General features: G+C 63.4%; 60 protein-coding genes, 1 pseudogene and 1 riboswitch (2 of these 62 cut by a window edge). Of the genes and pseudogenes, 22 read left to right on the top strand and 39 right to left on the bottom strand.

Going from position 1 to position 53,115, the window contains the following annotated elements:
- Positions 1-497 carry the 3' portion of a hemerythrin domain-containing protein gene (locus J5N58_RS17735; protein ID WP_113426177.1) on the top strand. 223 nt of this gene lie to the left of the window's left edge, so only the last 497 of its 720 coding nucleotides appear in the window; its start codon lies beyond the left edge, outside the window; its stop codon occupies positions 495-497.
- A gap of 48 nt (positions 498-545) precedes the next feature.
- Here J5N58_RS17735 and J5N58_RS17740 read toward each other — a convergent pair whose 3' ends face one another.
- Positions 546-1,397, bottom strand: a complete 852-nt coding sequence (locus J5N58_RS17740; protein WP_244712013.1) for a LysR family transcriptional regulator — start codon at positions 1,395-1,397, stop codon at positions 546-548.
- A 100-nt stretch (positions 1,398-1,497) separates the two neighbouring features.
- Here J5N58_RS17740 and J5N58_RS17745 point away from each other — a divergent pair, with 100 nt between their 5' ends.
- A complete protein-coding gene (locus tag J5N58_RS17745; RefSeq protein WP_113426175.1) occupies positions 1,498-1,800 on the top strand; it encodes a putative quinol monooxygenase in 303 nt (100 codons plus the stop codon).
- Positions 1,797-2,123 (top strand): DUF2798 domain-containing protein, encoded by a 327-nt coding sequence (locus tag J5N58_RS17750; protein WP_113426174.1) that lies wholly within the window; start codon positions 1,797-1,799, stop codon positions 2,121-2,123. Before J5N58_RS17745 ends, J5N58_RS17750 begins: the two co-directional genes overlap by 4 nt.
- A gap of 58 nt (positions 2,124-2,181) precedes the next feature.
- Here J5N58_RS17750 and J5N58_RS17755 read toward each other — a convergent pair whose 3' ends face one another.
- The 6 genes from J5N58_RS17755 to J5N58_RS17780 form a co-directional block, all read right to left on the bottom strand.
- Entirely contained in the window at positions 2,182-4,329 is a 2,148-nt protein-coding gene (locus J5N58_RS17755) for a methyl-accepting chemotaxis protein (RefSeq protein ID WP_244712015.1), read from the bottom strand.
- Between the two features lie 20 nt (positions 4,330-4,349).
- Positions 4,350-5,279: a substrate-binding domain-containing protein gene (locus J5N58_RS17760; RefSeq protein WP_113426225.1), complete on the bottom strand. Its 930-nt coding sequence runs from the start codon at positions 5,277-5,279 to the stop codon at positions 4,350-4,352.
- A 227-nt stretch (positions 5,280-5,506) separates the two neighbouring features.
- Positions 5,507-6,262 carry an ABC transporter ATP-binding protein gene (locus J5N58_RS17765; protein ID WP_112829095.1) on the bottom strand — a complete coding sequence of 252 codons (756 nt, stop codon included), beginning with the start codon at positions 6,260-6,262 and terminating at the stop codon, positions 5,507-5,509.
- Positions 6,256-7,323 (bottom strand): FecCD family ABC transporter permease, encoded by a 1,068-nt coding sequence (locus tag J5N58_RS17770; RefSeq protein WP_112829096.1) that lies wholly within the window; start codon positions 7,321-7,323, stop codon positions 6,256-6,258. Before J5N58_RS17770 ends, J5N58_RS17765 begins: the two co-directional genes overlap by 7 nt.
- A complete protein-coding gene (locus J5N58_RS17775) occupies positions 7,323-8,456 on the bottom strand; it encodes an ABC transporter substrate-binding protein (RefSeq protein WP_113439436.1) in 1,134 nt (377 codons plus the stop codon). Before J5N58_RS17775 ends, J5N58_RS17770 begins: the two co-directional genes overlap by 1 nt.
- 59 nt (positions 8,457-8,515) lie before the next feature.
- Positions 8,516-9,655, bottom strand: a complete 1,140-nt coding sequence (locus J5N58_RS17780) for an ABC transporter substrate-binding protein (RefSeq protein ID WP_113340334.1) — start codon at positions 9,653-9,655, stop codon at positions 8,516-8,518.
- A gap of 117 nt (positions 9,656-9,772) precedes the next feature.
- Here J5N58_RS17780 and J5N58_RS17785 point away from each other — a divergent pair, with 117 nt between their 5' ends.
- Entirely contained in the window at positions 9,773-10,579 is an 807-nt protein-coding gene (locus J5N58_RS17785) for a class I SAM-dependent methyltransferase (protein WP_113340335.1), read from the top strand.
- Between the two features lie 45 nt (positions 10,580-10,624).
- Here the strand turns inward: J5N58_RS17785 and J5N58_RS17790 are convergent, their stop codons facing one another.
- The 3 genes from J5N58_RS17790 to J5N58_RS17800 all read right to left on the bottom strand — a co-directional run bounded on the left by J5N58_RS17790 (position 10,625) and on the right by J5N58_RS17800 (position 12,416).
- Positions 10,625-10,870 (bottom strand): DUF982 domain-containing protein, encoded by a 246-nt coding sequence (locus J5N58_RS17790; protein ID WP_113340336.1) that lies wholly within the window; start codon positions 10,868-10,870, stop codon positions 10,625-10,627.
- Between the two features lie 68 nt (positions 10,871-10,938).
- Positions 10,939-11,709 carry a trans-aconitate 2-methyltransferase gene (gene tam / locus J5N58_RS17795; protein ID WP_244712017.1) on the bottom strand — a complete coding sequence of 257 codons (771 nt, stop codon included), beginning with the start codon at positions 11,707-11,709 and terminating at the stop codon, positions 10,939-10,941.
- 53 nt (positions 11,710-11,762) lie between these two features.
- A complete protein-coding gene (locus J5N58_RS17800; RefSeq protein ID WP_112829102.1) occupies positions 11,763-12,416 on the bottom strand; it encodes a haloacid dehalogenase type II in 654 nt (217 codons plus the stop codon).
- Positions 12,417-12,684: 268 nt separating this feature from the next.
- Between J5N58_RS17800 and J5N58_RS17805 the strand changes: the two genes are divergently transcribed.
- Positions 12,685-13,572 carry a branched-chain amino acid aminotransferase gene (locus tag J5N58_RS17805; protein WP_112829103.1) on the top strand — a complete coding sequence of 296 codons (888 nt, stop codon included), beginning with the start codon at positions 12,685-12,687 and terminating at the stop codon, positions 13,570-13,572.
- Positions 13,573-13,603: 31 nt separating this feature from the next.
- Here J5N58_RS17805 and J5N58_RS17810 read toward each other — a convergent pair whose 3' ends face one another.
- The 5 genes from J5N58_RS17810 to cyoA are packed head-to-tail and all read right to left on the bottom strand — an operon-like array spanning position 13,604 to position 18,611.
- Complete coding sequence (locus J5N58_RS17810; RefSeq protein WP_244712019.1) at positions 13,604-14,386, bottom strand: SURF1 family protein; 783 nt, start codon at positions 14,384-14,386, stop codon at positions 13,604-13,606.
- A 56-nt stretch (positions 14,387-14,442) separates the two neighbouring features.
- Entirely contained in the window at positions 14,443-14,904 is a 462-nt protein-coding gene (gene cyoD / locus J5N58_RS17815; RefSeq protein WP_113340340.1) for a cytochrome o ubiquinol oxidase subunit IV, read from the bottom strand.
- Positions 14,901-15,521 (bottom strand): cytochrome o ubiquinol oxidase subunit III, encoded by a 621-nt coding sequence (cyoC, locus tag J5N58_RS17820; protein ID WP_113340341.1) that lies wholly within the window; start codon positions 15,519-15,521, stop codon positions 14,901-14,903. The genes cyoD and cyoC overlap by 4 nt, the downstream gene beginning before the upstream one ends.
- On the bottom strand, positions 15,518-17,503 hold the full coding sequence (gene cyoB, locus J5N58_RS17825; protein ID WP_244712021.1) for a cytochrome o ubiquinol oxidase subunit I: 1,986 nt from the start codon (positions 17,501-17,503) through the stop codon (positions 15,518-15,520). The genes cyoC and cyoB overlap by 4 nt, the downstream gene beginning before the upstream one ends.
- Positions 17,493-18,611, bottom strand: coding sequence for a ubiquinol oxidase subunit II (gene cyoA, locus J5N58_RS17830; protein WP_244712023.1), 1,119 nt, complete (start codon positions 18,609-18,611; stop codon positions 17,493-17,495). The genes cyoB and cyoA overlap by 11 nt, the downstream gene beginning before the upstream one ends.
- Positions 18,612-19,091: 480 nt before the next feature.
- Between cyoA and J5N58_RS17835 the strand changes: the two genes are divergently transcribed.
- The 4 genes from J5N58_RS17835 (at position 19,092) to J5N58_RS17850 (ending at position 22,874) form a co-directional block, all read left to right on the top strand.
- Entirely contained in the window at positions 19,092-21,200 is a 2,109-nt protein-coding gene (locus tag J5N58_RS17835) for a S9 family peptidase (RefSeq protein ID WP_244712164.1), read from the top strand.
- Positions 21,201-21,231: 31 nt separating this feature from the next.
- A complete protein-coding gene (locus J5N58_RS17840) occupies positions 21,232-21,867 on the top strand; it encodes a hypothetical protein (RefSeq protein WP_244712025.1) in 636 nt (211 codons plus the stop codon).
- A 125-nt stretch (positions 21,868-21,992) separates the two neighbouring features.
- Positions 21,993-22,406: a MerR family transcriptional regulator gene (locus tag J5N58_RS17845; RefSeq protein WP_113340343.1), complete on the top strand. Its 414-nt coding sequence runs from the start codon at positions 21,993-21,995 to the stop codon at positions 22,404-22,406.
- A 9-nt stretch (positions 22,407-22,415) separates the two neighbouring features.
- The gene (locus J5N58_RS17850) at positions 22,416-22,874 is read left to right on the top strand and encodes a cupin domain-containing protein (protein WP_112829110.1); all 459 of its coding nucleotides are present in this window, start codon (positions 22,416-22,418) and stop codon (positions 22,872-22,874) included.
- Between the two features lie 10 nt (positions 22,875-22,884).
- Here the strand turns inward: J5N58_RS17850 and J5N58_RS17855 are convergent, their stop codons facing one another.
- The gene (locus J5N58_RS17855) at positions 22,885-23,808 is read right to left on the bottom strand and encodes an alpha/beta hydrolase family protein (RefSeq protein ID WP_112829111.1); all 924 of its coding nucleotides are present in this window, start codon (positions 23,806-23,808) and stop codon (positions 22,885-22,887) included.
- A gap of 230 nt (positions 23,809-24,038) precedes the next feature.
- Here J5N58_RS17855 and J5N58_RS17860 point away from each other — a divergent pair, with 230 nt between their 5' ends.
- Both J5N58_RS17860 and J5N58_RS17865 read left to right on the top strand, forming a co-directional pair.
- On the top strand, positions 24,039-24,608 hold the full coding sequence (locus tag J5N58_RS17860) for a GNAT family N-acetyltransferase (RefSeq protein ID WP_244712028.1): 570 nt from the start codon (positions 24,039-24,041) through the stop codon (positions 24,606-24,608).
- Between the two features lie 42 nt (positions 24,609-24,650).
- The gene (locus J5N58_RS17865; RefSeq protein WP_112829113.1) at positions 24,651-25,217 is read left to right on the top strand and encodes a DJ-1/PfpI family protein; all 567 of its coding nucleotides are present in this window, start codon (positions 24,651-24,653) and stop codon (positions 25,215-25,217) included.
- Here the strand turns inward: J5N58_RS17865 and J5N58_RS17870 are convergent.
- The 4 genes from J5N58_RS17870 to J5N58_RS17885 all read right to left on the bottom strand — a co-directional run bounded on the left by J5N58_RS17870 (position 25,189) and on the right by J5N58_RS17885 (position 27,181).
- Positions 25,189-25,512 carry a hypothetical protein gene (locus J5N58_RS17870; RefSeq protein ID WP_244712030.1) on the bottom strand — a complete coding sequence of 108 codons (324 nt, stop codon included), beginning with the start codon at positions 25,510-25,512 and terminating at the stop codon, positions 25,189-25,191. The genes J5N58_RS17865 and J5N58_RS17870 overlap by 29 nt on opposite strands.
- 6 nt (positions 25,513-25,518) lie before the next feature.
- Positions 25,519-26,265, bottom strand: a complete 747-nt coding sequence (locus J5N58_RS17875) for a CbtA family protein (protein WP_112829115.1) — start codon at positions 26,263-26,265, stop codon at positions 25,519-25,521.
- 114 nt (positions 26,266-26,379) lie between these two features.
- Complete coding sequence (locus tag J5N58_RS17880) at positions 26,380-26,556, bottom strand: CbtB domain-containing protein (RefSeq protein WP_112829116.1); 177 nt, start codon at positions 26,554-26,556, stop codon at positions 26,380-26,382.
- Positions 26,557-26,673: 117 nt separating this feature from the next.
- Positions 26,674-26,886: riboswitch (cobalamin riboswitch) on the bottom strand.
- Positions 26,887-26,956: 70 nt separating this feature from the next.
- The gene (locus J5N58_RS17885) at positions 26,957-27,181 is read right to left on the bottom strand and encodes a hypothetical protein (protein ID WP_112829151.1); all 225 of its coding nucleotides are present in this window, start codon (positions 27,179-27,181) and stop codon (positions 26,957-26,959) included.
- 51 nt (positions 27,182-27,232) lie between these two features.
- On the opposite strand from J5N58_RS17885, the gene J5N58_RS17890 reads away from it, so the two are divergent.
- Complete coding sequence (locus J5N58_RS17890) at positions 27,233-27,472, top strand: transposase (protein ID WP_162748343.1); 240 nt, start codon at positions 27,233-27,235, stop codon at positions 27,470-27,472.
- Here J5N58_RS17890 and J5N58_RS17895 read toward each other — a convergent pair.
- Positions 27,469-27,846 (bottom strand): winged helix-turn-helix transcriptional regulator, encoded by a 378-nt coding sequence (locus tag J5N58_RS17895; RefSeq protein ID WP_113340350.1) that lies wholly within the window; start codon positions 27,844-27,846, stop codon positions 27,469-27,471. The two genes, J5N58_RS17890 and J5N58_RS17895, sit on opposite strands and share 4 nt — an antisense overlap.
- 86 nt (positions 27,847-27,932) lie before the next feature.
- On the opposite strand from J5N58_RS17895, the gene J5N58_RS17900 reads away from it, so the two are divergent.
- The 3 genes and pseudogenes from J5N58_RS17900 to J5N58_RS17910 form a co-directional block, all read left to right on the top strand.
- Positions 27,933-28,553, top strand: a complete 621-nt coding sequence (locus J5N58_RS17900; RefSeq protein ID WP_244712032.1) for an FMN-dependent NADH-azoreductase — start codon at positions 27,933-27,935, stop codon at positions 28,551-28,553.
- A gap of 96 nt (positions 28,554-28,649) precedes the next feature.
- Positions 28,650-29,294, top strand: coding sequence for an SDR family oxidoreductase (locus tag J5N58_RS17905; protein ID WP_244712035.1), 645 nt, complete (start codon positions 28,650-28,652; stop codon positions 29,292-29,294).
- Between the two features lie 122 nt (positions 29,295-29,416).
- Positions 29,417-29,584, top strand: a pseudogene (locus J5N58_RS17910) (oxidoreductase); the annotation flags it as partial.
- Positions 29,585-29,668: 84 nt separating this feature from the next.
- Here J5N58_RS17910 and J5N58_RS17915 read toward each other — a convergent pair.
- The 3 genes from J5N58_RS17915 to J5N58_RS17925 form a co-directional block, all read right to left on the bottom strand.
- A complete protein-coding gene (locus J5N58_RS17915) occupies positions 29,669-30,586 on the bottom strand; it encodes a cytochrome c (RefSeq protein WP_244712037.1) in 918 nt (305 codons plus the stop codon).
- A 122-nt stretch (positions 30,587-30,708) separates the two neighbouring features.
- Positions 30,709-31,152, bottom strand: coding sequence for a c-type cytochrome (locus J5N58_RS17920; RefSeq protein WP_112829121.1), 444 nt, complete (start codon positions 31,150-31,152; stop codon positions 30,709-30,711).
- Positions 31,153-31,280: 128 nt separating this feature from the next.
- The gene (locus J5N58_RS17925; RefSeq protein ID WP_113447883.1) at positions 31,281-31,943 is read right to left on the bottom strand and encodes a LysE family translocator; all 663 of its coding nucleotides are present in this window, start codon (positions 31,941-31,943) and stop codon (positions 31,281-31,283) included.
- 128 nt (positions 31,944-32,071) lie between these two features.
- Here J5N58_RS17925 and J5N58_RS17930 point away from each other — a divergent pair, with 128 nt between their 5' ends.
- The gene (locus J5N58_RS17930; RefSeq protein WP_112829153.1) at positions 32,072-32,758 is read left to right on the top strand and encodes a helix-turn-helix transcriptional regulator; all 687 of its coding nucleotides are present in this window, start codon (positions 32,072-32,074) and stop codon (positions 32,756-32,758) included.
- Between the two features lie 84 nt (positions 32,759-32,842).
- Positions 32,843-34,066: a glycosyltransferase family 87 protein gene (locus J5N58_RS17935; protein WP_244712039.1), complete on the top strand. Its 1,224-nt coding sequence runs from the start codon at positions 32,843-32,845 to the stop codon at positions 34,064-34,066.
- Here the strand turns inward: J5N58_RS17935 and J5N58_RS17940 are convergent.
- On the bottom strand, positions 34,063-34,944 hold the full coding sequence (locus J5N58_RS17940; RefSeq protein WP_244712041.1) for a metallophosphoesterase: 882 nt from the start codon (positions 34,942-34,944) through the stop codon (positions 34,063-34,065). The genes J5N58_RS17935 and J5N58_RS17940 overlap by 4 nt on opposite strands.
- Positions 34,945-35,184: 240 nt before the next feature.
- On the opposite strand from J5N58_RS17940, the gene J5N58_RS17945 reads away from it, so the two are divergent.
- Both J5N58_RS17945 and J5N58_RS17950 read left to right on the top strand, forming a co-directional pair.
- A complete protein-coding gene (locus tag J5N58_RS17945; protein ID WP_244712043.1) occupies positions 35,185-36,111 on the top strand; it encodes a bestrophin family protein in 927 nt (308 codons plus the stop codon).
- 186 nt (positions 36,112-36,297) lie between these two features.
- Complete coding sequence (locus J5N58_RS17950) at positions 36,298-38,259, top strand: putative bifunctional diguanylate cyclase/phosphodiesterase (protein WP_112829125.1); 1,962 nt, start codon at positions 36,298-36,300, stop codon at positions 38,257-38,259.
- 133 nt (positions 38,260-38,392) lie between these two features.
- Here the strand turns inward: J5N58_RS17950 and J5N58_RS17955 are convergent, their stop codons facing one another.
- The 9 genes from J5N58_RS17955 to pqqA all read right to left on the bottom strand — a co-directional run bounded on the left by J5N58_RS17955 (position 38,393) and on the right by pqqA (position 46,981).
- Entirely contained in the window at positions 38,393-39,682 is a 1,290-nt protein-coding gene (locus J5N58_RS17955; RefSeq protein WP_112829126.1) for an NAD(P)/FAD-dependent oxidoreductase, read from the bottom strand.
- Between the two features lie 125 nt (positions 39,683-39,807).
- Positions 39,808-40,950: an AI-2E family transporter gene (locus J5N58_RS17960; protein ID WP_425314476.1), complete on the bottom strand. Its 1,143-nt coding sequence runs from the start codon at positions 40,948-40,950 to the stop codon at positions 39,808-39,810.
- A gap of 305 nt (positions 40,951-41,255) precedes the next feature.
- Entirely contained in the window at positions 41,256-42,053 is a 798-nt protein-coding gene (locus J5N58_RS17965) for an SDR family oxidoreductase (RefSeq protein WP_244712045.1), read from the bottom strand.
- 151 nt (positions 42,054-42,204) lie between these two features.
- Positions 42,205-43,500: a PQQ-dependent sugar dehydrogenase gene (locus J5N58_RS17970; RefSeq protein ID WP_112829129.1), complete on the bottom strand. Its 1,296-nt coding sequence runs from the start codon at positions 43,498-43,500 to the stop codon at positions 42,205-42,207.
- Between the two features lie 218 nt (positions 43,501-43,718).
- Positions 43,719-44,855, bottom strand: a complete 1,137-nt coding sequence (pqqE, locus tag J5N58_RS17975) for a pyrroloquinoline quinone biosynthesis protein PqqE (RefSeq protein WP_244712047.1) — start codon at positions 44,853-44,855, stop codon at positions 43,719-43,721.
- Positions 44,852-45,166: a pyrroloquinoline quinone biosynthesis peptide chaperone PqqD gene (gene pqqD / locus J5N58_RS17980; RefSeq protein WP_112829131.1), complete on the bottom strand. Its 315-nt coding sequence runs from the start codon at positions 45,164-45,166 to the stop codon at positions 44,852-44,854. Before pqqD ends, pqqE begins: the two co-directional genes overlap by 4 nt.
- Entirely contained in the window at positions 45,163-45,966 is an 804-nt protein-coding gene (gene pqqC / locus J5N58_RS17985) for a pyrroloquinoline-quinone synthase PqqC (RefSeq protein ID WP_280520022.1), read from the bottom strand. The genes pqqD and pqqC overlap by 4 nt, the downstream gene beginning before the upstream one ends.
- Complete coding sequence (gene pqqB, locus J5N58_RS17990; RefSeq protein WP_113443255.1) at positions 45,926-46,864, bottom strand: pyrroloquinoline quinone biosynthesis protein PqqB; 939 nt, start codon at positions 46,862-46,864, stop codon at positions 45,926-45,928. Before pqqB ends, pqqC begins: the two co-directional genes overlap by 41 nt.
- 21 nt (positions 46,865-46,885) lie before the next feature.
- Positions 46,886-46,981: a pyrroloquinoline quinone precursor peptide PqqA gene (gene pqqA / locus J5N58_RS17995; protein WP_099056987.1), complete on the bottom strand. Its 96-nt coding sequence runs from the start codon at positions 46,979-46,981 to the stop codon at positions 46,886-46,888.
- Positions 46,982-47,345: 364 nt separating this feature from the next.
- Between pqqA and J5N58_RS18000 the strand changes: the two genes are divergently transcribed.
- Positions 47,346-47,783: a hypothetical protein gene (locus tag J5N58_RS18000; protein ID WP_113443256.1), complete on the top strand. Its 438-nt coding sequence runs from the start codon at positions 47,346-47,348 to the stop codon at positions 47,781-47,783.
- Between the two features lie 20 nt (positions 47,784-47,803).
- Here J5N58_RS18000 and J5N58_RS18005 read toward each other — a convergent pair whose 3' ends face one another.
- Positions 47,804-48,226, bottom strand: a complete 423-nt coding sequence (locus tag J5N58_RS18005) for a RidA family protein (RefSeq protein ID WP_244712050.1) — start codon at positions 48,224-48,226, stop codon at positions 47,804-47,806.
- A 1-nt stretch (position 48,227) separates the two neighbouring features.
- Positions 48,228-49,673: an FAD-dependent monooxygenase gene (locus J5N58_RS18010; protein ID WP_244712052.1), complete on the bottom strand. Its 1,446-nt coding sequence runs from the start codon at positions 49,671-49,673 to the stop codon at positions 48,228-48,230.
- A 72-nt stretch (positions 49,674-49,745) separates the two neighbouring features.
- Here J5N58_RS18010 and J5N58_RS18015 point away from each other — a divergent pair, with 72 nt between their 5' ends.
- Positions 49,746-50,423: a TetR/AcrR family transcriptional regulator C-terminal domain-containing protein gene (locus tag J5N58_RS18015; protein ID WP_113466867.1), complete on the top strand. Its 678-nt coding sequence runs from the start codon at positions 49,746-49,748 to the stop codon at positions 50,421-50,423.
- Between the two features lie 4 nt (positions 50,424-50,427).
- On the opposite strand, the gene J5N58_RS18020 is transcribed toward J5N58_RS18015, so the two are convergent.
- From J5N58_RS18020 to J5N58_RS18030, 3 genes are all read right to left on the bottom strand, one after another.
- Positions 50,428-50,991 carry a biotin transporter BioY gene (locus J5N58_RS18020; RefSeq protein WP_113443259.1) on the bottom strand — a complete coding sequence of 188 codons (564 nt, stop codon included), beginning with the start codon at positions 50,989-50,991 and terminating at the stop codon, positions 50,428-50,430.
- A gap of 67 nt (positions 50,992-51,058) precedes the next feature.
- On the bottom strand, positions 51,059-51,661 hold the full coding sequence (locus J5N58_RS18025; RefSeq protein ID WP_244712054.1) for an energy-coupling factor transporter transmembrane component T family protein: 603 nt from the start codon (positions 51,659-51,661) through the stop codon (positions 51,059-51,061).
- Positions 51,658-52,338 (bottom strand): energy-coupling factor ABC transporter ATP-binding protein, encoded by a 681-nt coding sequence (locus J5N58_RS18030; RefSeq protein ID WP_244712056.1) that lies wholly within the window; start codon positions 52,336-52,338, stop codon positions 51,658-51,660. Before J5N58_RS18030 ends, J5N58_RS18025 begins: the two co-directional genes overlap by 4 nt.
- Positions 52,339-52,513: 175 nt before the next feature.
- On the opposite strand from J5N58_RS18030, the gene J5N58_RS18035 reads away from it, so the two are divergent.
- Positions 52,514-53,115, top strand: partial view of a winged helix-turn-helix domain-containing protein gene (locus tag J5N58_RS18035; RefSeq protein WP_244712058.1) — the 5' portion only. Its footprint extends 589 nt past the window's final position; only the first 602 of its 1,191 coding nucleotides appear in the window; its start codon is at positions 52,514-52,516; its stop codon lies off the right edge, out of view.

Below are 53,115 nucleotides of genomic sequence, written 5' to 3' on the forward strand. Positions count from 1 at the left end.
ACGAGCACATTCATGGCGTGCTGCGGGCGCGCGGCGCCTCGACCGCAACGCTCGAAGACCAGCACGACGATCATCGCACCGCCTTCGCCACGCTCGAAAAGCTGGCAAGCGACATCGAGAAGGCGTGGCCGATGCACAAGCAGGCCGCCGGCCGCAAACTCTATCTCGCCTTCGCCGCCTATCTCGCGGAAGACCTTGCTCACATGCACGAAGAGGAAACGGTAACGGCCCCGGAACTCTGGAGGATCTGCACAGACGAGGAACTGGCGACGATCGAGATGCACATCGTCGCCTCCATGTCGCCGGAAAAGAACATGGCCTTCCTGCGCCTGATGGTGCCGGCCATGAACCCGGCGGAGCGGGCCGCGATGCTGTCCGCCATGCAGCAGAACACGCCGCCGGAAATGTTCAGCGCCATCGTCGAATTCGCCGTTCGCCCGAGCCTTTCGGAAAAGGCGTTCAGCGACCTCTCCGAGCGGATCGCGCTTGCCGCCTGATGCGGCTGGCCGGGCCGGCGACGGTCGCCGGGATTGCCGGTTCCGGCCTCACCGTTCCGGCCGCAGGCATTCCGCCAGGAAGCCGACGGCTGCGGCAATCGTGTCGCTGTCGCGCAGGTCGTGGTGGTAGGTGATGTAGATATCCCGCATGATATGCTCCCCTTCGTCGCCGGCGACCTTGAGGCCGTAGGTCGCCGCGACGAAATCGGGCAGGGCGGCGATGCCGACGCCCGCTGCGGCGGCTGCGCATTGCACGCCAAGATCGTTGGTCCTGAGCACGGTCTCGCGGCCGGCCGCCATCCGTTTCAGCCAGACCTGCTGCGGCGTTTCATCGAGCAAATCGTCGAACAGGATGAAGCCATACTGCTCGGGTCTCCGTGTCGCCAGATAGGCAGGGGAGGCGAGGAGCAGGTAACGCACGCTGCCGGCCTTGCGGATGATGAGGCTGGGATCGGTGGGACGACTGAGCCGGACGGCGATATCGGCCTCGCGCCGGGTCAGCGAGACGTTGCGCACATCCGCCACCAGCCGCAGCCTGATGCGTGGCCTCGCTTCGTAGAAGGCCGCGATCTTCGGTGTCAGGAAAAACGAGGTCAGCACCGGCGGCGCGCTCACCGAAATCTCCACCGGCGCCTCGCCCTCGGTTTCGAGGATATCGCGTTCCAGCGCGAAGACCTCTCCTTCCATTCGCCTTGCCCGTTCGGCCACCAGCCGGCCCTTTTCCGTCAGCAGGTAGCGGCGGGGCCGCCGGTCGAAGAGCCGGATACCGGCCTTCTCCTCCAGCGCCTGCACCCGGCGGGCGACGGTGGCGTGATCGACCCTGAGGCGGCGGGCAGCGGCCGAAAGCGAGCCCTCGTCGGCAAGCGCCACGAAAAAGCGGAGATCGTCCCAATCCAGCATTGTGCAAATTTGCCCATTTGATGTGCCTCATTGGGGAATAGCGCCCAATGCGGCCCTCGGGCAATAGCAAAGGCCTGAACCGCTGGAAAAGGAGCCCCCCATGACGGATAATCAGGAGACCCGCCGCCAGAGGCGCGTCGTTCGGCTGACGATGGAGCCCGGCAGGCAGGAAGAGCTGCGCACCGCCCTTCTCGACCTGCGCAAGGAGACGCTTGAAGAGCCGGCTTGCGCGGAATTCGATTTCTACCGCTCGCTGGCGGACGATGCGGCTTTCCTGCTGGTCGAGGATTTCACCGATAGCGCCGCGCTGGATGAACATCTGGCCAAGCCCTACACGCAGGCCTTCTTCAAGCTGGGTTTCCTGAAGTCTGCCGAGCCGATCTCGCGGGAGTGGCTGGCATGAGCGGTGGCACACCTGCCGCGCTCGCGGCCGAAAAGACCGCGCGCGGACGGCGGCGGAAACTGCCGGCCCGCAGCCGGCACATCGTCACGCCGATGATCCTGTCTTTCCTGATGTCGGGCATCGTGGCCTCGATCGCCACGATCCGCGCCACGGGACTGACGCCGGATCTCGGCACCATCATCCCGCAGGCATGGGCCATGTCCTACATCGTGGCCTTTCCCACCGCGCTGGTGGTCATGCCCGTCGTTCGCTGGATCGTCGACCTGATCGTCGAGGCGCCGGGCGGAGAGCGCAATCGTTCCCAAGGAACCCATGCTCCATGAAAAAAAGGCCGCCGGAGGAAATCCGGCGGCCTTGTTTTTCGTTCGGAAGCGGGGGCCGTTACGAGGCCATCGCATAGATCTGGTGATGCCCACGAACCTGTCCCGGCGCATGGGTACGGAACCGCGCGATCATCTGGGCAAGGTTTTCGGTTTCCTGGCTGAGGCTCTGGGCGGCGGCCGTGGTTTCCTCCACCATCGCCGCGTTTTGCTGAGTGACCTTGTCCATCTGGTCGGCGGCGGCGGAGACCTCGCGCAGGCTGAGGGCCTGTTCGCGGGCGCTGGTGGCGATATCGCCGATCGTGGCGCTCATCGCCACCACCTGTTCGACGATCTCCTGCAGCGATGAGCCGGACTCGCTGACCAGTTGCACGCCGGCCTCGACCTGCGTCGAGGAGGTCGAGATGAGTTCCTTGATCTCCTTGGCGGCGTTGGCGGAGCGCTGGGCAAGCTCGCGCACTTCCTGTGCCACGACCGCGAAACCCTTGCCGGCTTCCCCGGCGCGGGCGGCTTCCACGCCGGCATTGAGCGCCAGCAGGTTCGTCTGGAAGGCGATCTCGTCGATCACGCCGATGATGTTGCCGATCCTGGCCGACGATCCCTGGATCTCGGTCATCGCGGCGATGGCGCGGGCCACGATCTCGCCACCCTTCTCGGCGTTCGAGCGGGCGGTCGCGACGGTGCTTTGGGCGCGGCCGGCACCTTCCGCGGTGCCGTTGACGCCGCGGGTGACATCGCCGAGCGCCGCAACGGTTTCCTCCAGCGAGGCCGCCTGTTGTTCCGTGCGGCGGGCGAGATCGTTCGAGGCAGACGAGATTTCGCCAAGCCCCGAGCGGATCGTGCTGACGGCGTGCACGACGGAGCGCAGCGCTTCCTCCAGGCTTGCGACGGAGCTGTTGAAGTGATCGCGGATCGTTTCGTAACGCTGGTCGACCGCACCGATCCGGACCGTCAGGTCGCCCTTGGTAAGGGCGTCCAGTCCGACCGAGATCTGGCTGAAGGCGTGAGCCATGGCATCGGCATCGGCAATGCGCTCGGCTTCCTGGCGCAGCCGTTCCTCTTCCGCGGCGAGGCGGGTGCGCTCGGCATTCGCTTCCGCGATCAGCTTGGCGCGGCCGGTTTCCTGGAAGACCTGCAGCGAGCGGGCCATCGCGCCGAGTTCGTGTCGGTGTTCGGTCCCTTCGATCGTAATCGACTCGTCGCCACGGGCGAGGCGCTCCATCGCCTGGGCGATGTTGCGGACCGCCGAAGAGATCAGCCGGCCGATGGTATATGCAAGCACAAGGCCGATGACGATCAGAAGGCCGGAAATCGCCAATGTTGCCGTCGTGGTCGACTTGACGGTGCTTTCGACGGAGCCGTCCAGCGTCTGCTGTTCGCCGGTGATCCGGGCCTGCAGGTTCTGGAAGCCCGTTGCGATCTGAGGCGCCAATACATTGAGCTGCTTCTCGCGGATGTCGTTGCTGGCGAGCAGCACGTTCTTCACGTCGCCAAGCCGGGCGGTATAATTCTGCATCAGCCGTTCGGCGCCGGAAAGGCGTTTCTGCTGGATCTCGTTGCCGACCGCCTTCTGGGCGGCGGTGTTGAGCTGCACGGCTTCGGCAAGCGCTGCCTGTGCGGTGTCATAGGCCTTGAGGTCGTTGGCGTGGACGAAGCGCTCGGAATAATAAAGGCTGCGGTTCAGCGCCTCCAGGGTGTCGCCCGTCATGTGCAGGGTGGAGAGGTCGCCCTGGCGCCAGGCGCTGCGCATCACATCGTTGAGCGCGATCGACGTCCACGGACCGAATTCCGTTACCTTGGCGATAAGCGCCTCGCGTTTGTTCTGCAGCGCGACGATCTCGCCGAAGGCCTTGCTGTAGTCGTCCATGTTCTTTCGGATCGCCGCCATGCCCTGCTGCAATTCGGCGTTGCCGGCCAGCCGCGGATCGTCGGTGGAGAAAGCCTTCACGCCGGCCTGGAAGCGTTCCACGACCTCTGCACTCGGTGTCGTGCGGAAGGCTTCCGCCGCCATCTGGATCTCGTGCAACTGGTTCGAGTAGTCGGAGATCGCGAGGCTCTGGCCGGCCGTGGAACGATAGGATTGGAATATGGAGGCCAGGCCGCTCATGCCGTTCAGGGCAGTCAGCGACAGGAAGCTCATAAGCAGGATCAGCGGCAGGAAGCCGGCGGTGATCTGGGTGCGGATGCCGAGTTTTTTCCAGAAATTCATCGTCGTTGTCCTTGGCTTTCTCACTGGCTCTTGGGCAGATAGGTGGCGACGTTGGCGGGCGTCACGAGCTCGAAGGGCACGTAGTTCGTCTTCTCGACCTTCTCACCCTTGATAAGCTTCAGGGCTGCCTCGATGGCGCCCTTGCCCTGGCCAGCCGCGTTCTGGAGGATGGTGACGTCGAGATCGCCGGCCACCATGGCGGCAAGCGCGTCGTCGGTGGCATCGACCCCGGCCACCACGACCGTGTCCATCGACATTCCGGCGTTCTTCATGGCGCGGATGGCCCCGAGCGCCATTTCGTCATTGTTGGCGATCACGGCATCGAACTTGACGCCGCCCTTCAGCCATTCCTGCATCAGGCTGTCGGCCTGGTCGCGCGACCAGTTCGCCGATTGCCGTTCGACGATCTGGATGCCCTTGCAGGCCTCCGTCGACAACACGTCGGACACGTCCTCGGTGCGCTTGCGGGCGGCCGCGTGGAAAAGCTCGCCCATCATCACCACGGCCTTGCCTTTGCCATTCAGCAACCGGCAGACCTCCCTGGTCTCGAGCGTGCCGGAATCCTTTTCGTCGGAGGCGACCACGGCCTGTTTCTCCGGCAGTTCGGCAAGGTTCGAGGGCTCGTTGTTGACGTAGATCAGCGGAATGCCGGCGTCGCTGGCGATCTTCGACATTTGCGGTCCGAGATCGCCGTCCGCCGGGGCTACGATGATCGCGTCGACCTTGTCCGTTACGAATTTCCGCAGTTGTTCCAGCTGTTTGGCGGTGTCGCCTTCGGCGTTTTCCGAAACGATCTTCAGCCCGGGGATCGTCTTCCCATGGGCGAGAATGCCGTTCAGCAATACCGTCTTGAACTTGTCGAGGCCTGACATCGAGACGCCGATCGTCTGCGCGCTGGCGGTGCCGGCGGTCAGGAGGAGCGTCAGGGCCAGCAGAGAGGTCTTGTGCATCGAAATCACCGAATCTCCGGTTGTGGATGCAAAAGAGCATGTGCGTTGATGGTTAATTAGATGTGTATTTATGGAACATGGCGCAACTTTATTCCGCCGTTATGGAATTATAATTCCATATATGGAATCGGGCGCACGGCAGTCGCCCCGTTCCGGTGCCGCCGCCCCGGAAACTGGAGCGCCGTGCGTCCGAACGGACGCACCAAGGACGCTCTTGCTTGTCAAACCTAGGACAATGCCGAATCGACGATCACCAGCGGCCGGCCCTGCGTGCAATTCTCGATGCGGGCATCGACGCGGTAGACGGAACGCAGAAGCTCGGCCGTGATGACCTCGGTCGTCGGACCGCTCGCCACCAGCCGGCCATCGGCCACCACCATGGCATGGTCGCAGTAACGCATGGCGTGGTTGAGGTCGTGCAGCGCGATCAGCACGGCGATGCCGCTCTGACGGGCAAGGTCGCGCATATATTGCAGCACCTCGATCTGGCGGAAGAGGTCGAGCGCCGAGGTCGGCTCGTCCATCAGCAGGATATCCGGCTTGCGCACCAGCGCCTGGGCGATGGCGACGAGCTGGCGCTGGCCGCCCGACAGCGCGCCGAGATCGCGGAAGGCGAGGTCGTTGATACGAAGCGAGGCGAGGATACGGTCGATATCCACCAGTTCGTCGTCCGCCACCTTCCAGCCGGACCCCTGCTTGGCGGCCAGCAGCACGGATTCGTAGACGGTCAGAACAGCGTTGGCACCGGTATCCTGCGGCATGTAACAGATCGGCCGGGAGAGTGCACTCTCGCCGCTCAGATGCACCACGCCTTCGCCTTTCAGCAGGCCCGCGATGCGCTTGAACAGCGTCGACTTGCCGGCGGCGTTGGGACCGATCACGGCCGTCAGTCCGCCGCCTTCGATACTGCCGGTGGAGATATCCTCGAAGATCCGGTTCTTGCCGTAGCGGGCGCCGAGGCTTTCGAGTCTGAGGGCTACCATGCGCGCCTCCGGTTGGTGAAGATCAGCGAGAAGAAGAAGGGAACGCCCACGAGCGCAGTGATGACGCCGATCGGCAGGATCGCGCCGGGGATCAGCATCTTCGAGACGACCGAGGTGACGGAAAGCAGCAGCGCGCCGCAGATCACCGAACCCGGCAGGAAGAAGCGCTGGTCCTCGCCGACCACCATGCGGGCGATATGCGGACCGACGAGGCCGATGAAGCCGATGGTGCCGACGAAGGAGACCGGAATGGCTGCCAGCAGGCTGACGAGCATCATCGTTTCCAGGCGGAGCCGCTTGACGTTGACGCCGAAGGAGGCTGCCTTGTCGTCGCCGAGGCGCAGCGCCGTCAGCGCCCAGGCATTGCGGGCGAAAAGCGGCACGCAGAAAACCAGCACGGCGCCTGTCACCGCAACCTTGCCCCATGTCGCCTTGGTGAGCGAACCCATGGTCCAGAACACGACGGCGGCGAGCGCCTGTTCGGAGGCGAGATATTCGAGCAGCGAGAGCAGCGCGTTGAAGGTGAAGACCAGCGCGATGCCGAGCAGCACGATGGTTTCCACGGTGACGCCGCGCAGCGTCGAGACGCCGTAGATGAACAGCGACGCAGCCATCGCCATCACAAAGGCATTGATCGGGATCATGAACTGCACTGCGGTCGGGAAGATTGCGACGCCCGCCACGAGCCCGAGGGCTGCGCCGAAGCCGGCGGCGGCGGAAATGCCGAGCGTGAACGGGCTCGCCAGCGGATTGGCGAGGATCGTCTGCATCTGCGCGCCCGCAAGCGAAAGACAGGCGCCGACGGTGACCGCCATCAGCGCCACCGGCATGCGGATATCCCAGATCACCACCCGCAACTGGTCGCCCGCGGAGGACGGCCATAAAATGGTGGAGACGACCTCGCTCAGCGTATAGCGGGCAGGACCGAGCGCCATGTCGGCGGCGACGCTCACGAGAAGTGCGGCGACCATGAGCCCGAGGATCGTCAGACGCCGGGCGGAAATCGCCCGGTACTGGCTGCGCCCCGCGGCGCTCTGCAGTGTTTCGGTGGCAACGGCCATCAGTTGGTTCCCTTATCGAGCGAGACGAAATAGCCGGGCTTGTAGGCGATCGGCAGGAACTTCTCGTGGAATTCCCGGAACGTCGCTTCCGGGTCCAGATCGGCGAAGAGATCCGGATGGAACCACTTGGCGAACTGCTGGATCGGCGCGAATTCATAAGGGGCTCCGTAGAACTGGTGCCAGACGGCGTGCACCTCGCCGTCGGTTACCGCCTTGAGCCCGGAAAAGCCGCTGCGCTGCATCAGCGCCTGCAGTTTCTCTCGTGCGGCCTGCGGGTCGGCGCCGCGGCCGACATGGACGAAGCGATTGGTCTTGGATTCGGCCGCCCAGTTGGAACCGGTGGCGATGTATTGGTCCGGGTTCTGGACGATCAGTTGTTCGATGCTGATATCGCCGAAGGTCGTCTTGATGACGTCCGCGGCAATGTTGTGGCCGCCGGCGCGTTCGACCATCTCGCCGAAATTGGCCGGGCCGAAGCTGCGGCAGCAGCCGTTCTCGGCGTCGTTGCCGGGAGCGCGCTCGATGAAGACCCTGGGACGCACGAGATTGGGCTGGCTCGCGATGCGGTCCGTCACACGGGCGATCTGTTCCCGGCGAAACGCGATGAATTCCCGCGCCTTTTCCTCGCTGCCGAAGATCTCGCCGAGAAGCTCGATCGACTTTTCGCTGTTCTTCGCCGGGTCCACGCGGAAGTCGACATAGACGACCTTGATGCCGGCGGCGGCAGCCTTTTCTTCCAGCCCGCCTTCCAGCGCGCCTTTGCGCGACTCGATGTTGAGCGTCAGCACGTCGGGCGCAAGGGCGATGGCAGCTTCCAGGCTGAATGTACCGTTCGGCACGTAGCCGAAGCGGGGCAGGGTCGCAAGGGCGGGAAAGCGCTCCACATAGGCCGCGTAGCTGTCGGCGTCCTTGGTCAGGAAGTCGTCGCGCCAGCCGACGATGCGGTCGAGCATGTGCTCGCCGGTCAGCGCGGCGATGACATGGATCTGCCGGGCCTCTCCGACGAGAACGCGCTTCGCCGGCAGGTCGAGTTCGATCGTCCTGCCGGCGACGTCGGTGATGGTCTCTGCAAGGGCAGGGCTGCCCAGAAATGGAAGAAGGGCGATTATCGCCCGGGTGTATCTGGCAATCATTCGTATCGTCCTTGGGGAAGCGGCCGGCAGATGGTTTCCGCCGGCCTTTCCGTTCTGGCTTAGAGGCCGGCCTTCAGCGAGGCGAAGTAACCGGTGTGATAGGCGACCGGCAGGAAGCGTTCGTGCAGTTCCTTGAACGTGGCTTCCGGATCGAGATCGGCAAACAGGTCCGGATGCAGCCACTTCGCGATCTGCTGGACGGCGACGAACTGGTAGGGGCTGTTGTAGAACTGGTGCCAGATGGCGTGGACATTGCCCTCGGTAACCGCCTTGATGCCGGTGAAGGCCGGGCGCTTCATCAGGGCTGCGAGTTTTTCCTCGGCCTTGGCCTTGTCTGCGCCGGGGCCGACGCCCACCCAGGCGCCGCCCGGAACGTAGAGTTCCCAGTTGGAGCCCGTGACGATCACCTGATCCGGGTTGGACGCGATGATCTGCTCCGGATTGACCGCACCGAAGGTGCCGGGGATGATGTCCTTGGCCATATTGATGCCGCCGGCGAGTTCGACCATCTTGCCGAAGTTCTCGTTGCCGAAGGACATGCAGCAATCTTCGGAATAACCGCCGGCGCGTTCCATGAACACCACCGGCTTCTTCAGGTCGCCGGCCTTGGCGAGCGTATCGGTGACACGGGCGAGTTGCTCGTCGTGGAACTTCACGAATTCCTCGGCGCGCGCTTCCTTGCCGAACAGCTTGCCGATGATGCGCATGGATTCGTCGGTGTGCTGCATCGGCTTTTCGCGGAAGTCGATATAGACCAGCGGAATGCCGACCTTGGCGAGCTTTTCGATATAGCCGCTTTCCTCGGTCGCGGACTTCGCCTCCGTGTTCATGATGATGACGTCCGGCTTCAGCGCGACTGCCTGCTCGATGTCGAACGTGCCGTCCTTCATCCCGCCGAAGGTCGGGATCTTCGCCATTTCCGGGAATTTCTGGAGATAGATGTTGTAGCCGTCGAGGTCGGCCTTCTGGAAGTCGTCGCGCCAGCCGACGACGCGCTTGAACGGTGCATCCGTGTCGAGAGCGCCGGTGAAATAGATCTGGCGACCTTCGCCGAGGATGACCCGCTCCACGGGAACGTTGACTTCGACTTCACGACCCGTGATGTCCTTGATCTTGATTGTCTCACCCGCTTCGGCGATACCCGAAAAAAGCGCAAGCGAAATCGTGGCGGCGGCGGCCACCCTGTTCAAATGGAGCACGTCGTCCTCTCCTGTGCAGTGGAATTCCAAGCGATCTATTATTTTATGACTTTCATAGTCAACTAATATCTTTTAGAAAGCTTCCAATGTCACTCATATTTCATGGGAAATGCCGAAATGCAGACCGCTGCAGCCCTTTCGAACCACGATCTTCGCGACGAAATCAAAGCCTACTGGTCGCTGCGGGCAGAGACCTTCGACAGCCAGCCCGGCCATGAGATTTTCTCGGAAGAGGAGCGTGCCGCCTGGCATTCGCTGCTGCGCAGACATCTGGGCGATGGCGAGGGCAGGCAGGCGCTCGATCTCGCCTGCGGCACGGCCGTCGTCTCCCATCTTCTCGATGACCTTGGCTTCAGGGTGACGGGCATGGACTGGGCGGAACCGATGCTCGAAAGGGCGCGCGCCAAGGCGAAAACCCGTGGACGGCAGATCCGTTTCCTGATGGGGGATGCGGAAAATACCATGGAGGCCGATGCGTCCTACGACGTCGTCACCAACCGGCATCTGGTCTGGACGCTGGTCGATCCGCTCGCCGCCTTCCGCGAATGGCATCGGGTGCTGAAGCCGGGTGGGAAGCTGCTGGTGGTCGACGGCGATTTCGTCAATCCCGGTCTGGTCGCGAAGCTTGCCAAGCGCCTGGCCGTCATGGTTTCCCGCTTCACAGGAGAAAGCGGCAAGCCGCAGAACGGGCCGGCGACCGGGGCGATGACCGAGACCCACCAGAGCATCCTCTCCCGCGTCTATTTCTCGCAAGGCGCGCGCGCCGAAGCGGTGGCCGACCTGCTGCGGCAGGCCGGTTTCTCGACCGTCACGATCGACACCGACATGCGGGCGATCCACCGCACGCAGAAGAAGAATTTCAGTTTCCTGAAGGGCCTCGAACGCGCCACCCAGCACCGCTACGCCATCTGCGCGGTGAAGTGAGGGGGCTGGCGTGCTGACAGCGTTCGAAACGAACGCCGGCGCAGTTTACTTCTTGATGGCGATCCCGGCTTCCACTGCGGCGGCGATGAAGGCCTGGCGGGCATCCTCATCGGTCTTCTTGCCGGCCTGAACGGCGGCGCAGACCAGAAGGGCGCGGTCGAGCGCCGGACCTTCCTCGGTCGGCCAGTCCTCGATCATCGCCCAGGAGGCGGCTTCCGTGGTGTCGATCGTGACGTCGCTGCCGTCCTCGCCGAGCGCGAGAATGACGGGATTTTTCCAGGGCTTGTTCATCGGGCATGCTTTCGAAATGGGATGGGCGACCGGTCGCTCTTCGGGCGTCGAAGCGCTTCTTACACAAGTTACGCCTTTACCGCCACGACGAAGAAGCGCGGAAATTTCAGGAGCACCCGGCCGTCGGCCATGGGCGGATAGGCCTGCCTGATGCGGCCGGTATAGTCGGCGAGGAAGGCGGCCTCGTTTTCGGCCCCCGCCATAGCGAGATAGGGGCGAAGCCCGGTGCCCTTCACCCATTCGACGATCGCCTCGGCATTGGCCATGGGGTGATAGTAGATTGTGTGCCAGACATCGACGCGGGCAGCTTTCGGCGACAGGCGTTCCATGTAGCTGGCAGGCGAGGGCAGCAGCGCGCGCCGCAGGCACCCTCCGGCGAAGGAGCCCTTCCATGGCCCGGCAGCGCCCGTTTCCTCCATCAGGAGATGGGTCGGCTGGTCGAGATTGTCGGGCATCTGCACGGCGAGCACGCCGCCGGGCGCCAGATGATCCATGAGGCGCGCGAGCAGCGACAGGTGGTCCGGCAGCCATTGGAAGACGGCATTGGCATAGAGGACATCAGCGGGCTGCGGCGGCATCCATCTGGCAAGGTCTGCCTGAAGGAAAGACGTACCGGGCAGCCGCTTGCGCGCCTTGGCCAGCATGTCGTCGTCGCTGTCCAGCCCGGTGACGGCAGCCTTGCCGAACCGTTCGATCAGAAGCTCGGTCGAATTGCCGGGGCCACAGCCGAGGTCGTACACCCGGCCGGCCTCGCCAGGCGGCACCTGTGCAAGGAGATCGCGGGCGGGACGGGTGCGTTCATCCTCGAACTTCAGATATTGCTCGGCCGACCATGCCATGGCGTGCTCCCTGAAACGTCGTTACAGACCTCTGGCAGATCCTCGCGATGATCTCATGACGGCAGGCTTTCCAGCGATGGCAGGATGAGATCCGGTCCGTGATCGGCATATTCGTCCGGCAGCCCGGCGCGGTTGATCCAGACCGTGCGGAAACCGAACTTCTTCGCGCCGGCGATGTCCCAGCGGTTGGACGACTGGAAGGAGACGGCATGGGGATAGAGCCGGTAGCCGGTCGTCACCATGTCATAGACCTGCGGCGCCGTCTTGTAGGCGCGGATCGCATCGACCGAGAAGACGTCGTCGATCACCGTGTCCAGCGCGGCGTTCTTCACCGCGGCCGCCAGCATGTCGGGCGAGCCGTTGGAAAGGATCGCGATCTTCGCGCCCTGGCTCTTGAGGCTTCTCAGCACGGCCGGCACTTCCGGATAGCAGTCGAGTTTCCAGTAGGCCGAAAGCAGGTCGGCGCGCAGCGACCGGTCGACCTCGGGCATCCGGGCGAAGGTGTAGTCGAGCGCTTCTTCCGTGAGTTTCCAGAAATCGCGATAGCTGCCCATCAGCGTGCGCACCCAGGAATATTCGAGCTGCTTGGCTCGCCACATTTCGGAAAAGCGCTGATGCTCGGGGCCGGCCCGTTCGGCATGGTGGCGCACGGCGGCGTGCACGTCGAACAGGGTGCCATAGGCGTCGAAGACGAAGGCTGCGGTCATTTTTCCCCCACTTGGCGTTCCCTCCGCCGGATCGGATGGATGGCATGCGCCGGATTATGCCACGCCGCGGCGGCAGCGCGAAAGCGCGCAAACGATCACTATTTTTGATCGACTTATTTGACAAGCTGTTGATTCAACGAAAAGATCTTGCGCGGAAAAAAGCCTTGGCCACGGATTGTTGCCATTTGGGTTGCGGGGGGGAGTTTGTCCTTGACCTTGAGGCTTCGCACGCCCTTGATGGCTGCAACGACAAGAACAGGAGTCCGCCATGGCCGTCGATACTTCCGCCCGCACCACCACCTGGACCTATGTTGATGGAGACTGGATCGCTGGCAATCCGCCGCTGATCGGGCCGGTGTCGCATGCCATGTGGCTCGGATCGACGGTGTTCGATGGCGCCCGCTGGTTCGACGGCATCGCGCCGGATCTCGACCAGCACTGCCAGCGCGTCAACCGTTCCGCCGTCGCCATGGGCATGAAGGCGACGATGCCGGCCGAGGACATCGAGAAGCTCGCCTGGGAGGGCATCGGCAAGTTCGACGGCAAGACGGCGATCTACATCAAGCCGATGTACTGGGCCGAGCATGGCGCGCCTTTCTCGGTCGTCGCCGCCGATCCGGAATCGACCCGTTTCGCCCTTTGCCTGTTCGAGGCGCCGATGAACACGGCGAAGCCGTCGTCGCTGACGCTCTCCTCCTTCCGTCGTCCGACGCCGGAATGCGCCATGACGGGCGCCAAGACCGGCAGCCTCTATCCGAATTCCGGCCGCATGCTGCACGAGGCCCACAGCCGCGGCTTCGACAATGCGCTGGTGCGCGACATGAACGGCAATGTCGCCGAAACGGCCTCCTCCAACGTCTTCATGGTCAGGGACGGCGTGGTCATGACCCCGGTTGCCAACGGCACCTTCCTTGCCGGCATCACGCGCGCCCGCGTCATCGGCCTCCTGCGACAGGCCGGTTTCGACGTGCGCGAGATGACGCTCTCGGTCGAGGATTTCATGAATGCCGATGAGGTCTTCACCACCGGCAACTATTCGAAGGTCATTCCGGTCATCCGCCTCGACGACCGCCGGTTCCAGGAAGGTCCGGTCGCCCGCAAGGCGCTCGATCTTTACATGGATTGGGCGCGCTCGACCCACGGCACCGACGGCTGAAACACCCTATGCCGGCGGCGGGAGTGGCGGTTCACTCCCACTCTTCGTCGTCTGCTTCGTATTCCGCCGGCCTGGCGCGGCTTCTGCCGAAGACGCCTTCGAACCGCAGGAAGATGCCGTACATGAAGAGCGTCATGGCGGCCATGGCGAACCATGTGATTGCGTAGGAAAGATGGGTGTTGCGGAAACGGACCACGGTCATGCCGCCGCGCGGCCAGGCCTTCGGGTCCGACCCGGCGCTCTCGTCGACGAAATAGGGAGCTGCCGGAGCAAGCCCGAGCGCCTGCGTGATCGAGCCGATGTCGCGGCGATACCACTTGCGTTGCGCCGGGTTGTTGGCGCGTGAAAACAGCCAGCCGCGATCTTCGGACATCCTGAGCAGGCCTTCGACGGTGACCACCCCCTGGGGCGGCGTGCGCTTGGCGGGGTCCTTCAGTTCCTCCGGCACGAAACCGCGATTGACCATGACCACCGTGCCGTCGTCGCGCTTGAGCGGCGTCAGCACCCAGTAGCCGGGGCCGAGAATGGTCGGTGTGTAGATCTGCACCTCGTCCTCGTTGAGGAAGGTGCCGGTCAGCGTGACGCGCCGGTATTCGTCCGCCTCCTGCGTGATCGAGCCCCAGCTGTCCGGTCCGGGCGCTGGCGTGGCGGGCGCCGCGACGCGGGCGTCGACCCTGTGGATGATATCCATTTTCCAGAACAGGCGCTCTATCTGCCAGGCGCCGAGCGAGACGAAGCCGACCGTCAGCAGGGCGGCGATCGCTGAGACGATCAGGAAGCGTGGGCGAGTGATGAGCGAGCGACGATCGGCCATGGCAAAAGCGGTCCTGGGAAACGAAACGGGCGCCCGTCAGGCGCCCGCAGGTGTCGTCAATGCGTCTGATGCTCGGCGCCGGGCTCCGGCGCGATGCCGGAGGCCTCGCCGTCGCTCATCAGCTGCTGCATCGCATCGTCGCCCATGGGCATCATGTTGGCGTTCATATTGTGCATGACCCAGAGCGAACCCGCCAGCACGATCATCAGGATGATGACGGTCAGCATGGTGGACGACATCGTCCAGCCTTCTTCCTGATTGTTGTTGAGGTGCAGGAAGTAGACGAGATGAACGACGATCTGCGCCGCGCCGAGGCCCATGATGATGGCGATCAGCGCCGTCCTGCTCATCTCGACTTCGGCCATGACCAGGCCGAAGGGAATGATGGTCAGGATCGCGGCCAGCGCGAAACCGATCATCAGGGTCGAGAGGCTGCCATGGCCGCCGTGGCTGCCGTGATCGCCGTGGGCGTCATGGGCGTGGTCCGCATGAGCGGTGTTGTGGCCGTGTGTGCTCATTGAACGATCCCCACGAGATAGACGAAGGAGAAGACCCCGATCCAGATCAGGTCGAGGAAGTGCCAGAACATGCTGAGCGTCGTGAGACGCCGGCGGTTGGCTTCGATCAGACCGCGCTGGCCGACCTGGATCATCAGCGTGACGAGCCAGATGAGGCCGCCCGTGACGTGAACGCCGTGGGTGCCGACCAGCGTGAAATAGGCCGACAGGAAGCCCGAACGCTGCGGGCCGGCGCCGATCTCGATCAGGTGATGGAATTCGTAGAGTTCCATCGCGATGAAGCCGAGGCCGAGCACACCGGTCACGGCGAGCCAGCCGAGCACGCCCGGCTTGTTCGCCTTGTCCATCTGCAGCATGGCAAGGCCGAAGGTGATCGACGACAAAAGCAGCAGCACGGTTTCGGCCAGAACGAAGCCTGGCTCGAACAGGTCGGCCGGAGCCGGGCCGCCCGCAAAGGAGCGGCCGAGCACGGCATAGGTGGCGAACAGGCATCCGAAGATGATGCAGTCGCTCATCAGGTAGATCCAGAAGCCGATCGAGGTCGGGCTGCTGTGATGGCTGTGCTCGTCCTCGTCGACGACGGTGACGGGAGAGTTGATCTTGACGGCTATGTTCATGCCAGCGCCTCCTTGTGCAGGCTCTCGTGCTTGGCGATCTCATCGACCGGGATGTAGTAGTCGCGATCGTAGTTGAAGGTATGCGCGATGCCGGTGACGATTGCCGCGAGGAAGGCGAGAGCCGCCAGCCACCAGATGTACCAGACCAGAGCGAAGCCCAGCACCAGCGAGAAGAACGACAGGATGATGCCCATCGAGGTTCCTTTCGGCATGTGGATCGGCCGGTAGATGTTGGACCAGCGGAAACCTTCCTTCTTCATGCTCCACCAGGCGTCGACGCCATGGACGCGGATCGTCTGCGGGAAGTTGTAGTCGGCCGGCGGCGAGGTGGTTGCCCATTCCAGGGTGCGGCCGTTCCACGGATCGGGACCGCAGCGCAGGGCTTCGCGGTTCTTGATGGAGACGGCCATGCCGATGAAGTTGCAGGCGATACCGAGGGCGATCAGCACCGCGCCGAAGGCGGCGACGATGAAGTAGATCTGCCAGCCGGTGTCCATATAGGCGGAGACGCGGCGGGTGACGCCCATCAGGCCGAGCGCATAGAGCGGCATGAAGGCGAAGTAGAAGCCGACGAACCAGAACCAGAAGGAACGCTTGCCCCATTTCTCGTCCAGCTTGAAGCCGAACGCCTTCGGCCACCAGTAGGTGATCGCGGCGAAGACCCCGAAGACCACGCCGCCGATGATGACGTTGTGGAAGTGAGCGATCAGGAACAGCGAGTTGTGCAGCTGGAAATCGACCGGCGGAACGGCGAGCAGGACGCCCGTCATGCCGCCGATGGTGAAGGTGACGAGGAAGCCGACCGTCCACAGCATCGGCACTTCCATCCGCACCCGGCCCTTGTACATGGTGAAGAGCCAGTTGAAGATCTTGGCGCCCGTCGGGATCGAGATAATCATTGTCGCGATGCCGAAGAATGTGTTGACGTTCGCGCCCGAGCCCATCGTGAAGAAGTGATGCAGCCAGACGATGAAGGACAGCACCATGATGCAGGTCGTCGCATAGACCATCGAGCGGTAGCCGAACAGCGGCTTGCCCGAGAAGGTGGCGACGATTTCCGAGAACACGCCGAACATCGGCAGGATCAGGATATACACTTCCGGGTGGCCCCAGATCCAGATGAGGTTGACGTACATCATCGGATTGCCGCCAAGGTCATTGGTGAAGAAGTGCGTGCCGACATAGCGGTCGAGCGTCAGCATGGCGAGCGTGGCGGTCAGGACCGGGAAGGCGGCGACGATCAGCACGTTGGCGCAGAGCGTCGTCCAGGTGAAGACCGGCATGCGCATCATGGTCATGCCCGGCGTGCGCATCTTCAGGATGGTGGCGATCAGGTTGATGCCCGATAGCGTCGTCCCGACGCCGGCGATCTGCAGGGACCACAGGTAATAGTCCATGCCCACCCCGGTCGAATAGGCCGCACCCGACAGCGGCGGATAGGCGAGCCAGCCGACGCGGGCGAATTCGCCGACGAACAGCGAGATGTTGATGAGGATCGCGCCGGCGGCCGTCATCCAGAACGAGAAATTGTTCAGGAAGGGGAAGGCCACGTCACGCGCGCCGATCTGCAGCGGCATGATGTAGTTCATCAGGCCGGTAATCATCGCCATCGCCATGAAGAAGATCATGATGACGCCGTGGGCGGTGAACACCTGGTCGTAGTGGTGCGCGGGCAGGAAGCCCTCGGCCCCGCCGGCGGCCATGGCCTGCTGGGCGCGCATCATCAATGCGTCGGCGAAGCCGCGGACGAACATGATGAAGGCCATCACGATATACATGATGCCGATCTTCTTGTGGTCGACGGAGGTGAACCACTCGTTCCAGAGATAGCCCCACTTGCCGAAATAGGTGATGGCGCCGAGGAGCGCGATGCCGCCGAGCACGACGGCACAGAAAGTGCCGATCAGGATCGGCTCGTGGATCGGGAAGGCGTTGAGGTCAAGCCGTCCGAAGATCAGGTGCTGAAGGTTTTCAGAGAGCATTCGCTGCTCCTTTCTCGGGGGCAAGCGTCATGGCGGCGGCCGCGGCGCTGATCTGGGTCTCGGAAGTGCAGAGCTGGTTGATTGCGTTCGCCTTGGCGATCGTCTCTGCGTCCGGCGTTTCGCTTTGCGAGGTAATCAGCTCGCCATGGCCGTCCTGGGCGCGGTGCCTGTCGTATTCGTAGAGGTTCTTGTTGCCGACCCCTTCGAGGCCGCCGCCGCCCTGCTTGTCCTGCATCATCATCTGGTGCATGCAGACCTTGCCGGGTTCGACGCAGAGACCGACGATGCGCTGGAACAGGTCGGGCATCACGCCGGCGTAATAGGCGACCGGAACCGAAAACGACGGCTTGTCGAGGGCGATATAGGCGTCCTGGTCAAGTTCGGTGCCGTTGCCGCGCACCTTGGCGACCCAGGCGTCGAAATCGCCTTCGGTCATGGCCAGCGTCTGGAATTCCATCTGCGAATAGCCGGGGCCGGAATAATTGGCCGAGCGGCCGTAGAACGTGCCGGGCTTGTCGGCGATCATGTGCAGCTTCGTTTCCATGGCCGGCATGGCGTAGACCATGCCTGCCAGAGCGGGCACGGAGAAGGCGTTCATCATTGAGGAGGCCGAAAGCTTCAGATTGACCGGACGGCCGGCGGGAATTGCGAGCTCATTGACGGTCGCGACCCCCTGTTCGGGATAGATGAACAACCACTTCCAGTCGAGCGCGACGGCCTCGACCTCGATCGGCTTGCCGAAGCTTGCCTCGAGCGGCCGGTAGGGGTCGAGCTTGTGGGTGTAGATGTAGGTGAGCGTGCCGAGGGCGGCGATAATCAGGACGGGAACACCCCAGATAAACACCTCGAAGGTCGTCGAGTGGTTGAACTCGGGATCGTAGTCGGTGTTGTCGGCCCGGTTGGCGCGGTAGCGCCAGGGGAAGTAGACGCCCATAATCATCACCGGAACGATGATGATGAGCATCAGCAGCGTCGAATAGATCAGCAGGTCGCGCTGTTGTTCCGCGACCCAGCCGGACGGGTCGAGCAGCACGTAGTCGCAACCTGAAAGCAGCGGGGCGGCTGCGAGCAGGGGCGCGATGCGCAAGGTCTTCTTGAAAATGGTCATATCGGTCTTCATGGCGAGCAAGAGCGCTCCCGCCTCGCCTAAGCGACGCAGGTCCGCGGTTGTTGCTTGAGACGGCCGGCGGCTAGGGCTTCTGACCGCGCGACCGTCCGTTATGAAGAAAGAGCTTGGGAGGATCTTCTTCGGTGGCCTACCTGCTCCCATTTTTGAAAAAGGTTAAGTGGCTCCCCTGTGACAAATCGTCACAAATGAGACCGTTACGTGCAAAACCAATGGCGTTCGCCTGGCGATTCTGTCGTAAAAGTGAAGAGAAATAGACACTTATCAATTTTCAGGGTGGGTGCGGTCATGGTGTCGCAGCATGCGCATTGATCCGGATCAATCGACGGAAAAAGCGCCCCGGCGCCACGTGCCTGTCCCGTTTCGGACCGGGTAGCCGCCCTCGGATTCCGGCTTGATCGTGGGCTTCGCCCTCTCTATCTCTCAGACACCGTCATGTTTTCCGAGAAGGAAGGTCTTCCCTTGTCCGTCTTCAACAATCTGCCCGCGGCCCCGAGTGCCGCCAAGAAGCCCGTGACCGATATCCGGCACGGGATTGTCCGCACCGACGATTATGCCTGGATGCGGGCCGACAACTGGCAGGCGATGTTCAAGGACCCGAGCCTCCTCGACCCGGATCTGCGCCGGCATCTGGAGGCAGAGAACGCCTATATGGAAGCGGCGATGGCCGATACGAAGGATCTCCAGAAGGTGCTGTTTGCCGAGATGAAAGGCCGCATCAAGGAGGACGATTCTTCGATCCCGATGAAGGACGGCCCCTATGCCTATGGCACCGCCTTCGTCACCGGCGGCGAGCAGCCGCGCTACTTCCGCATTCCGCGCGACGCCGACCACAAGGACGAAGCGGTCCGGAAGCTTTTGCTCGACGGCGACAAGGAAGCCGCCGGCAAGGACTATTTCCGTCTCGCCGGCATCGATCATTCGAGCGACCATGCCTTCGGCATCTGGGGCTATGACGACAAGGGTTCCGAATATTTCACCCTGCGCGTTCGCAATCTCGAAACCGGCGAGGATCTGGCCGATGTGATCGAGAACACCGGCGGCGGTGGCGCATGGGCGCCCGATGGCAAGAGCTTCTTCTATACGCTGCAGGACGAGAACCATCGCCCGTCCAAGGTCTTCCACCATGTCATCGGCCAGCCGCAATCGGCCGACCGGCTTGTCTATGAGGAAGAGGACCCCGGTTTCTTCATGAGCGTCGGCGGTTCGCTGCTCGACGACTTCATCTATATCGACATTCACGATCACGAGACCTCCGAATACTATATTCTCTCGACTAAGGACCTGACGGCGGAGCCCAGGCTGGTGGCCAAGCGGGTGGAGGGCGTCGAATACTCGATGACCGAGGGCGGCGACGTCTTCTATATCCTGACCAATGACGGCGGCGCCAAGGACTTCAAGATCATGGAGGCGCCGGTGGAGGCCCCCGGCAAGGAGAACTGGAAAGAGGTCGTGCCGCATGAGCCGGGCCGGCTGATCCTCTCCCATATGGCCTTTGCCCGCCATCTCGTCTGGCTGGAGCGCCGCGATGGCCTGCCGGTCATCATGATCCGCGACCGCAAGTCCGGCGAGGAACACGCCATCGCCTTCGCCGAGGAGGCCTATTCGCTCGGCCTGCAGGGGGCTGCCGAATACGACACCGACGTCATCCGCTTCTCCTATTCCTCGATGACGACGCCGTCGCAGCTCTTCGACTACAACATGGCGACGCGCGAGCGCGTGCTCCTGAAGACCCAGGAAGTGCCATCCGGCCACGATCCGGATGATTACGTCACTCGCCGTGTCTTCGCAGAAGCCCATGACGGCGAGAAGGTGCCGGTCACACTTCTCTACCGCAAGGATACGAAGCTCGACGGCTCCGCCCCCTGCCTGCTCTATGGTTACGGCGCCTATGGCATCACCATTCCCGCCGGCTTCAACACCAATTGCCTGTCGCTCGCCGATCGCGGCTTCGTCTATGCCACCGCCCATATCCGCGGCGGCAAGGACAAGGGCTTCTCCTGGTACGAAGACGGCAAGATGGAAAATAAGGTCAACACCTTCAAGGACTTCATCTCCGCCGCCGATTATCTGGTGAAGGAAGGCTTCACCTCCTATGACCGGATCATCGCGGAAGGCGGGTCCGCCGGCGGCATGCTGATGGGCGCGGTCGCCAACATGGCGCCGGAAAAGTTCGCCGGTATCATCGCTGCGGTTCCCTTCGTCGATGTCCTGAACACCATGCTCGACGACACGCTGCCGCTCACCCCGCCGGAATGGCCGGAATGGGGTAACCCGATCGAGTCGGAAGAGGAATATCGCTGGATCGCCGCCTATTCGCCCTATGACAATGTCGGCGAGAAGTCCTATCCGCCGATCCTCGCGCTGTCCGGCCTCACCGATCCGCGCGTCACCTATTGGGAACCGACCAAATGGGTGGCGAGACTGCGCGAGAAGACGACGGGCGAAGCTCCGATCCTCCTGAAGACCAACATGGCCGCCGGTCACGGCGGCAAATCCGGCCGCTTCCAGCGTCTGGAGGAAATCGCCTTCGAATACGCCTTCGCCATCAAGGTTGCGGGCAAGATTTAACGCCGAGGCCACCATGGGAGGCGGTCAGGGCATGACCGTCCATGTCGCCCTGTCGACGGCCGCCAATGTCGTCGGCGGGAGCGGCAAGGCTTCCCGGCAACTGGCGCATGCTCCCGAAGGCGGCCGAAAGAGCGGTTCGACACTACTCGACAAGGAGACTCTGTCCGGCATGGCGAAGGTCGTGCCGACGCGGAGCCTTGCCGTTTGCAGGGAGAGCCCGATTCGCGATGCCATTCGTGTTTTCGCGCCCAAGGCAAGGGCTGTTATCGTCTTCGCAATGCGGGACGCAAGCTTCGCGCAAGCTTCAATGGTTAATGATTGGTTAACTTCTGAAACGAGAGCGTCCGCCATGCGAATCGATAGCGGTCTGAACAGCTACTATTACCAGAACCGGTACGTGCCGATCTCCGCCGAGGGCGAAGACAGCGCTAACGAGCAGGCGCCGGTAACGACGAGCCGTCTCAGCGGTTCGGGCACATTCAGCAGTTCGCTTCTGTCCAATTCCCTGGCCAGCACCCTCTGGGTCGTCGATGGCGGCCGCAAGCCGGTGCCGTCGATGACGCAGCGCACCTCGTCGGCGTCCTCCTCCGATGACCGCACCGCGGCCCAGAAGGTGGAGGATGTTTATCGGGAATACGACGTGACCTTCGACGACTACGACGCCTGAGTTATCCGGCCTCGCCGATCCCTTTGAAGGCGCCGAAAGGCGCCTTTGTCGTTTCCGCTTCCTTGATTTCCGCGAGCATGCCTCCTAATCTTTATAGAGACTAGAGATTTCTGGGGATGCGAAAGATGTTCTCGATTGGAGATTTGTCCCGCCGCACCGGGGTCAAGGTGCCGACGATCCGCTACTACGAGCAGATGGGCCTGATCGCGGCCGCCGACCGCACGGAAGGCAACCAGCGGCGGTACGAGCGGCCGGATCTCGAGCGTCTCACCTTTATCCGCCACGCCCGCGATCTCGGTTTCCCGATCGATGCGATCCGGGAACTTCTGGCCTTGAGCCGCCATCCCGACGAACCCTGTGAGCGCGCCGACGATATTGCCCGCGAGCAGCTGATCGAGGTGCGCGAAAAGATCGCCCGCCTCAGGAAGCTGGAGGACGAACTGGAGCGTATTGCCTCCCATTGCGGGGCCCACAGCGTCGGCGACTGCTATGTCATCCGCGCGCTCTCCGACCACGGTCTCTGCAACCACGAGCATTGAGGAACAGCCATGCCCGTCATCAGGCAGGAGGATGCGCCGCTTGACCAGGATGACGGCAAGGGGCCGAACGGCGAACTCGGCCCCTACAGCGCGAGGCTGCTCAGCGATGCCGGCGGACTGACCCAGTTCGGCGCCTTCATCGAGACGCTTCCACCCGGCTCCCGCTCGTCGCGCAAGCACTGGCATGAGCGCGAGGACGAATTCGTCTTCGTTCTTTCCGGAACCGTGACCCTGCACGAGGGGGACGTGATCGCCGAAATGCAGCCCGGCGACAGTGCGACCTTCAAGGCAGGCGTTGCCGCCGGTCATTGTCTGGAAAATCGCTCGGACGGCCCGGTCAGCTATCTCGTGGTCGGGACGCGCTCGCCCGACGAGGTGGTGCATTATTCAGATGAGGATCTGAAACTCACCAAGATCGGCTTCGTCAAGCATTGGACCGATCGGGCGGGCAATCCGATCGTCCGGTAATTCCTCCGGATCAGGCCGATACCGAGCGGAAAAAGCCGATCGAGCGGGATATGGCGTGCGGCAGGGCGGTGGTGTGATCGCCCTCGATCCGGCTAGCCTGGATCGGAAGTCCGGCCGCCTTCGCCCGCTTTTCCATCAGTCTGGCGCCCTGGTTGAGATGCGGCTCCTTGGTGCCGTGCATCAGGTAGGTGGGACATTTGAGGCTCTGCGCATAGCAGAGCGCGGTGCGGACCTCGAACTCGTGGATATCGCTGTCGTCGAAGCGGATATCCTCCGGATAACGCCGGAAGAAACGGAAGGCATTGGGATTGCCGGAAATCGGCACGGCGGCGCGGAACCGGTTCGATGCCATGGCCGACAGCATGGCGAGCGTGCCGCCGATGCTGTGGCCGGCAAGGAACAGTCGCTCTCCGTCCACACCCGGCAGGCCGGCGAGATGCTCGCCCGCCGCCAGAACGTCGCTCACCTCGTTGTAGAAACCGGAAAAGGCGCCGGCCTGCCCGTTTTCGCCCCGGACCGTCGGCATCATCACCACATAGCCCGAGTCGATATAGGGCCTCATCAGCGTCCAGTGACCGGCGCCCATGGCATTGCCGCCATGCAGGAAAAGAACCGCCGGACGGAGCTTGTGCGAGGGCTGGTGTTTCGAAACCCACGCCGCAAGCTGCAGGTTGCCGTTGCGGCCGGATCTGTAGAAGATCCGCTCGGCATTGGCGGGTGGATCGAGCGGTTCGTATTTGTCCGGCGCCGGCCCCCTGGTCAAAAGATGGGTATGGAAGGTCTGGCGCTCCCGCGCGTAGTCGCGGCCGATCAGCGGCGGGTTGACCGGCGTGTCCATGGCGCCGGCGATTTCGGGCAGCAGCATCGCGCCGAGAAGGCCGCCGAGAACGGCCCGGCGCGAGACCGGTTTTTCGAAGCTTCTGTCAGACGTCATGACCGCGATCCGGAAGATCCAAGCCCAATCATTCTCGCGCGCTTTTCGGCAAAGGCAAGGCACGATGTCGTTATGCGCCCGCAGGAATCCTCTGTCATGGGCCCGCAGGTTTCGCCCGTTGACAATCGATTGAAATGGGTGCATTCCATGCGTCCATGATCGACGCACGCGCACTCATCTCCTGCACGTATTTTTGGGCCTACCGGTAACCGGCGGCCCGACAGATCATCTTGTCAACAGGCCGCCGTCAGGCGGCCTTGTTGTTTTCAGCAGCTTCCCCTGATGGCGGTAACCGAAAAAGGGAAGCGAACATGACTGAAGATACCGATATCACCCTCCCACGGCCCCCGGTCGTCATCATCCGCGCGGCGAAACGTCAGGACCTGCCGGCGCTCAATGAAATGATCGCGGCACTCGCCGCCCATCATGGCGACGCCTCGGCCATGACGCCGGAAAAGCTGGAGCGCGATCTCTTCGGCCCCATGCCCTGGATTTCCGCCCTTGTCGCCGATAGCGGCGAAGGCCTGATCGGCTACGCCATCCTCGTGCCGCTCTACAAGGCCCAGGAAGCCAAGCGCGGCATGGACCTGCATCACCTCTATGTCCGTGACGGCCAGCGCGGCAACGGCATCGGCCAGCATCTGGTCGCGCGTGCGAAGGAGATGGCGCGCCAGTCCGGCTGCGACTACCTTTCCGTCAGCGCCGCCACCGGCAATTTCGCGGCCCATCGCTTCTACGAGCACATGGATTTCGTTCCGCGTCCGGTGACGGGCATGCGCTACATGCAGGCCTTGTCCTGAGCATCGTTCTTAAAACAGAGACGTTTTCCGGAGGAAAACCGAATGCCCCGCATCATTGTTGCCTTGCAGAATGACTTCGCCGATTGGGAACCCGCGCTCCTGATGGCCGCCGCGCGCTACTATCTCGACTGCGAGGTGCTCACAGCCTCGCCGGATGGCAGGCCGGTGACCTCAATGGGTGGTCTGAAGGTGACGCCCGACATGAGCTTTGCCGAAATCGATCCGGCCGGTTCCGATGCGCTCATCATTCCCGGCGGCTATGCCTGGGAGAAGGGGAAGGCCTTCGATTTTTCCGAACTGGCGAAGGGCTTCCATGCGAAGGGCAGGGTTGTCGGCGGTATTTGCGCGGCTGCAAGCGCGCTCGCTGCGACCGGCGTTCTGGACGAGGTTGCCCATACCGGCAATTCGCTTGCCTCGCATAGCAGATATCCCGGCTATCGCGGCGCCGGGCGGTATATCGACCGGCCGCAGGCCGTCTCCGATGGCGGTATCGTGACGGCGCCCGGCAATTCTCCGGTGACCTTTACCGCGGAAGTGCTGAAGGCGCTCGGGCTCTGGGTGGCTGAGGCCGAGAGCGAAATCACGGCATTTTCCGCCGAACATCGCTGATGTCGGGAATATCCGAGACCGCCTCCAGTGCGCGGCGAATGTCGCGGCTGGTGAGACTGAAGGTGTTGCCCGCCGGCCTGCCGCGTTTCAGCTTGCGGTCGGCGGCCAGGAGAAAGGCCGGATGATGCCGGCCGAACCAGTCCATGCAGTCCCGAGGCGAGGGTGAGGTCTTCCCGGTCAGGCTGCGGAAAGCCAGACGGTGCACGAAACCGCGGCACGCCGAGCCTTGATGCAGGAAGACCAGCGCATCGATATCGATGCGCCAGTCGAATTCGGGGCAGGGATCGCCTGCCATATCGGGTCAGGCTTCGAAGCGGCGGCGGAAGTGACCGCTCAAGGCCCCGAGCAACGACCAGAACAGGAGACTGGTCAGCGTTGCCACCACGACGAAACGATGCGACATCGCTTCCGGCGCGAGCGCCTGCTCGCCTTCCGGCGGCACGGGTGCGCCGATGACATGCGGCAGCGCGATCAGCACGATCGCCAGAGCCGCGGCCCATGGCCTGCGCTGGAAGAACAAGAGGGCAAGGCCGGCCGCCGTCGATGCCGCGGTGCCGATCCACCAGACTTGACGCTCGAAGAGCGGTGCGGCCGGTGTGCCCGGAAGCTCCGGATGAAGGCCGAAACCCGGCGCCAGCATGAACGCGACGAAGCCGCAAAGACCCCAGATCAGGCCGCGCCGCCAGTCGCTTTCCGTGCCGGAAATCTGCATCAGGCCGTTCAGAACCAGCGCGAAGCCGATGGCCGTCAGCACATTGGCGACGAAGGTGTAGGCATTGCGCTCGAAGCCGTCGGCGGGTGCCCAGGCATCCGCGTCGTGATGATGGTCGTCCGCCTGCGTGGCCGCGGCGGTGGTGTTGCCGTGGTCATGGGCTTCCTCGACCGCGCCGGCGGCGTGGCTGTGACCGTCTGCGGCGCCGCCGGTCTCGAAGACCTCTGCGGCCAGGATAAGCGGGGTGGTACCGAGAAACTGCGCAAGCGTCACGGCGGTCCCGACGATCAGCCCGACCAGCACCGAAGTGAAGACGAGCGAACGAAAAACTGACATGGAATTCCCCTCAAGGCATGTCGCGCAAAAGCGCGTCGCGGTTTTGCAGCGGCGTCATGCGATAAAACAAAGACTGAAAGCGCGTGGAGCGAACCTAAAAGATCGCGATGCGGCTCAGTGGCAGGGGAAGGCGTTGGCGTGACGGGCGTCATGCGCGGCATTGTGCACCACCTCCATCGGCGAGAAGCCGACGAAACCGACGATGAAGAGGCCGAAGAAGACGCTGAGAAGTGCCGGCGCGAAGCGGCTGACGCTGGACGAAGCGGATGAAGTGATGGTGGTCGCGGACATGTTTCCCTCCGAACGATGACGATGATGCCCGACGATCGAAGGGTGGAAAACGGGGCGAGGGTCGGTCGGAAAGATTGTCCGGAGACCATGCCCTGTCTTCCGGACACCCCGTCCGGCAGGCGACAACAGGCGATGGCAGGTCTCCTGGCTTGCGGGTCATGACTCCTGAACTGCCTTCCCGGATTGCTCCAGTGGCCTTGTCGTTCAGGCGTTCGCCGCTCACAGTTGCGGGGGCAGCCACGAATCGAGCCCCGTCAGGGTCGTCCCTATCGTGTTCCCTATTAATCCCCGAAGCGCCGCTTCTGGGGAACCATCGCCGCCAGTATCGGGGGCATGGGCTGCCGTGTCAATCGCGAGGCATGTTTCGCCCGTGAAAAAGGGCGGGACGGTCCCGTCGTCGTTAGTGCCGGAGCGGCGGATTCTCCGACCACTTCTGCAGCGTCGTCTTGATGAGGATGAGCGCTGCCCGATGGGCGTCGTCACGCTCCCGCGGATCGACGATCGCCGAGAGCCGCTTTTCGAATGCGGTCACGGTCTCGTTGACCCAGCGATGCAGGGCTGGATCGGGATAGCTGTCGAGCAGCGAGCGCAAAGCGCTTTCCATCCGCCGTCTTTCGATGCTCATGCTGCCTCCGATCATGTGACGCGGGTCACTCTGTCCGGCGAGGCTTGCGCGATGCTGGAGTTCGCGGTGGCATGGACCCGCTGGTTTGTCCCCGGTCGCTCGAACCGATGCGCAATGATCGAGTATGATCGGACGCTCTACAGGCAGCGCAACCGCATCGAGCGCATGTTTGGTCGTCTCAAGATCGACCGGGCCATTGCCACCCGCAATGACCGGCTGGCCAACGGCTTCCTCGGCCGGTCCATCTTACCACCGCCGGATACCGGCTCAAATGTGTCCCTCGCGCCTTAGCTTGCATCGTATCGGACACGAGCGTCCCGGATGTTCTCCTGATTGCTGCTCGCCCACCTTACGAGAGCCATGACCGGTGCAAGAAGCGTCCGTCCGACCTCTGTCAATTCATAGTCCACGCGCGGTGGGATAGTGGGAAACAATGTCCGCTTCACCAAGCCGTCACGTTCCAGTCCGCGCAAGTTGATCGTCAGCATGCGTTGCGAGATGCCGTCGATCCGACGCCGCAATTCATTGAACCGGACCGGTCCATCCTTGAGCGTTGCGATGATGTAAAGCGTCCACTTGTCGCCCACGAGATCGAGGATTTCTCGAACCATCCGACAGTCGTCACCTTGGGTGGGGGCAGGAAAATCAGTGATACTGAGTGTCATCGGAGTGCCTTCTTGCGCGAGCCTTAGTGGTCATCTTAATAGTGTTGGTAACAAGAATTTACCACCCTGTCCCCATCGGAGCAACCATGGCCAACATCCTCCTCGTTATCTCGAGCCCTCGTGGCCCCGAGAGCCTGTCCACCCGCTTCGCGGCCGAGATCGCCGAAGGCTTGAAGGTTCGCCTGGGCGGCACCCTTTTCACTCGCGATCTCGCGGCCAACCCACTGCCGCATATCGCGCAGGCCTATATTCAGGGCCGCGTCGCGGCCCCCGAGGCGCGCACGCCCGCGCAGGTTAAGGCGGTCGACCTTGCCCAAGAGCTCGTCGACGAGGTGAAGGCCGCTGACGTGATCGTCCTGGGTTCGGGCATGATCAATTTCGGTCTGTCGTCGCAGTTGAAGGCTTGGTTCGATCACATCACTTGGCCGCGCGTGACCTTTGGTTATAACGAAGCCGGCAGGCCGCAGGGATTGCTGACCGGCAAGAAGGTCTATGTCGTCACGGCCGCAGGCGGTGTCTTCTCTGAAGGCGACTGGGCCCCCTTTGATTTCCAGACCGACTATCTGCGCCACCTCCTGGGCTTCATCGGTCTGACCGAAATCGAAATCGTCCGTGTGGAAGGCACTGTCTTCGGGCCCGAGGCGGCCAAGGCCGCGATCGCCGCCACCGAAGCTCAGGTTCGCTCGGTCTTGGAAAAGGTCGCCTGACGGTGGGTGGGACGACTGCTCAGGCTGTCAGCGTAAACATGCATGTCGACAGCCAGAGCACTTGGCCCTCAGGCCAAAAAACACGAGGAAGATGAGATGAAGATTGCTCTCTTTGGAGGGACCGGACCAACCGGAAGACACATTATCGAAGAGGCGCTCCGGCAAGGATATGAGCTGTCCGTCTACACGCGGGACGCCGGAAAGCTCGCGGCCTTCGATGGCAAGATCGAAGTCGTCGTCGGCGACCTCAACAATCGCGAAGCGATCAAGGCATGCGTGACGGGCGTAGATGCAGTCATCAGCGCGCTCGGCCCCAACAGTCTGAAATCGCGTGACAAGCGGCCGATCATGCGCGGCGTCGACAAGATCATCTCTGTCATGGAAGAGCTGAACGTCCGTCGCCTCATTCAAATCTCGACCGCCGCCTATCGTGATCCGAAGGACGGTTTCGACGTCAGGTCGCAAGCATTCGTCATGCTGTTCAAGCTGATCGTTCGCAACGCCTATGACGACATCAAGGCGACTGCTGAACTGGTGAGCAACTCACGTCTCGATTGGACGCTGGTTCGGATTCCCAACCTCAAGGACGGGTCCGCAACAGGCAAAGTGGACGTCGGCTGGTACGGCAAGACGAAGCTCGGCATGAAGCTCTCTCGCGGGAACCTTGCGAAATTCCTGGTCGATCAGGTCACGGCCGGAGAGTTCGTGCGCGCTGCGCCGGGGATAGCCGACCGAGGCTGACGGTAGATAGCTCATCAGGCTTGTTTGACGGACACGCGCGCTGCGACTGCCGCCGGCGCAGCGCTCGATCCGGCATGGCGCCCATAACTTCCCAAACCCGCATCGAGAGAGAGGAGAAATCTATGCCATCCGAGGGATTTACGACGGCCGATGTGCCGTACCAGTCAGGCAAGTGCTTCATCGTCACGGGAGCCTGTACGGGCATAGGTTTCGAAGTGGCGAGCGCGCTGGCGGCGCGACGTGCACGAGTGCTGCTCGCGTGCCGTGACGAAGCGAAGACGAGAGCCGCGACACATTTCAAAGCAGGTCCATGCTCGATCAAATCCGTCCGCACGGCCTGGTCAATGCTTGTGGTATCTGTGCGCAAGAGGGGCTCACTTCACCGCCGGTATCGCCTTCAGGTAGGCCGCGATCGCCTCGCGGTCGTCAGCCGAAATCTCGGTCATGTTCTTCTGCACCTCGACCATGGAGCCGCCGACGCTGTCGAAGTCAGGCGTGAAGCCGGTTTCCAGATAGCCGACGATGTCGCCCTCCGACCATGTGGCGATGCTTGGCGAGCCGGGGGTGATGTTGGGGATCTTGCCTTCGCCTTCCGGGTTCGGGCCGCCGGCCAGCCAAGCGCCGGCCTTGAAGCCGCCGAGAGCGTCGCGTGGCGTATGGCACTCGCCGCAATGGCCGGGCCCCTCGACCAGATACTGGCCGCGCCTCAGCCTGTCGTCGGGACCGGCAAAGGTGACCCGCGGCGCATCGCTGAAATAGAGGAATTTCCAGCCGCCCAGCACGAGGCGGACGTTGAACGGGAAAGGGAGCTCATGCGCCGGCGCGACCGCTTCGCTGGCCGGCAGGGTCTTCAGGAAGCCGAAGAGGTCGTTGATGTCCTTCGGCGTCATGCGGGCGTAGGAACCGTAGGGAAAGGACGGGTAGAGATGCTCGCCGTTTCGGCCGACGCCGCGCGTCATCGCATCGCCGAATTCGGCGAGCGTCCAGTCGCCGATGCCCGCAGTGGCGCTGCTGGAGATATTGGGCGCGTGGAAGGTGCCGAACGGGCTCTTCAGCGGCGCGCCGCCGGAAAGAACGAGCCGCGCATCCCCTTCCGCCCCGGGTGCCGCGTGACAGCTCGTACAGCCGCCGGCGAAGAAGATCTCGCGCCCGTTGGCAAGGTCCGGCTCGCCGAGATTGGTCCACCGCGCAGGGTCCTGCCGCTTGGGCGCGGTGATGTAGACGAAGGCGGTGGCTCCCGCCGCGCCGAGCGCAATCAGGACGCCCAGTCCCTTCAGCCATTTCGATGCCATAGCACCCTCCGCATTTCGCGGCCCGCCGTTGGTGGCGCGCCTGTCATGAATTGTCTCGAAAGGCGGGCAGAGGGCGCCGGCCCGCTGGCGCGGGGCCCGGACGCCGCCAACCCGCCAGACGCTTATTTCTTCAGGCGGTAGGTCTGATGACAGTCGCCGCAGGTGCCGCCAACGGCCTTCATCACGGCGCCCACTCCGGCCTGGTCGGTCGGCATGGCGGCGAGCTGGGCGTCGGCCGCCGTTGCGAGCGCTGCCGACTTGGCCTTGAAGTCATCCATGTTTTCCCAGATCTTCGGGCTGGCTTCGGTGTCGAGGCCGACTTCCGAACCGGCGGGGAAATGGTCGGGGAACGCCTTGGCCACTTCCGACATGGTGGTGAGCGAAGCCTTCACGACCTCCGCGTCGAACGGCTTTTCACCCTTGGCGATGGCGCCGATGGCGCCCATTGCGCCGCCGACCTTCTTCATCATCTCCTGCCGTACGACCTGCGGTTCGTCGGCGGCGATCGCAGCGCTCATTCCGAGCCCGGCGACGACGGCGGCGGCCATGACAAGTTTCAGCTTCATCGATTTCTCCATTGATATCGGGGCCGGACGCGCCGGCGGTTCTGGGGCGGGCGGATGATTGCAAAATTCGCAAGGCGGAATGAAGTCACATTCCGGTGATTCCGGGAAATATGTCAAAGATTTGATTTTTATCCAGAAATATCCCCGGAAACCTGTCGGTCCGACATCAGGCCGTGGGCCAGCGTGAATGCGGCGGCAACGATCAGCAAGGCTCCGGCGGCGCGTCCGATCCAGATCGTCATCGCCGGCTGTCCGGCCAGGGCGTGGCGGGCACGGTCGCCCGCCAGCGCCACCGCGCCGTAGACGAGGCCCTGCACCGCCATCGTCATCAGCCCCAGCACGAGCCCCTGCGCAAGGATCGGCCCATAGGCGGGTTTCAGGAATTGCGGATAGACGGCGATGACGAAGAGATAGGCCTTCGGGTTGAGCAGGCAAGTCGTCACCGCCCGTCGGAAGGTGGCGGTGAGCGTCGACCGCCCCGTTCCGTCGACCGTGCTGACGGTGATCGCGCTCTTTGCCAGAGAGAGGCCGATCCACATCATGTAGAGCGCGCCGGCGACGACGAGGGGCAGGAAGAGGCGCGGCGCATAGGCGACGAGAATGCCGGTGCCGAGCGTGCCGTAGAGCGTATGCACCGCGCCGCCCGTCATCATACCGGCGGTCGCCGTGAGGCCCGCCTTGCGCCCTCCGGCGAGCGAACTTGCCAGAACGAAGATCATATCCATGCCCGGCACGATGACGATGCCGAAGATCAGCAGAAGAAAAAGCCAGAGTGCCTGTGCGTAGTCCATGTCAGTATCTCCAGGGAAGGGAACCAGCCGAAAACGGATTTTCCTCCGTTTCCAGACGCTTGGGGTTTCCTTAAGGAGAGCCAACTGACATCATTGTGTCAGTTGGCTTCGGCAAGGGCTTCAGAAAAATGCGAAAGGCCTCGCGTCTCTTCGAGATCATCCAGATCCTGCGGCTCGCCCGGCATGCGGTCACGGCGGCAGAGATCGCCGAGCGGCTGGAGGTGACGCCGCGCTCGATCTACCGGGATATCGTCGCGCTGCAGGCCATGCGCGTGCCGATCGAGGGCGAACGCGGGCTGGGCTATATCCTGCGGCCTGGCTTCGATCTGCCGCCGCTGATGTTGACCGTCGAGGAAACGGAGGCGATCGTGCTCGGCCTGGCGCTTCTGGAGCGGACCGGCGATACCGGGCTGAAGACGGCGGCGCGCGCCGTCAACGACAAGATCGCCGCCGCCGTGCCGGAGCCGTTGCGGCGAAGCCTCCAGGCGCCGGTGCTCAGGGCCTGGGGCAGCGTTGCCGCCGAACCGCCGGCGCTCGATCTTGCCGAGGTTCGCGGTGCGATCCGGGACGAACGGTCGCTCGACATCGTCTATCGTGACGCCGAGGGCCGGCTGACGGAGCGCCGCGTGAGGCCGATCGCGCTCGTCTATTATTCTGACGTCGTCAATCTCGTCGGCTGGTGCGAACTGCGCGCGGCGATCCGCAATTTTCGGGCGGACCGCGTCGTCGGCTGCTCGCCGGCCGAGGCGTTCTTCCGGGGTGAGGGCGACGCGCTGAGGCGCCGCTGGAGCGAGGGATGGGCCGTGGCGGGATGACGTCTTTTTGAGTGCCGTTCGCCGGATTTCGTGCTTTCTTAACGGCGAGATCCTAACGTGACGCATCCAAACGGGGAGCTGGGCATGATGACGTCGGAGGCGCAGACGACGTGGCGGGAGGCAGGGCGGCACTGGCCGCTCGCGGCGGTGATTTCGCTTGCCGGGCTGGTGCTCCTCGCCCTGCTGCTGGGCATTGGCGTCGGTCTCGTCGATCCCTCCGCCGATGTCTTTGCCGGGCGCAACCATGCGAATATCTGGCTGGGGTCCTCGCTGCTCTTGTCCGGCGATGCGATGGAACTCTTTCGTGGGCAGGAGATCTATTCCTCCCATGTCCTTTCGGTGTTCGGGCTGGAGGCCGGCTGGCAGTACTGGAGCTATCTGCCCCATGCGCTGCCGATATTCGCGCCCTTTTCCCTGCTGCCCTATCTGCCTTCGGCGCTGGTCTTTCTCCTGTCGACACTCGCGCTTTACGGTCACGCCGTCAGCCTGCAGGACCGCGACTTTCCGGCATTTTCCGCCATCCTGCTGCTGCCCTTCCTGCTGGCCAACATCCTGGCGGCGGACAGCGGCTTTCTCACCGCCGCGCTGATGCTTTACGGCCTTGGCCTGCGCGGCAGCCATCCGGTGCTCGCGGGCATCGCCATCGGCGTCCTCACCATCAAGCCGCAGCTCGGCCTGCTCCTGCCGATCCTGCTGATCTTCGAGGGCAACTGGCGCACCTTCCTGGCCGCGCTGGCCACCGCGCTCGTTATGGTGGCGCTGTCGCTTGCGATCGTCGGGATCAACGGCTGGATCGGCTATGCCACCTTCAACGCGCCCTATCAGATCTACCTGATGAACAATCTCGGCGGCTTCTTTCCCAATCTGGTTCCCTCGGTTTTCGGCTCCATGCGCAGCCTGGGTTTTCCTGCGGACGTCGCCCGGCTGATCCATCTGCCGGTGGCGCTGGCCGCCATCGCCGCCTTCATCTGGAGCCTGATGCGGCTTGAAGTGCCGCTTGCCCGCTCCCGCAGCCTTCTCTATGCCACCTTCCTGATTTCTCCCTACACGCAGAGCCATGACCTGGGAGCGCTTGCCGCCCTGGCCGCGCTCGCGGTTCGGCCGGAGCCGTCGCTTCCCGGCGGTCTTGCCGCGCTGCGCGTCGTGTTCTCGGCGCTGGCGACCTTCGTGCCGCTGGTAACTCTGCTGCTCGGATTGAAGGGAATGCCGCTCGCGCCGCTGGTGCTGGTATTCGCCTATGGCGTGACGCTCGCCACGGACAGGATCGTCGAAGGCCGCGCCACTCGGCCTGAGCCGCAGATGAATTAGCCGATGGCAGCCTGAAGCCCCGCCACAGGCGACAGGGGCAGCAACCGGTTCTCCTCCCGGCCGAAGCCGTGGATTTCCAGCCGGTCGCCGAACAGTTCGACCACAGAGAACGCATTTTCGTCCGGCGTGTCGACCATGCCTTTCATGTTGACGAAATGCGTGCCGTTGAGGGCGCCGTAGTTGCCGGCATGATTGTGGCCGCAGAAATAGGCGGCAGCGGCGGGCGAGCCCGCAATCAGCTCTGCCACGTCTTCCGCTCCCCACAGATTGTGGTCGCTGGCGGGAAAGAGCGGATAGTGCCCCATCACGATGGCGGTTTCGCCGGCCGCTGCCGCAAGCTTCAACCGCTCGTCCAGCCAGGCGATCTGGTCGCCGCTCATGCCGGCATTCCATGTCTGGGCGTTCTCGGCCCCTGCCGCCTGCAGGGCGGCAAGCCGGGCTTCGGCCGCCTGCCGGCGCGGATCGCCCGGCGGTGGCGCAAACAGCGAAATCTCGTTGCCGTCGGTCAGGATCACGCGCACGCCCTTGCAGGCGAAATCATGGTAGGGCGCGGGCATGCCGAGCTTGCCGTGAATCTCGGCAAGCCGCTCGGGCGCGACGGAGAAGTCGTGATTCCCCGGCAGGAAAAACGCCCGGTGGCGAAGGCCGCCATAGACGTCCAGCGCCTTGTCGAAACTCTCGAAACCCCGGTCGATCACATCGCCGAGCGTGACCACGAAATCGAGGTCCTCGGCATTCAGCCGGGCGATTGCCGCCTCGAGTTTGTCGAGGCTTTTCGCGTAGTGGCGGTTGAGCGCCATGTTGGGCTCGATGGGCGCATATTGCGGATCGGCGATCAGGCCGAAGCGGAGACGGGGGAGGAGATTGTCGGAGGGCATATTCGGACACGTCATGAGAACCAGGGGCGGGCATAGGCCGCCGACGTGACAGTCGTGTGACATTGTCGCGCGCCATCGGTTCCCGCGTTTGCCCGCACGGTCTCTCGCCTGCCGTCGCTAACGCACCTTCCTTGCCGGCAGTCCATATGATTTCCGGTGGACGATGGCGCAAAATTCCCTATGAAGGCAGCAGACGCATTTCAGGCCCGGCTCGGCCTCGGGCAAAGAGGTTCATCGTCCATGATCGTCCGCGACCGTCCCGGCCTCGTCTCGCTCTTCTTCATCCTGCGCGGTTCGGTTCTGCCGATGATCTTCCCGCAGGTGCTGTTCGTTCTGGCGCTGTCGACGCTGGTGGTCCTGGCCCATCGTTTCATGCCGGAGCAGGTTCCCGGGTTCAACAGCGCGCCGTTGGCGCTGGTCGGCATCGCCCTGTCGGTGTTTCTCGGCTTCCGCAACAATGCCTGCTACGACCGCTGGTGGGAGGCGCGCAAGGACTGGGGGCTGCTGGTGATCGCCGCCCGAAGCCTCGCCCGGCAATCCCTGATCCTCGATGGCCGGGCGATCGACGGGGAGCCGGCTCCCCGTCGCCGCCTGCTCCAGCTCGCGATCGCCTTTTCCTATGCGCTGCTCATCCATCTGCGGCCGGGCGGAGATCACGGCCGCATTCTCCTGCGCCTGCCGAAGGAACGACATGTCGCCTTTCTCGAAAGCCGCAACCGGCCGGATTTTCTCCTGCGCGAGATGGGGGCGTTCACGGCGCGGCTGAAGGCCGCCGGCGCACTGAGCGACATCGAATATTCGGTGCTGGAAGGCAGCATCCGCGACATGTCGTCGGTGCTTTCGGCCTGCGAACGCATCCGTTTCACGCCGGTGCCCTTCGGCTATACGCTGCTTCTGCATCGCACGGCCTACATCTTCTGCTTCCTCCTGCCCTTCGGCTTCGCCGATGCGTTCGGTTGGCTGACGCCCTTCGCGACGGCGCTTGTCGCCTACACCTTCTTCGGCCTCGATGCCCTGGGCAACGAGCTGGAAGAGCCCTTCGGCGACCTTCCCAACGATCTGCCGATCGGTGCCATCGCCGAAACCATCGAGATCAATCTGCGCGAGGCGCTGGGCGAACGTGATCTGCCGCCGCTGCCGGAACCGAAGAATTTCATCCTGATGTAATGCGGGTTTCGCCGTATTCGCTGTCCGACAGGCGTTTCTAGAAGTCCTGACGTTTATTGTTTTTCAACGGGTTGCTGCTAAACCGGATCGTGTCTGGAAGATCCGATGCGATCAATGCTGGCATGAAGGCTGGGCCGGACGTCTTGCGCCTTCAAACAAGCAGATCAAGCATTGGCCGACAGAAAAATGACAACATCGGACAACAGCCGGAACTCCCGTTACGCGAATTCCCGTTACGCGGATGACAGCGAAGGCGAAGCGGCTGCCCTTCCTGCGGCCTTGATGCGCGAGGAGATGGCGGCAGCCTTCCGCCCCATCATCCGCGGCTTCCTCATTCCCTCCGCGATCTATTACGGGCTCATCACGCTCTTCCATTTTATCGGGCAGGACAGCGAGCATTTCCGGGCGCTGGGCGTGCTTTCCTTCGTCACCAGCGTCATAAGCCTTTACTTTCATCAGAAATGGCTGGTGCGCGACGGCGGCTATCTGCGGCTCGAAATCACCAATCTGGTGATGAACCTGCTGATCTATCTCAACACCGTCTCGGCGCTGCTGATGGATTTCGTTCCCGCCAAGCTCGTCTATTTCGTGCTGGCGACCCTCCTCTTTGCGACATCCGGCATCAGCGTGCGGGTTATCGTCTTTTCGTCCGTCCTGTCCGTCGGAACCATGCTCTGGTTCGCCGGCCGCGGCGGGCCGGATGTGTTCTTGAGCTATGCCCTGATCGGTCTCGCCGGCACGTTTGCCGCCCTCGGCATGGCGCTCTTGATGCGCGACGCCATTCTCCGCTCGGTAAGGGCGAGGGTTGTCGCCGACCGGCTGAGGGAGCGCGCCGAGCAGCAGGCCGATTTCGACGCCCTGACCGGCCTGCCAAACCGGCGCCATTTTTTCTCAGTCCTCGAAAGCCATATGTCCGGTCCGGCGCATTCGGGAACCCCGGTCCATGTGGGCATCATCGATCTCGATGGCTTCAAACCGGTCAACGACCTGCACGGGCATGCGATCGGAGACGAATTGCTGTCGGAGGTCGGGCGGCGCATCCATCTCGCATGCCCGTCCGGCTATGTGGTCGCCCGCCTTGGCGGAGACGAGTTCGCGGTGGCCATCCCCAGGACGCTGACCCTTGACGGATTGCATTCGGTCGGCCGTGATATCTGCGATGCGCTGCGCAAGCCTTTCGTGATCTCCGGGATCGGCGTTTCCATCTCCGGCTCGATCGGTTTTGCCCATTTTCCCACCAATGGCGAAACGGTTCGCCAGATCTACGAGCGTGCCGATCATGCGCTGGCTTGCGCCAAGCGCGACAATCGCGGCGGCGTGGTGATCTTCTCCGCCGATCATGAGGCGGAGATGAACGATCTCGGACGCATCGACCAGACATTGCGCGGCAGCGATCTTGCCCGCGAGCTCTTCGTGCTCTTTCAGCCGCAATACGACCTGATGCGCGAGCGGATCGTCGGTTTCGAGGCGCTCGCCCGGTGGGAGAGCGAAAAGCTCGGCAATGTCAGCCCCGGTCTGTTCATTGCCGCGGCCGAGCGTTCCGGCCTGATCGAGCGCATGACCAGCATCCTTTTGAAAAAGTCGCTCGATGCCGCCGTGCAATGGCCGGAGGCTCTCAGGCTTTCCTTCAATCTTTCCGCCGTCGATCTGGTTTCGCCACGCTCCATCGCCAATATTGCCCGCATCGTGCGGGAAAGCGGCATCGCGCCGGAAAGGCTGACTTTCGAGATTACCGAGACCTCGATGACGACGGATTTCGAGCGTGCGCGCGTTTCGCTCGGCGTTCTTGCCGGCATGGGCTGTCATATCGCTCTCGACGATTTCGGCTCCGGCTATTCGAGCTTTGCCTATATCCATCGCTTTCCCCTGCACCGGATCAAGATGGACCGCTGCTTCGTCGCCGGGCTGAAGGAAGATGAGGCCGTCAGCCGCAACATCATTCGCGCGATCGCCGATCTGGCCGCCAATCTCGGGGTCGAATGCCTGGCGGAGGGCGTGGAGACGGAAGCCGAACTGCGGGCCGTCCAGGCGGCCGGCATCCGCTACGTTCAGGGTTATTTCTACGGCCGCCCGATGGCGCAGGCCGACATCGCCGAGCGTCTGGCCGCACAGCAGAATGCCGGACCGTTGCAGGAGGCGGCGTCGTAAGCCGAGGTCGCGCTCTGCATTTTAGAGCCTCTCCGGCGAAAACGAGGTCGCCTTCAATGCTCTATCTCTTTGTTTCTATGTAATTCCAGACGCAAAACCGCTTCATACTTTTGCTGGAATGACTCCCGGTCGATCAGTCCTCGTCGAATGTGACGGCTTTCAGCTTATCGATGCCGAGCACCTGCAGCGTCAGCTTTTCATAGAAGGGTTCGGCCTGTCCGCTCCTGATCTTGTGCAGGAAATACTTCTCGAAGCCCACCTTGGCGGCATGCACCCATTTCCCTTGCGAAGACCAGTTGACGTTGCGCGGCGGGATCTGTGGCTGCGCCACGAAAGCAATGCCGCCATCGCCGAAATCGGCCAGGCAGACGGCGTTCCATGTACCCTGGGCCTTCGGCTCTTCGCCGCGTACCAGCGCCGAGATGTTCTTGGCCGTCGCCGTCACCATGCTCTCGATCATGAAGCCGGTTTTCGGCACGCCGACCGGAACCGGCGTCTTGCCGGTGGGGGCGATCGCCACGCAGACGCCGATTGCGAAGATGTTCGGATACCGGCCGTTCTGCTGGTGTTTGTCGACGAGGATGAAGCCGCGCGGATTGGTCAGTCCCTCGATGTCGCGCACGGCCTCGACGCCGCGGAATGCCGGCAGCATCATGGTGTAGGCGGAGGCAACGTCATGCGCCACCTTGACGGAGCCGTCGTCATTCATCTCCTCGACGGTCACCTTGTCGGAGCCGACTTCCTTCACCCGGGCATTGGTGATCCACTTGATGTGCTTGGAGCGCAGCGCGCTTTCGAGCAGGCCCTTGGTGTCGCCGACGCCGTCGAGGCCCAGATGGCCGATATAGGGCTCGGACGTGACGAAGGTCATCGGTACGCGGTCGCGGACCTTCGCATCGCGCAGCGCTTTTTCCAGAATGAAGGCGAATTCGTAGGCCGGGCCGAAGCATGAAGCGCCCTGGACCGCGCCGATCACCACCGGGCCGGGTTTCCTGAGCAGCTTCTCGAATGCTGCCTTGGCGTCGAGCGCGTGGTCGATATGGCAGACCGAATGACTGTTGGCGGCAGGGCCGAAGCCGGGGATCTCGTCGAAAGCAAGTTCCGGACCGGTAGCGATCACCAGATAGTCGTAATCGACGAAGGCGCCATCGGAAAGTTCGATGCGGTTTTCCGCCGCGTGCAGGCGTCTGGCGCCCTGCGGATAGAGCGTGATGTCGCGCTTGCGGCAGGCGGGCTCGAGATCGACCTCGATGCTGTCGCGGTCGCGCCAGCCGACAGCGACCCATGGATTGGACGGAACGAAGGAATATTTCGATCCTTTGTTGATGATCGAAATCCTGTCGCTGCGTGACAGGGCCTCCCTCAGTTCATAAGCCATGATGGTGCCGCCCAGCCCGGCACCCAGAATGACGACATGCGCCATGAAGCAACCTCCCGTTTGCTTGATGTTCAAAAAATCATATATATGAATATTTGAAGATATTATTTGCGATTTATCAATTTTCGCAAAAAAGTTCGCGGGTGTGGGAGCAGATTTCGGGCGGTTGCTCAGTCCGGAAGGTTCGGCTGGATCCGGTTCTGCGGCAGAAGCTCGCTGGCGACGGTGATGGCGATGAGCGAAAGCGGCACGGCGAGCATGGCTCCGATCGCGCCCCACAGCCAGGTCCAGAAGATGATGGCGACAAAGACGGCGAAGGAGTTTATCTCCAGCCGGCGCCCCATGACCGCTGGCGTCACCAGGTTCTCCATGACCATGTGAACGGCAAAGAAGGCAGTTGCAGGGGCGAGCCCGACGACGAGGCTGTCATGGGCGATGACCCCGGCGATTGCGAGCGCCATCGTCATCGCGGTGACGCCGAGAAAGGGCACGAAGCTCGACAGGAAGGCGAAGAAGCCCCAGAGCACGGGCATGTCGAGGCCACCCGCCCAGGCGATGATCGTCATGGAGACGCCGACGACGGCATAGAGCAGCGAGGCGGTGGCGAAATAGAAGCCGAGCGCCTGCTCGATGGCGTTGAAGGTACGGATGGCTGCAAGCCGCCGCGCGCGGTCGCGGAAGGCGATGATGAGGGTCTTGCGGATGGCATGCCTGCTGCCGAGAAAAAGCACCAGCGCCGCAAAGAAGATCAGCGTCTGCACGATGGCCGGCGTCACCCTGGTGGCGACGGTCGATAAAACGGTGCTGCTGTTTTCGATCAGCGCTTCCATGGACATCGATCCGGAACGGAAGCTGGCGCTGTTGATATGCAGCCACTTTATGCGCTGGAGATAGGGCAGTATCCGCTCGATCGCCTGCTCGACCATGGCCGGCGCGTTTGCGGCGAGTTCGCCGAGCGGGCCGATCAGCGTGTTGGCGATGAAGAAGATCAGCGCCGCAAACCCTGTCGTCAGAATGAGCGCCGACAGCATCGGCGGGACGCCGAGCGCTCCCAGCCGGTCCGCCGCAAGCCCGAGGATCAGGCCGACCACCACCGCAAGGGTGATCGGGATAAGCACGCTCGCGGCGAGATGGATCGCGGTGACCGCAAGGATCACGAAGATGCCGATGACGGACCAGATCAGCGCCAGATCGAGGGCCGTCTTGCGCACCCGCACCCGGCGCACCGGCCGCCGCCTTGCCGCTCCGGCATGGGATGTCCTTGCCCCCATCGCCTCGTGGCTTCTGCCGGTTCCGTTCGGCCCCTCGTTCATGATTGAAAGCCCCCGAGTGATGCTGCCTGACAACGCGAAAACGGCAGGAGTGTTCCGCCAGCGGAAAGCCCCGCGGGAAAGCGGGTCCGCTGTCTTTGACGTCGGCCCGATGAAGGCAGGAAAAAACGCTTGCGAAGGGGCGATCTCGGACCGTTATTCATGACGTGTGAAGCGCCGTCCTGGTTGATCCCGGCGCCGGCCGGGCGGGAATTCCTGCACTATTCCAAAATGATGGGGCGATTTATGGCATTTTTGACGTTCGTCGGTCCAGTGCCGACATGATGGCGATCCCCGGGCCCCGTCCCTCAATAGGCTCGGGTAAAGCCGCCGTCATGCATGATGTTTACGCCGGTCATGTGATCCGAGAAGGAGGAAAGCAGGCCCGCGACCGCCACGGCCACTTCGGCGGGCTCGCCGTATTTGCCGAGCGGAATATTCGAGGTTTCCTCCGCCAGCCGTTCCGCAAGCGTCACGCCGGCGGCCTCGGCGCGCTTCTCCAGCCCCGCCTTGTACCATGGCGACAGCGTTCCCCCGAGCGAGAGCGTGTTGACGTGGATGCCGCGGCCTCCGAGCGCGAAGGCGAGCGTCTTGGCTTCGCCGAGCCAAGCGCAGCGCAGGACGTTGGAGGTGGCGTAATGCCCGAGAACCTGGGCGGAACTGATACCGGAAATGAGGACGATCTTTGCCCGCCGTCCATTTGCAGGCTCGGGGGACATCCTGGCGATGGCCGCCTTCAGCAGTTCCAGCGGTCCGATGAAGCAGTTCTGGAAAAGCTCCGTCCAGGCGGAGCTTGCCGGCATCGGATCGTTGGTGCTGTGGGCCTGCGGCGGCATCAAAACGACGCCGTCGAGCGTGATGCTCCGCCGGGCCATCTCGTCGGCGAGGGCGGCGATGGAGGCGATGTCGGTCATGTCGACCGCGATAGTCTGGTGAAGTCCGCGCTCGTAGCCGGCCAGTCCGGCGGCCAGCGCATCCAGCTTTTCAGTGTTCCTTGCGGTGAGCACAAGACCGTAACCGAGTTCCGCCAGATGGCGGGAAACCGCCGTTCCGATCCCGCCGCTCGCGCCGGTCACCAGTATCACCTTCCCTGTAACCGCCGGCATCCGTGCCTCCGTCGCTTGAGCCTTGAGGATCGGACAACATTAGCACTCACCGGTGGGTCGGATAATCAGGCGTTCGGGTGAGCCCCCGCACTCGTCGGAATAAGTATGCAGATCATGCCGGCTCTCGGTCGGTGAGTGTCGGCCCGTCGCCTCAGGCCCCGGTGACCCGCCAGATCACGTCGCCCACATCGTCAGCCACCAGCAGCGAGCCGTCCGGGCCGATGGTGACACCGACCGGGCGGCCATAGGAATATTTCTCGTCGGGCGCCAGGAAGTCGGTGAGGATGTCCCGTGGTGGGCCGGAGGGCTTGCCGTTTTCGAAGGGCACGAAGATCACCTTGTAGCCGGCGAGCGTCGACCGGTTCCAAGAGCCGTGCTGGCCGATCACCATGCCGTCGGGGAAGCCGGGCAGGGTGCCTGCCGGCAGCCAGCAGAGACCGAGCGAGGCTGTGTGTCCGCCCAGCGCATAGTCCGGCCGGATGGCGCTGGCGACCAGCCCCGGATTCTGCAGCACGCGGTCGTCGACGGTCTGGCCCCAGTAGCAATAGGGCCAGCCATAGAAACCGCCGTCCTTCACCGAGGTCAGGTAGTCGGGAGGCGTCTCGTCGCCCAGACCGTCGCGTTCGTTGACCACGGTCCAGAGATCGCCGGTGGTCGGCTCGAAGGCGAGACCGACCGGATTGCGAAGCCCGCCGGCGAAAATCCTGTTCCGTCCGGTCTCCAGATCCAGTTCGTAGATGCAGGCGCGGCCTTCCTCGGCCTCGAAGCCGTTTTCCGCGATATTGCTGAGCGAGCCGACGCCGACATAGAGCTTCTTGCCGTCCTGGCTTGCAAGAATGCTGCGGGTCCAGTGCCCTGCCGGCTTGAAATCGGCGAGCCGGCGGCCCTGCGCGGCGATATGGGTCGTTCCCTCGCTATAGGGATAGGCGACCACGCCGTCGGTATTGCCGACATAGAAGGTGCCATGCAGCATCGCCATGCCGAAGGGATGGTTGAGACCCTCCATGAAGGTGTGGCGTTCCTCGGCCACGCCGTCGCCGTCTGCATCGCGCAGCAGCGTGATGCGGTTGGGGCTTTTGCCGACGGCGGCCGCGCGCTTCATCGTCGAATACATGGCGTAATCGAAGGGCGTCCTGATCCTGCCGCCATCGACGCCGAGCGCCTCCGCCGTCAGTACGTCGCCGTTCGGCAGCACGTGGAGCCAGCGCGGATGCTTCAGTCCCTTGGCGAAGGCATTGACCTTCAGGCCGGGGGCTGCCGTCGGCGTGTGGCCGTCGGTCCAGCCGCGCGCAGTCGGCATCTTCAGCGTCGGGATGCGCTGCGCCTTCGCCTCGGGAATGATCGGCGCGCCGCCGATGGCCGGTTTCTCCGGGCCCTGGCCGAAGCGCCGCATCAGGATCATCGCCGCGCCGATCATGGCGACGATGCGCGCGAAAATTGCCGACATGTCTTGATCTCCCCCGTCTGATTTTCTCGACGCACCTTAAAGCATGTTGCGTGAAAGTATGCAGCGGTTTTGCGATAACAACATGCGACATGACAATGGGCTAAAGGCGGGAAGCGAATCTGAAAGATCGCCCCGCGCTTCAGACAAAGCTCTCCCGTATCGGAACTGACGATCGCCCATTTCAACGCAGTTGGTCGGCAAGCTCCGGATGTCGGTTACTATACGGGCTGGATGGATGGCTGCCGTCCCCGATAGACGAAGGCCGGAGGTTCTGCGAGGCCATCCTCCTCGGCTGCCGCCGCAAGGGCTGCGTGAAGCGGGGAATGCATGCAGACTGGGTCGGTTGCGCGCGCATCGCCGGCAAGCGCCATCGCCTGGCAGCGGCAGCCGCCGTGGTCGATGTGTTTGCGGGCGCAGCTTCGGCAGGGCTCCCGCATCCAGTCGTCGCCGCGAAAGGCGTTGAAGGCGGCCCCTTCGTACCAGATATCGGCAAGTCCACGCTCCCGTACATTGTCGAAGGCGAGCCCCTTGATGGTTTCCGCCGCATGGCAGGGGAGAACCCGGCCCGACGGCGTGACGTTCAGCCCGCTCGATCCCCAGCCGCCCATGCAGGCCTTCGGATAACTGGAATGATGGTCGGCCGGTACGTAGTCGATCACCAGCACGCCTTCATGCCGGCGGCGGGCTTCCGCCACGAAGGCGTCTGCGGTTTCCACCTGTGCGCGGGTCGGCATCAGGGCCTGCCGGTTGCGTTCGGCCCAGCCGTGGAACTGCACGGTGGCGATTTCGATGCGGCGCGCGCCGAGTTCGATGGCAAGCGCCACCATGGCGTCGAGTTCGTGCATGTTCTGCTTGTGGCAGACGGCATTGACGGTGAGCGGAATGCCCACGCTTCGCGTCCAGCCGGCGACCGCAATCTTGCGCGCATAGCCGCCCGCGTAGCCGCCGACGATATCGGCCTTCTCCGGCGTCGCGCCCTGCAGCGAGAGCTGCAAATGGTCGAGACCGGCATCGGCAAGTTCTGTAATGCGCGCTTCGGTCAGCCCGATGCCTGAGGTGATGAGATTGGTGTAGAGGCCGAAGCCCGCTGCCGCACGCGTGAGATCGACGAGGTCGCGGCGCGAGGCGGGCTCTCCGCCGGAAAGATGCAGGTGCAGCACACCGAGATCGGCGGCCTGCCGGAAGACCTCGATCCACTCGGCGGTCGAAAGCTCCTCCGTGGCGCGAGTGAGTTCGAGCGGGTTGGAGCAGTAGGGACAGGCGAGCGGACAGCGATGGGTCAGTTCCGCCAGCATGGCGATTGGCGGTGCGGGCCTTTGCGCAACGAAGCGGGCTGGACTTGAGTGCTCGTTCATGACGCAAGCTCCAGCAGCCGCCGGTTGGAAAACTCCCGGATGAAAGCGATGATATCGGCGAGCACGGCCTCTTTCGGCGCATCGAACTGCCGGGAAAAATCCCCGGCGATGTCCTCGAGGCTGCGCTTGCCGTCGAGCGCCCTGACGATGGAAACCGCGATCTCGTCCAGGGCTAGCGCCCGTTCGGGGGCAAGCAGCACGGTCTGACCGCGAACGGGATCTTCCCGCAGCTTCACGCCGCGCGCGAGCTTCGCGACGGTGGCGCCATCGACGGTGACGGCCGGAGCGCTGGGGGCGTCGGTTCCGTTCATTCAGCCGCCCCCTGCAAGGGCCGGTCGTCGACTTCGCCGGTCACGCCCTCGCGCCCGTCCCAGCCGCCGGGCGGAATGCGCGCCGGCGCGACGTAAGCCGAATGCAGTGTGTCGAGTTGCGACCAGAGCACATCGGTCTTGAAGGTCAGCGCCGCCGCTGCTGCGTCCTGCTTCTCCAGGCTGTCGGCGTGGTCGAGCACATAGGCAAGCCCGAAGGCGACGTCCTGCGGCGCCTCGTTCAGCCGCTGGCGGAAGTAGGAGAGGGCGGCATCCCCGGCAAAGGCATAGTGTTTCAGCAGTCCGGCGATGCGGTTCTCGTGGATCGCGGGGGCGAAAAGTTCGGTGAGCGACGAGGCAACGGCCTCCAGCAACGTCTTTTCCCGGACGAAATGCACATAGGCATCGACGGCGAATCGTATGCCCGGCAGAACGCCGCGGGCAGAGGCGACATAGTCGGGATCGAGACCCACGGCTTCCGCCAGCCTCAGCCACCGCCGGATGCCGCCGCCCTCCGCCAAGCCTCCGTCATGATCCTCGATGCGGCTGCGCCAGATACGCCGGAGCCGGGGATTTTCGCAGCGCGAGAGGAGTGCCGCGTCCTTCATCGGGATGCGGCTCTGGTAGTAATAGCGGTTGATGACCCAGGCGCGCACTTGCGTCATCGAACACGCGCCGCCATGCAGCATCTGGTGAAAGGGGTGCTTGTCGTGATAGCGCGCCGTGCCGATGGCCCTGAGACGCGCCTCGAAGGCGGCTTTTTCAGGCGACGTCGATATCTGCGGGGATGTGGATGTCTGCAAGGCTCACCTCCATGCCGTCTTGGCCGATCTCGAAGCCTGCGGCTTCGACCTGCCGCCGCTCCGGTCCGGCCTGCCAGATCGGGTTGGTATTGTTGATGTGCACGTAGATTTTCCGCGCGATCGAAAGTGTGGAAAGGGCTGCAAGGCTGCCGCCGGGACCGCTGATCGGCATGTGTCCCATGCGCCGCCCGGTCTTGTGGCCGACGCCGGCTGAAATCATCTCGTCGTCGCTAAAGACGGTGCCGTCGAAGAAGACGAGGTCGGCTCCCATGAGGCGGGCGCCAAGCGCCGGCGTCATCGCCCCGCAGCCGGGAATGTAAAAGGCCCGCCGTTCGCCGATCAGGAACTCCACCCCAACCGTGTCCTCGCTCTCCTGCCCGAGCCTGAGGCCTTCTGATTCGAGATAGAGCGGAGCCTTGCCGGGGACCGGAAACAGCCGTATCCGCATCCCCGGAAGGGGAGAAAAGACGGTGTCGAGCCCGATGGTCTTCCGCTCCACGAGGGCAGGGTCCAGAACCTCGAAAACCGGGTTTTGCCGCAGCGTTTCCATCAGCGTCGCTGTGGCAAACAGCGTGAACGGCTGCTTTTCCCGAAGCGTCAGGAGGCCGGTGACATGGTCGATATCGCCATTGGTGACGATGACGCTACGGATCGGGCTGCCGCGCAGGCCGCGCGGATGCAGGCAGGCGTTTTTCTCGATCTGTGCCCGGATGTCCGGCGAGGCGTTGAAAATCGCCCAGTTTTCGCCATCGGCGCTGACCGCCAGCGACGATTGGCTCTGCGGCGTCATGCCCGAGACCGGATCGCGCGCCGCCATGCAGTTGGGACAGCCGCAATTCCATTGCGGCAACCCGCCGCCGGCGGCCGCGCCGAGCACGAGGAAACGAAGCTTGCTCATCGCCCCGTGCCCGTCGCGCGATCAGAACAGGACGGGTTCGTCACCGTCCGCCGGGGCGTAGCGGTTGATTTCCATGCCGCAACTGACTTCGATGAATTTCGGCGCAGTCCATTTCATGGCAGTTCCTCCCGAAGTTGGTGGGTCTCTGCTTGCTGTCCTCCACCTTGTGTGGATGCCGCCTCCCGTGGGCGGGAAACGCGGACTGGACACTCCTCCAAGCAAGGTCGATCCTAGGAAGCGGAAGCGGTGGGCGGCAATACGGAGAAACGTATCGGTTTTGGTGAAGAACCGGTGCAGGCTGCAAACCTGTTGCAGCCAGCTTTTGGGCGCAGCGCCATCGAATGTGGAAGGCGAGACGGTGCGGCATTCCTAATCCTCCCCCTTGTGGGGAGGGTGCCCGGCAGGCGGGAGGGGTTTTGATGCGGAGTGCCCCTATGCCTTCCGATGTAAATGCCATGGCTTTCGGGGAGGGAGGCTTTCGATGGGGACGAGACTTTTGAAAACGCTGCTTGTCATGCTCGCCGGTCTGGTCGGCGGCTATCTGGCAGCACTCGGTGTGGGACTTGCGGCCTTCGATGTCTTCGAGGTTTCGCAGCTTGAGGGCGCCAACGCCATGGGACTGCTGTTCTTCATCTGCCCCGTGGCGGCGGTGGTCGGCGCTCTGGTGGCGGGCATCTGGTACTGGATCGTTTCCGGCAGACGCAATCCTGAGACGAGAGCCGCGCCGGGAACGAAGGCCGGTATCGCATGGTTGGCCGCAGCCGCGGTCGGCGGATGGCTTGCCGGCCTCATGCTGCAATGGTTGCTCGCCGGCCGCTCCTACGAAACCTATGTCGTGGCGCTCGCCGTCTCGCTCGCGCCGTGGCTCGGGGCGATAGGGCTTGCCGCCGCCGCATGGTGGATGCAGCGGCGGGATTGAGGCAGCGGAAGCCGGGGTAATCACGGCGAGGACGGAACCATAGCCAGCGCCTCGATCTCCACCAGCCATTCGGGCATGGCGAGGGTTTCGACCCCGACCCATGTGCTGGCGGTGACCGGCCAGCGCTCGGCGAACGCCTCCCGTCCCACCTCGAATATGGGGGCGATCAGCTCCGGCTGGTGGCCCACGACATGGATGCGCATCTGCAGGATCTGCTCCGGTCCGGCGCCGATTGCTGCAAGCGCGTGCCGGATATTGGCGAAGCACTGGCGCGCCTGCCCGGCATGGTCGCCGGGCGCGACGAGGTTTCCATTCTGATCGAGCGCCACCTGTCCGGAAATCGCTGCAAGCCTTGACGCGGGCGGTGCAATGGCGATCTGGGCGATGTGACCGACGAAGGATTGCGTGAGGCTCGGCGGGTCGAGCCTTTCGATCGACATCATCTCACGCTGCCGCATAGAGGTACCCGTCGGGCCTGATCGTCATTGCCACCGGCTGGCCCATGGGGAGATCGGCGGGCGGGACGCTCTTCATCTTCGCGGAGATAGTCGTGACATTCTCCTCCCGCAGCCAACCCGGACGTGCTGCGCGAATGCCTGGCTGAAGGGAAAGATCGAGCCACCGGCCATCCTGCATCAGGCGATAGAGCGTGGTCTCCGAGCCGTCGTCGAGCACGAGTTCGACATCGCCAACCGATGTGCCTGCCTTCGGATGGTCGGCACTGATGAGGTCGGTATCCGTTCGACCGTAGCGAACGCCGAAGCCGGAAAGCTCCGCCGCCAGCCGGTGATTGACCGCCGGGATTTGCAGCAGCCCGTTCAGGGCATCTCTCAGCGCCAGTGTTGCCGGGTTGAATTCGGTCATCAGGGCGACCTGGGCAAGCGTATTCTTGTACAGGCCTTCACCCACCGGGCGGCGTTCCTCGCCATAGCTGTCCAGCAGCGATGCGGGAGCCTGACCGCGCACCACCATGGCCAGCTTCCAGCCAAGGTTCATGGCGTCCTGAAGTCCGACATTCATGCCCTGACCACCTGCCGGCGCGTGAATATGCGCGGCATCGCCGGCAAGCAGGATGCGGCCGCGCCGGTAGCTGTCGGCAAGGCGCGTCTCGTCCGCGAAGCGCGACATCCAGATCGGATCGCGCGCCCCGAAATCACTGCCGAGAATGCGTCGGGCGGATTGCGTCACTTCCTCAAGCGTCACCGGCTCGGTGCGGACCACATGGCTGCGCAGGGGATCGACCAGAACGATGCGGTGATGCTGTCCGTCTCCAAGCGGCGCCACCATGGCGCATCCGTTTTCGTTGACGGTCGACAGGACCGACCGTGCCGGCGGAGCCGCCAGCACGACATCGGCAAGCATCATCGTGTGACGGGCGGGCGCGCCGGAAAACGGGATGCCAGCGCTTTCCCGCACGATGCTTCTCGCGCCATCCGCGCCGACCAGATAGGCGCAGGCATGGACCGCCCCCTCCGTCGAAACGAGTACCTGCCCATCCTGCTCTTCGATCTCCGTAACGCGCTCGCCGCGCACCACTCTGGCGCCGAGTTCGATGGCGCGTTCCTCAAGCTTTGCCTCCGTATCCGACTGCGGCAGGTAGAGCGTGAAGGGGAAGCGGCTGTCGAAGGTGGAAAAGTCGAGGCGGGTGTCGAGCACGCCGAAATGCCCGCTCGGGATCGGCCGGCCGGAGTCGAGGAAATGCTTTTCCAGGCCCCGAAGAGCGAAAAGCTCGATGCTGCGTCCGTGAATGGTCAGCGCGCGGGATTGCGGGCTGCGCTCCGTTCGCCGCTCGAGGACCAGGACATCGACGCCCGCAAGCCTGAGTTCGCAGGCAAGCCAGAGCCCGACTGGCCCGGCGCCGACAATAATGACTTCGTGAAAATTCTGCATGGCATATCTCCAATCTAACGTTGTTAGGTTGATCTAACGATGTTAGGGAGTCAAGTGAGAAAGGAGAAAATCATGGCTGTCGTGAAGGAAGAGGTGATCGCCACTGCGCTGGGCCTGCTCGATGAGAGCGGTTTGGAGGGGCTGACGATGCGCAAGCTCGCGGAAACGCTGAAGATCCAGGCGCCGTCGCTCTATTGGCATTTTGCCAACAAGGATGCCCTTCTCGACGGAATGGCCGAAGCGTTGCTGGTGCCGGTGGCGGTGGAAATGCGGGCGGGCGAAGCGTGGGACGTGCGTCTCGTGGCAATCGCAAACGAGCTGCGCCGTGCGCTGCTGTCTCGTCGCGATGCCGCGCGCGTCTTCGCCGGCACGTTTCCCGTCTCCGGCAACGTGCTGCGGGTCGGGTCTCAGGTGATGGAATGTCTGAAGGAGGCGGGCGGCGACGAGCGCCTGGCCGCCTGGGGCACGTTCACGCTGCTCTATTACGTGCTCGGCTTTGCGATAGAGGAGCAGGCCTTCGCGGAGAAGCAGGGCAAGCAGCAGGCGGCGGCCCATCCGCCGGAATTGCTGGAAGCCTATCCTCTCGCCGTCTCCGCGATGGCGGAAATCACCGGCGAAAGCAGCGACGAGCGCTTCGGTTTCGGCCTGCAGATGCAGATTGAAGGCTTCAGGCATGTCGCCGCCCGGCACAGGGCGGCGAAAGAAAGCGATGCCACCGGTAAGGGCGGCACCGCGCTCAGGAAGGGCTGACGGCTCAGGCCCGCTGCGGCAAAAGCGGATAGCCGACCATCACGGCGCGGCCGGCGAGGCCGGCGACGGCTGCCTTCAGCAGATCGCCCGGAATGAAGGCCATCGAGCCGAGGAAGGCCTTCTGAAATCCGAGGCCCGCGCCGAAGGCGAGATAGCCGATGCCGAAGAGATAGAGCACCACGACACCGCCGATCGCGGCCGCCGCGAAGAAGCCGAGCGTCTGCGGCAGCGCCGCCATGGCCGGCCGCGCGAAGCGCTCGGCGATCAGGCCGGTGACATAGGCGGCGGGAACCCAGCCGATCAGGAAGCCGACCGTCGGGCCGGCGAAGACGGCAAGACCGCCGCGACCACCCGAGAGCACCGGCAGGCCGATGGCGACCAAGAGGATGACGAGCAGCGGCGCCAGCGCCCCGCGCTTCGCCCCGAGAATGACGCCCGCTAGCATGACGCCGAGCGATTGCAGCGTGATCGGCACGGGAATGAAGCCGAGCGTGATCGGCGGGATGAGGCCGAGTGCCACGATGATCGCGGCAAACAGCGAAACGAGGACGAGGTCACGGGTGTTCATGGTGTCTCCCTTGGTGCATGCCCGCCTGCAATGGCGGCGGCGCTTGCGAATTTCCCCCAGCCCTTGCTCATTGGCCGCGAATGCCGCGCGCGTCAATGGCGGCCGCGATGTTGTCGGCATCCTTCAGCGTCGAAATGATGAGCGGCCCGAGGATCGTGGTGACTTTCGGCCGGATGCCCCGCGCCCGGTGCGCCTCGCGGATCGCCTCGTAGCGCGTCAGGATCTCCGGCACGAAACGGACCACCAGCCCGACAGCAAGCCCGATATCGGCGGCCCTGACCAGCCCCAGCCGTTCCAGCGGCGAGGTGGCGCGGGTGATGGTGTCGATGAAGGCCGAGACCGTGGTGGAGGCCGTGACCGCCGCACCCAGCATCATCAGCGTGGAAAGCCGAAGCGTCGTCACCATGGCCTCTTCGGCGCTTGTCAGCAGAAGGTGGAACAGGCCGACCAGCAGGATCGTCGCCAGCACGGGCCGGAGCGGCCTGATCGCCGCGGTGATCGGTTGACCGAGGCTGAAATAAAGCCCACTCGATAAAACGAGCGCCGGCACCAGAAAGCGCGGATCGCGGGTGAGGAATATGAGCACAGCGGCAAGCGCCAGCCCGGCGATCTTTAGCGCTGCGGGCAGACGGTGCATCGGGCTCTTGCCGGCAACATAGAGGCTCCTCATGACAGCGCAAGCTCCCTGTAGCGGGCAATTGCTGCCTGCGCCGCGCCATCGAAGGCAAGCTGCCCCCGATGAAACACCAGCACCCGGCCATAGCCGGAAACGAGGTCGAGATCGTGGCTGATGACGATCGCCTGTTGTGGCAGCGCGTCGATTGCCGCCTGCACCATGGCGCGGTTCTTGAGGTCGAGCTGATTGGTCGGCTCGTCGAAGATCACCAGTTCAGGCCCGGTGACGATCACGGCGGCAAGGGCCGCGAGCTGCAACTCGCCGCCGGAAAGCTCATGCGGCCGTCGGTCCGCCAGATGGGCGATGCCGAGTTGCGCCAGCACACCGTCGACCGCCAGGGTCAGCGCCTCGCCCTTCGCGCCCCGGCTCTTCGGCCCGAAGGCGATGTCGTCGCGGATGATCGGCAGGATGATCTGGTTGGCCGGGTTCTGGAAGATGAAACCGGTCTTCGAAAGCACCGCCTTCTCGTCCTTCACCGTATCAAGCCCGTCGAGCGTCACCCGGCCGGCGAACGGTTTCACCAGCCCGTTGATGAGCCGCGCGAAGGTCGTCTTTCCCGAACCGTTGAGGCCGATCACACCGATGCGCTGTTCCCCAAGCACAAGATCGAGCGGCTGAAGCGCCACATAGGCGCCGTAACGCACCTCGGCCCGGTCGAACGTGATCTGCAAGCGGCTTCCCCCGATATCAACTGGAGGTCTCTATAACCCCTGCGGCGGGGGAGGGAAATATGTATCGAAACAGCGGCGGGAGCGGTGATCGAATATTGCCGCGCCCGGTTGACGCAGAAGAAATATCCTCACATCACGCATTGAACATATCATGAACATCCGCTAGCTTCTGCTCATGGCGATTCCAATTTCCAACACGCAGGCGCGAAAAATCTTCATGGAGCGGCAGGGGCTTTCCCGGCCGCCGCATCTGGCGCTGGGCATGGCGGGGCTCTTCGATCTCGTGTATGATCTCGGCTTCGTGCAGATCGACAGCATCGCGACGGTGGAGCGCGCCCATCACCAGATCCTCTTTTCGCGCAACCAGACCTACCGGCCGGAGCATCTGTCCGCCCTGATCGAAAAGGACCGGGCGCTGTTCGAGCACTGGACGCACGACGCCTCGATCATTCCTTCGGCCTTCTTTCCCTATTGGAAGCACCGGTTCAGGCGGCGCGAGGCAAAGATCCTCGAAAACTGGCGAAAATGGCAGGGCGAGGGCTTCGATCGGGCCTTCGAGGAAACCTACGCGCGCATCCGGGAAAACGGTCCGGTCATGGCGCGCGAGGTGAAGGCGGAGGAACACAAGTCCGGCGGCTGGTGGAACTGGCATCCTTCGAAGACGGCGCTCGAATATCTCTGGCACACCGGCAAGCTGGCGATTGCCGGACGGGAGAATTTCCAGAAGATCTACGATCTGTCCGAACGGGTTATCCCGAAAGAGCATTTCGAGGCGGA

Origin of the sequence: Paenirhizobium cremeum, from assembly GCF_022884085.1 — a bacterium.
GTDB lineage: Bacteria > Pseudomonadota > Alphaproteobacteria > Rhizobiales > Rhizobiaceae > Allorhizobium > Allorhizobium cremeum.

What these genes read in the sequence shown, in the direction of transcription:
- J5N58_RS17740 (WP_244712013.1), bottom strand. Translation starts at nt 1,397, where the DNA reads ATGCTGGATTGGGACGATCTCCGCTTTTTCGTGGCGCTTGCCGACGAG.
- J5N58_RS17745 (WP_113426175.1), top strand. Translation starts at nt 1,498, where the DNA reads ATGACGGATAATCAGGAGACCCGCCGCCAGAGGCGCGTCGTTCGGCTG.
- J5N58_RS17750 (WP_113426174.1), top strand. Translation starts at nt 1,797, where the DNA reads ATGAGCGGTGGCACACCTGCCGCGCTCGCGGCCGAAAAGACCGCGCGC.
- J5N58_RS17755 (WP_244712015.1), bottom strand. Translation starts at nt 4,329, where the DNA reads ATGAATTTCTGGAAAAAACTCGGCATCCGCACCCAGATCACCGCCGGC.
- J5N58_RS17760 (WP_113426225.1), bottom strand. Translation starts at nt 5,279, where the DNA reads ATGCACAAGACCTCTCTGCTGGCCCTGACGCTCCTCCTGACCGCCGGC.
- J5N58_RS17765 (WP_112829095.1), bottom strand. Translation starts at nt 6,262, where the DNA reads ATGGTAGCCCTCAGACTCGAAAGCCTCGGCGCCCGCTACGGCAAGAAC.
- J5N58_RS17770 (WP_112829096.1), bottom strand. Translation starts at nt 7,323, where the DNA reads ATGGCCGTTGCCACCGAAACACTGCAGAGCGCCGCGGGGCGCAGCCAG.
- J5N58_RS17775 (WP_113439436.1), bottom strand. Translation starts at nt 8,456, where the DNA reads ATGATTGCCAGATACACCCGGGCGATAATCGCCCTTCTTCCATTTCTG.
- J5N58_RS17785 (WP_113340335.1), top strand. Translation starts at nt 9,773, where the DNA reads ATGCAGACCGCTGCAGCCCTTTCGAACCACGATCTTCGCGACGAAATC.
- J5N58_RS17790 (WP_113340336.1), bottom strand. Translation starts at nt 10,870, where the DNA reads ATGAACAAGCCCTGGAAAAATCCCGTCATTCTCGCGCTCGGCGAGGAC.
- tam (WP_244712017.1), bottom strand. Translation starts at nt 11,709, where the DNA reads ATGGCATGGTCGGCCGAGCAATATCTGAAGTTCGAGGATGAACGCACC.
- J5N58_RS17800 (WP_112829102.1), bottom strand. Translation starts at nt 12,416, where the DNA reads ATGACCGCAGCCTTCGTCTTCGACGCCTATGGCACCCTGTTCGACGTG.
- J5N58_RS17805 (WP_112829103.1), top strand. Translation starts at nt 12,685, where the DNA reads ATGGCCGTCGATACTTCCGCCCGCACCACCACCTGGACCTATGTTGAT.
- J5N58_RS17810 (WP_244712019.1), bottom strand. Translation starts at nt 14,386, where the DNA reads ATGGCCGATCGTCGCTCGCTCATCACTCGCCCACGCTTCCTGATCGTC.
- cyoD (WP_113340340.1), bottom strand. Translation starts at nt 14,904, where the DNA reads ATGAGCACACACGGCCACAACACCGCTCATGCGGACCACGCCCATGAC.
- cyoC (WP_113340341.1), bottom strand. Translation starts at nt 15,521, where the DNA reads ATGAACATAGCCGTCAAGATCAACTCTCCCGTCACCGTCGTCGACGAG.
- cyoB (WP_244712021.1), bottom strand. Translation starts at nt 17,503, where the DNA reads ATGCTCTCTGAAAACCTTCAGCACCTGATCTTCGGACGGCTTGACCTC.
- cyoA (WP_244712023.1), bottom strand. Translation starts at nt 18,611, where the DNA reads ATGACCATTTTCAAGAAGACCTTGCGCATCGCGCCCCTGCTCGCAGCC.
- J5N58_RS17840 (WP_244712025.1), top strand. Translation starts at nt 21,232, where the DNA reads ATGACCGTCCATGTCGCCCTGTCGACGGCCGCCAATGTCGTCGGCGGG.
- J5N58_RS17845 (WP_113340343.1), top strand. Translation starts at nt 21,993, where the DNA reads ATGTTCTCGATTGGAGATTTGTCCCGCCGCACCGGGGTCAAGGTGCCG.
- J5N58_RS17850 (WP_112829110.1), top strand. Translation starts at nt 22,416, where the DNA reads ATGCCCGTCATCAGGCAGGAGGATGCGCCGCTTGACCAGGATGACGGC.
- J5N58_RS17855 (WP_112829111.1), bottom strand. Translation starts at nt 23,808, where the DNA reads ATGACGTCTGACAGAAGCTTCGAAAAACCGGTCTCGCGCCGGGCCGTT.
- J5N58_RS17865 (WP_112829113.1), top strand. Translation starts at nt 24,651, where the DNA reads ATGCCCCGCATCATTGTTGCCTTGCAGAATGACTTCGCCGATTGGGAA.
- J5N58_RS17870 (WP_244712030.1), bottom strand. Translation starts at nt 25,512, where the DNA reads ATGGCAGGCGATCCCTGCCCCGAATTCGACTGGCGCATCGATATCGAT.
- J5N58_RS17875 (WP_112829115.1), bottom strand. Translation starts at nt 26,265, where the DNA reads ATGTCAGTTTTTCGTTCGCTCGTCTTCACTTCGGTGCTGGTCGGGCTG.
- J5N58_RS17880 (WP_112829116.1), bottom strand. Translation starts at nt 26,556, where the DNA reads ATGTCCGCGACCACCATCACTTCATCCGCTTCGTCCAGCGTCAGCCGC.
- J5N58_RS17885 (WP_112829151.1), bottom strand. Translation starts at nt 27,181, where the DNA reads ATGAGCATCGAAAGACGGCGGATGGAAAGCGCTTTGCGCTCGCTGCTC.
- J5N58_RS17890 (WP_162748343.1), top strand. Translation starts at nt 27,233, where the DNA reads ATGCTGGAGTTCGCGGTGGCATGGACCCGCTGGTTTGTCCCCGGTCGC.
- J5N58_RS17895 (WP_113340350.1), bottom strand. Translation starts at nt 27,846, where the DNA reads ATGACACTCAGTATCACTGATTTTCCTGCCCCCACCCAAGGTGACGAC.
- J5N58_RS17900 (WP_244712032.1), top strand. Translation starts at nt 27,933, where the DNA reads ATGGCCAACATCCTCCTCGTTATCTCGAGCCCTCGTGGCCCCGAGAGC.
- J5N58_RS17905 (WP_244712035.1), top strand. Translation starts at nt 28,650, where the DNA reads ATGAAGATTGCTCTCTTTGGAGGGACCGGACCAACCGGAAGACACATT.
- J5N58_RS17915 (WP_244712037.1), bottom strand. Translation starts at nt 30,586, where the DNA reads ATGGCATCGAAATGGCTGAAGGGACTGGGCGTCCTGATTGCGCTCGGC.
- J5N58_RS17920 (WP_112829121.1), bottom strand. Translation starts at nt 31,152, where the DNA reads ATGAAGCTGAAACTTGTCATGGCCGCCGCCGTCGTCGCCGGGCTCGGA.
- J5N58_RS17925 (WP_113447883.1), bottom strand. Translation starts at nt 31,943, where the DNA reads ATGGACTACGCACAGGCACTCTGGCTTTTTCTTCTGCTGATCTTCGGC.
- J5N58_RS17930 (WP_112829153.1), top strand. Translation starts at nt 32,072, where the DNA reads ATGCGAAAGGCCTCGCGTCTCTTCGAGATCATCCAGATCCTGCGGCTC.
- J5N58_RS17935 (WP_244712039.1), top strand. Translation starts at nt 32,843, where the DNA reads ATGATGACGTCGGAGGCGCAGACGACGTGGCGGGAGGCAGGGCGGCAC.
- J5N58_RS17940 (WP_244712041.1), bottom strand. Translation starts at nt 34,944, where the DNA reads ATGCCCTCCGACAATCTCCTCCCCCGTCTCCGCTTCGGCCTGATCGCC.
- J5N58_RS17945 (WP_244712043.1), top strand. Translation starts at nt 35,185, where the DNA reads ATGATCGTCCGCGACCGTCCCGGCCTCGTCTCGCTCTTCTTCATCCTG.
- J5N58_RS17950 (WP_112829125.1), top strand. Translation starts at nt 36,298, where the DNA reads ATGACAACATCGGACAACAGCCGGAACTCCCGTTACGCGAATTCCCGT.
- J5N58_RS17955 (WP_112829126.1), bottom strand. Translation starts at nt 39,682, where the DNA reads ATGGCGCATGTCGTCATTCTGGGTGCCGGGCTGGGCGGCACCATCATG.
- J5N58_RS17960 (WP_425314476.1), bottom strand. Translation starts at nt 40,950, where the DNA reads ATGAACGAGGGGCCGAACGGAACCGGCAGAAGCCACGAGGCGATGGGG.
- J5N58_RS17965 (WP_244712045.1), bottom strand. Translation starts at nt 42,053, where the DNA reads ATGCCGGCGGTTACAGGGAAGGTGATACTGGTGACCGGCGCGAGCGGC.
- J5N58_RS17970 (WP_112829129.1), bottom strand. Translation starts at nt 43,500, where the DNA reads ATGTCGGCAATTTTCGCGCGCATCGTCGCCATGATCGGCGCGGCGATG.
- pqqE (WP_244712047.1), bottom strand. Translation starts at nt 44,855, where the DNA reads ATGAACGAGCACTCAAGTCCAGCCCGCTTCGTTGCGCAAAGGCCCGCA.
- pqqD (WP_112829131.1), bottom strand. Translation starts at nt 45,166, where the DNA reads ATGAACGGAACCGACGCCCCCAGCGCTCCGGCCGTCACCGTCGATGGC.
- pqqB (WP_113443255.1), bottom strand. Translation starts at nt 46,864, where the DNA reads ATGAGCAAGCTTCGTTTCCTCGTGCTCGGCGCGGCCGCCGGCGGCGGG.
- pqqA (WP_099056987.1), bottom strand. Translation starts at nt 46,981, where the DNA reads ATGAAATGGACTGCGCCGAAATTCATCGAAGTCAGTTGCGGCATGGAA.
- J5N58_RS18000 (WP_113443256.1), top strand. Translation starts at nt 47,346, where the DNA reads ATGGGGACGAGACTTTTGAAAACGCTGCTTGTCATGCTCGCCGGTCTG.
- J5N58_RS18005 (WP_244712050.1), bottom strand. Translation starts at nt 48,226, where the DNA reads ATGATGTCGATCGAAAGGCTCGACCCGCCGAGCCTCACGCAATCCTTC.
- J5N58_RS18010 (WP_244712052.1), bottom strand. Translation starts at nt 49,673, where the DNA reads ATGCAGAATTTTCACGAAGTCATTATTGTCGGCGCCGGGCCAGTCGGG.
- J5N58_RS18015 (WP_113466867.1), top strand. Translation starts at nt 49,746, where the DNA reads ATGGCTGTCGTGAAGGAAGAGGTGATCGCCACTGCGCTGGGCCTGCTC.
- J5N58_RS18020 (WP_113443259.1), bottom strand. Translation starts at nt 50,991, where the DNA reads ATGAACACCCGTGACCTCGTCCTCGTTTCGCTGTTTGCCGCGATCATC.
- J5N58_RS18025 (WP_244712054.1), bottom strand. Translation starts at nt 51,661, where the DNA reads ATGAGGAGCCTCTATGTTGCCGGCAAGAGCCCGATGCACCGTCTGCCC.